The organism is Actinomycetes bacterium (genome assembly GCA_024222295.1).
GTDB lineage: Bacteria > Actinomycetota > Acidimicrobiia > Acidimicrobiales > Microtrichaceae > JAAEPF01.
The window spans coordinates 1-57,267 of the sequence record JAAEPF010000032.1; the positions used below are offsets into that span (position 1 = coordinate 1).

Below are 57,267 nucleotides of genomic sequence, written 5' to 3' on the forward strand. Positions count from 1 at the left end.
CGGGCGGCAATAGCACTGCTGACGAGGGACCAAGCGATGACAGGGCGGTGGATGACAGGGCGGTGGATGACAGGGCCGTGGATGACACGACCCAGTCCGACTTCGTCCGAAGCCTGTTGCGTGACGGCCTGTTTCCGGCCATGCGGGTCGACCCGGTGGTGCTGCGGGCGTTCCTTCGCATGTTCAACCTGCTGCAACCACCGGACTCGCTCCTGTCCGACGCGGACGTGATCGGTCGTGTCATGCAGGTCTACCAGGACCGCGACTCGCGTCCCGAGGAACCACCTCTTGGCCCCGACCGCGACGCGCTGCTGGATGCGGTGCCAGGAGCACCGAACTGAATCCGGTACCTGCGGGTACCGGTCAACCGCCGGCGACGGCCGGGATGATCGAGAGCGTTTCGCCGTCGGGAACAGCTGTCTCGACCCCGTCGAGATAACGCACGTCGTCATCGGCCACGAACACGTTGACAAAGCGGCGAAGCGAGCCGTCTTCATCGAACAGGCGGTCGTTGAACCCCGGGTGGGCGACCTCGAGGGCTGCGAGTGCCTCGGCGACGGTCGACCCCTCTACGTCCACCTGCGATGCTCCGCCGGTGAGTGTGCGGAGGGTGGTGGGGATGCGGATGCTGATGCTCATCGTGTTTCTCCTGGCGAAACTGACCGCTGGATCGTATGCGAGCCACTAAACACCCGCGACATCGACAAGATTCCCAACAGGGGAACATCGCGCGCCACAGTTCCGTTGGAAACCGTGCGGGTGCACCGCCTGTATGCGCACCGCGATGGTAAGGGGCGCCCCGGGCGGTACCGTGTTCACATGCGCCGTGCGATGCAGGGCGTCACACCACAACCCGGACTCGCCAACGCGGATCCGCCAAGGAGCACTTCATGGTTGCCGTTGACACGGACCACATGGAGCCAGGTGCGATCCGCACCCGACATCACCGCTACTACCCGATCCCGCGCCTGATCGAGGCGAAGGGAGCCACCACCGTTTCGGTATGCCTTCCTGCCCGCAACGAGGAGTCGACCGTCGGCGAGATAGTGGCGACGGTGCGACACGACCTTCTTGATGCGGGCGTGATCGACGAACTCCTCGTGGTCGATGACCACTCGACCGATTCCACCGCGAGCGTGGCCAGCCGGGCGGGCGCCCGGGTGGTTGCCGCCGCCGACATCCTCCCCGAGTACGGCGAGGGACATGGCAAGGGTGAAGTGCTCTGGAAGTCCCTGCTCGAGACCACAGGCGACGTGGTGCTCTGGTGCGACAGCGATCTGCGCGAGTTCCACCACCGATTCGTCACCGGGTTGCTGGGTCCGTTGCTCTGCGAGGACGACGTCGACTTCGTGAAGGGCTTCTACCGGCGCCCCGAGTCAGATGGCGAAGGTGGTGGCAGGGTCACCGAACTCGTTGCGCGACCCTTGCTCTCCCTGTTGTTCCCCGAGCTGACCGGCATCAAGCAGCCACTGTCGGGTGAATACGGCGGCAGACGGGAGGTGCTCGACAAACTCCCGTTCGTGGAGGGCTACGGCGTGGAGATGGGCTTGCTCGTGGACCTCGCCCGTCGGTTCGGCACCGACGGGATCGTGCAGGTCGACCTCGACGTGCGCCACCACCGCAACAGGCCACTCGAGGAGCTGTCACCGCAGGCGGCCGCAATCATGCAGACCGCTCTTCGCCGAGTGCACCGCGACCTCGTGCCCGTGGTCGCCGACCTGGTGCGCGGAGCCGAGTCGACCGAGATCGAAGCTGCGGAGCGCCCTCCGATGATCGAGGTCGCCGAGTACCTGGCGCGCATCCCGGCTGCCGTCGGAGCCTGAGCCTCAACCACCGCCGGACAGCATCTGCTCCACTTCGGTGGCGGCCTCGAACAGGCAACCCCCGGCATCGCCGAGAGCCTGTTCCTCGCCGTAGGTCTCAACGAGTGACACCGTCGGTATCCGTTCGGTGGCCGAGTCGAACGCTTGCCCGACAACAGCCACCACTGGCACCCGCGCATGCCGGGCGGTGTCCAGCACACCACCAACGACCTTGCCATCGAATGACTCCTCGTCGAGAAACCCCTCACCCGTGACCACGGCGTCGACACCTTCGAGTGCCTCGTCGAATCCCAGGCGATCCGCAACGAGGTCGAAGCCGGACTCGAGTTCGGCCCCCGCACACGCGAGCCCGCCGGCCAGACCTCCGGCGGCCCCGGCCCCCGGCAGCGACGTCACATCGACCCCGTAGTCATCCTCGTACACGCCGACCAGGGCCTCGAGGCGTCGCTGGAGCAGCTCCACCTGGGCCTCGGTGGCGCCCTTTTGGGGAGCGAACACACGCGCCGCGTCCACGAAGCCGATGGCCACATCACAGGCGACGGTGATCCGCACGCCACGAAGGCGGTGCAGTGGGAACAGCGCCCGGAGCGCGCCAAGGCCCCCGTCGGTGGTTGCCGAACCGCCGACTGCCACGATCACTTCCTTCGCGCCCGACTCGACTGCTGTGGAGATCAGCTCGCCCGTGCCATGTGTTGACGCGGACACCGGGTCGTTTCCCTCGGCGCCGCCCACCAGTTCCAGTCCGGAGGCACGTGCCATCTCGATCACGGCAGTCCCACCCGACAGCCGCCACGGCGCCTGTACCGGATCACCCAGCGGGTCGGACACGACGGTGGCCTTGTTGGCGCCGCCGAGTACTTCGAGGGTGCCCTCGCCTCCATCGGCCAGCGGCATCTCGGTCACCTCGTGGCCCGCCCGGCGCAGCCCTGCGCCGAGCGCAGCAGCCGCCTGCGCGGCTGTGAGGGTCCCGCGGAACTTGTCGGGAGCCACCAGGATTCGCACTCCGCAACCCTACGACTCGCCGGGATCAGCGTCGCCCAGGCCCGACGCATGGAGGGCACGGCGTGGCTCCTATGGTGGGACCATGGCCGATGCAAGCAGCCGACCGGTGGTTATCGCGTCCAATCGCGGCCCGCTCTCGTTCAGCCTCGTCGATGGCGAGCCGGTTGGCCGCCGTGGCTCCGGTGGGCTGGTGTCGGGGCTGGCTCCGCTGGTCGAGTCCGGCCAGGCGCGGTGGATCGCCGCGGCCATGTCCGACGCCGATCGCGCAGCGGCTGGCGACGACGGGATCGTCGAAGCCGATGGCCTGACGGTGCACATGTTGGACATCGACCCCGAGGTTCATCGTCGCTACTACGACGAGGTGTCGAATTCGACGCTGTGGTTCGTGCACCACGGGCTGTACGACCTGGTCCGCAGCCCCGCCTTCGATGTCGGTTGGTGGGAGGCGTGGGAGTCCTACCGCCAGGTCAACGCTGCATTCGCGGACGCAATCGTGGCCGACGCACCCCCCGGGGCGACCGTGCTCGTGCAGGACTACCATCTGTGCCTGGTGGCACGGAGAGCACGCGTGGAGCGCGACGACTTGCGCTTCGTGCACTTCCACCACACGCCTTTCGCCGGGCCGGACGGCCTGCGAGTACTACCGCCGGTGGTACGCAGCGAGTTGCTCGAGGGCCTGGCCAGCCACGACGCCTGCGGATTCCACACCAAGCAGTGGGAGTCCAACTACCGCCAGTGCCAGGAGGCCTTCGGTGGGATCGAGGGCAGTACATTCGCCGCCACGATCAACTCCGACATGGACGACCTGCGCAATGTGGCCAGGTCGAAGGCGTGCGAGACCGCACTCGCGGAACTGGCACCGGTGATGGCCGACCGCGCCGTCATCGCACGTGTCGATCGGATGGAGCTGTCGAAGAACATCGTGCGCGGGTTCGCCGCCTACAACCGCCTGCTGGAGCGCCGCCATGACTTGCACACCAAGGTGGTGTTCCTGGCCTGCTGTTATCCGTCGCGCCTGGGCGTGGAGGACTACCGCCGCTACCACGACGAGGTGATCGAGGCGGTCGAGGCCGTCAACGAGCGCTGGGGCACCGACGACTGGACCCCCGTCGTGCTGATGACCGAGGACGACTTCCCGCGGTCGGTGGCCGTGCTGCGCAGCTACGACGTGCTGTTGGTCAACCCGATCCGCGACGGCCTCAATCTGGTCGCCAAGGAGGGGCCGGTGCTCAACGAGCGCGACGGCCAGCTGGTGCTGTCCACCGAGGCCGGAGCGTGGACCGAGCTGGCCGACGCAGCGGACCCCGTCTTCCCATTCGATGTGGAGGCGACCACCGACACGCTCGAGGCAGCGCTGGAGCGCGAGCCGGAACAGCGAGCGTTCAGGGCAAGCGAACTGGCCGAGTCAGCGGCGCTACGCACCCCACAGGACTGGTTGGAGGACCAGCTACGGGCGGTGTGAGCACCGGGTGACCCCGATGGGTCAGCCCGGCACCGTGGTGGTCGTCTCGCCGGCGGCGGTGGTGGTCGTTTCGCCGGTGCCGGACACAACACCCTGCGCGTCGGGTCCAACCACCACGATCACACCGACCCCCGCAGGCTGCCCGTCAACGAGGGGCTGAGCCGGGATCGGCTGCACCTGCTCCGGCGGAAGGCCGAACAGCGAGGCGACGGCCGTGGCGTTGGGCTGGAATCCCTCCGCGTAATAGACCACCGTGAGCGATACATCAGCGATGGCGTCCGTGGGATCAGTCGGCTGGTTGGTGTAGCCCTGCGCAGCCAGGAATGCGGCCGTGTCACCGGCAAGCCCGGAGATGCCGGCACCGTTGGCCGCGAGCACCGGTACGTCGGCGGGCGCGACTGTGGTTGGCACCGTTGTGGTGGTGTCGTCGGCGGGGGCGGTGGTATCTGAACTCTCGCCGCCCTCGCCGATGTCGACGCTCTGGTCGTCCTGGTCGAATCCGACGGTGCCACCGGCCGCGAGAAGGATGGCGCCGAGCACCACGGCGACGATCACGAGGATGAATCCCCTCGATGCCGGGTCGGGACCGGAGGGGGCAGGCCTGCGCCTGCGCTGCGCGGAGGTCATGGCAGAACTGTAGCTTGCACCCGTACCGCAGGAGCTAGATGGAGCGATAGATGGAAAAGGTCATCCACTTGCTGCGCACCCGGCCGTCACAGGGGCGCAGCGAGCTCGCCGAGGCGGTGATGGGTGCCATGGCCGCGATCGAAGCGACGGGGGGCTCCGACACGACGGTGCACCTAGTCGACGACACGGTCACGATCGACGGGCCGATGCCCTGCCCCGATGGGGAGCTTCCCTTGCGCGCAGCCGTGTCCACCTGGGTGGCCGCGCACGACCTGAGCGACGTTGCCGCTGTGCTCGAGCCTCTGGCCGAACGCTGCGATGGCTACCTGGTGACCGAGGCGGTCTACTCCGAGTACGGGCAACGCCGCGGTGAGCTTCGAGACTGGCCCGCAGGTGAGCGCACACCGGGCATCTGCACCGTCGCGGTGGTCGCGCGCAACCCTGCGCTCGACCACCGGACATTCCGCGAGCTCTGGTACGGGCGGCAGTCTCCGATGTCAGAGGCGGCCCAGCCGAGGCTGCGCTACGTGCGCAACACGGTGGTCGACCCGATCACGCCGGGTGCAGCGCCACTAGACGGGATCGTCATGGAGAGCTGGCCCTCCCAGGATGTGGTGGACGACCTCATCGCCTTCCACAATGACGACGCGGAAAACCTCACCGTGATGATGGACACCGTGTCGCGGCTGTTCGACATGTCGAGCCTGCGCTCGGTCGCCATGGCCGAGTACCTGATGCACTGACAGCGTTGCGCCGACTCGTTCAGCGAGCCTCTCAGAAGGCTGCGTTGAACCAGACCCACTCCGCGTCCGGGTAGACCGTCTCGCAGGGGATGGTGTCGCCGTCGGCGTCCATGTGCGAGGGCAGTCCCCACATCAGGTAGTAGGACAGCGCGTCGTAAGTGTCGTAGCCGGCGTCGGCGAGGTCGCGGCAGAACAGTCCCGCGGGCTGCTCGAGCACGTCGCCGACGCCTCTCGGCCCCGGCGCGGCCGTCGCCGGGGGCGCCTGTGTAGTCAGAGCGGCCGTGGTCGGTGCGACAGTGGTACTGGACGAGGAGCTCGAGGTGGTGGCGTCGGCCGCGACGTCATCGCCGGGGTCCTTGTCGGGGTCTGAGCTGCGGCCCATCAGGAAGGCTCCAGTGATGAGTCCACCGATGAGGATGACTCCGAGAGCCGACAGGATCGCGATCAGCAGCCCCCTGCTGGCACCGTCCGGCGGTGGCGCCGGGGTCTGGAACTCCGGGGGCGGAGGACCTCCGGGCGTGGCTGGCTGGTTCATGTCGACACCTCCTGTGCCTCAGCAACTCAGTGGATCGATCTCCTCCGAGGGTGCCGTGTCGGTTCCGTCTCTCCACGCGTCGAGATGTGGTTGCGGCCATACCTCCCCGCGACGGCGTTCCCAGTCGCCGGGCCCGCACGGGGCGGACAGACCGAAGTGCAGGTGGCAGCCGGTGCCACGGGCGTTGCCCGAGTCACCCACGGCGCCTACGCGCTGACCGGCGCTGACCCGCGTGCCGGCGTCGATACCGGGCGCCACCTCTGCGAGGTGGCTGCCGTAGTAGCGCACGCCATCGTCGCCCACGAGCGACACCAGCCGTCCGCTGCGGGTGGCGCCGTTGTCGGTTCCAGAACTCCACTCGTCGGCGTGTGACACCTCGTCGATCACGCCGCTGGTGACGGCGACCACGTCCGATCCACACGGGGCGAAGATGTCCGCCGCAAGGTAGTCGTGGTGGCTCGGGTCATAGGAAGCAGCACCGGCGGGCTGCACCGGAAAGACGTGCGGGTACGGCACCTGGACTGTCGCTGTCGTCGTGACGGTCGTGGTCGACGATGGCGCTGTCGCAACGGTCATCGCAGCGGTTGTCGTGGGAGCGGTCGTGGTCGACCTGGTGGTGGCAGTAGTGGAAGACCCTGGCCCGGCTGCGGTCGTTGGAGCCGTCTGCTCGGAGCCGCCGCAACCTGCCGCCAACACCAGCGTGGCCAAGGGTGCTGCCAGGAGCGCACCGAGGACCGTTGCTCTCCGCTCCATACCCCAATTCTACCGGATCCTTGCATCAACAATCGATGAGAGACCCAGCTCGTCTCGTGCTGGCCGACCAGCCGTCGGCGCAGCCCGCACACCGCACGATCACTCCGCCAGCAGACCGGATACGAGCTGGTGCCGGACGCTCCGGCACGGTGTCCGGCCTGCTGCCGGGAGGGCCTCAGCCCAGGAGTTCCTCGTCTCCGTACACGACCAGCCCGTACAGGACGAGAGCGGCCAGGACGACGCCGATGAACGCCGGGATCGGGTATGCGTACAACCAGAGGAAGTTCGACACTAGGCCGACGGATGCGGCGGCAACTCCCGTCCAACGAGCCCACTGGGCCCGTTGGAACACCGCGAGACCGGCGAGGAACACCAGAATGCCGACCAGCAGGTAGATCCAGCCCCACAGACCGAGATCGGTGTTGTAGTAGAACGCGTCGACCACAGTGTCGGATCGGTCGAGAGCCCAAAGGCCGTCTAGGAACAGCTTGATCCCCAGCAGCAGCAGCATGATCCCCGAAAAGACGATCCAGCCGCGCCCGGCTTCCCTTGCACGTGGACTTGCAGTGGTCATTTGGTGGCCCCTTTTGTTGGCCCCAGCACCGCAACCTTATTTCGGAGCTCGGGCAGGCAGGTGGAAATGGCTCGTCAGGCCAGAACAGGTGTGTCGGAACTTCTCGCAGTGAACCGGATACTCAGGATCCGTTGAGAAGGGATCGGGGATAGATGGGTCACGACGTGTTGGCTACACGCACCGCGCACACAGCGCGCGCGGGAACCGAGATGCGTACAGGTCAGCTGGACGGTTAACGGCTCAGAACCTTGGCGTTGCTGGGGGTTGCCAACAGGATGTGGCAGATCGTGTTCTCTCGTACTTCACAAGGACTCGTAGAAGCCGAGATCTCTATTGCAGGACCGGCAGGGTATTCGTGGTTGAAGATCTGTGCCGAACCATCGTGGTGTTCAGCAGCCATCCTGCAGGATTATCTCCGGGATGGGAGGAGTGAACGATTCTGGTGATTCGCACGGGTTCGGGTCAGACACGGGGTCCAAGCCGCCCACGAGGCTAACCCAGTTGCCGTCCCTCATTGCCAGAATGAACTTGGTGTCGCCTTCTGTACCAGCCGCGTAGCCGTCGGCGCACGCGTAGTTGGTCAGGGTGGTGCTCGGGTCACCGCCTAGAGCATCAACAAGATCTACCGCCGTGCATCCCGGATCCCCGGAGTCCGGTGAGGAGGTGGTGGTGCTGGCAGCTGAGGTGACGGTGGTGGAGGCGGATGAGCCGCAAACAGTCTTGCCGTCGGCGACCGCCTTCTTCAGAGCTGCCTCCGTCTCAGGACCCAACTCCCCGTCGGCTGAGAGACCGGCATCCTTTTGGAACTGCAGGAGCGCCGCATCAGATTGCGACCCAAGAATTCCGTCAACCTGACCGTCGTAGCAACCGACGTCGGCGAGTTCCTGTTGTATCTCCTTGTCAAAGCGAGCCGTAGCGGCCGATTCTGAGGACCCGCCGGAGCCGCTTGACTCCTTGGAGGTAGTTGTTGTCGATGTATCGGTTGAGTCATCGGAAGAACAAGAGACAGCGCCCAACAGGAGCAAGCCGAAGAACAATGAAGAAATGACACGCCCGGACCTGGTCATATCGTAACCCTCTTCTTAGTAGCTAGACGAAACAGTCTTGCACAACTCGGTAAGCCGTGGGCCCATTTTCGCGAATTCGGGTGGTCGTGTAGACCCATTTCGGACCACATGCGGTCAGCCACCCCCGAAGATCAGGAAGTGGCTCTCACGTAGTACACACTGTCCCCCGGCGCATTAGGAATGTCCGGAACGATACAGCAGGACTCTCCCTGAATCTGTGCGAGATCTGGATATTCATTGCGGTCGTAGCTCTGCCCGTTGGCTTGGAGGTAACCCGGCGTAACTGGACCGGCGTAGAGCAGTGCGGTGACAGTTCCAACCGGAACGGCGTCCGGGGATGCAAAGGCTTTGACTGCAACCCATTTGTTGTTCTCACACTGATAGAACTGGCCTGCGTCGCCTACCAGCGGAACTGAACTTCCGTTGGAGATACATGGTTGACCATCTCTGGCTACGAGGAACGGGTTGATATCCAATGGGTTGACAATTGGCGGGTTCCCAGCCGCATCAGCAGACACTCCCCCAAGTGCGATGGCTGTCAGGAGAGCCGTTGCAATAGCGGTCATCGCAGTTTTGATCTCATGCTCCTTCCGAATGGCCAAACATATGCCGTCCACCTATTGACTGCGTCAAGCCACGCTCAAGAATGCGGCCAGATTTCTTGACATTTGGCGAGCGAAAGGAGGTCAGTCGACAGCACAGCGAGTCCGGTCCGCATGAGGTTGCCGAACCCCTCTGATCGGTTCCGAGCTCCAGCTCGCTGCACGGCTTCGTTCACAGCTGCAGGGTCCCAAGGCGTGTACCGGTGACGAGGTGGCTCGGGACCCCATGAATCCAGCTCTCTTCTAGGATTGGCGCCATGCCCAACACAGTTGTGTCAAGCAGTAGACGCCGGCGAAGCCTTGCAGGCTATGTGGTGTCGGCGGTTGTTGGAGTTGCGTTGGCCGCGGTTGGTTGGGCGGTGTTCAAACGACGCAGGGACCTGTTCTCCACCCGACGGGACGCCTATTCCAGGCGCCCGGCGCGACCGTTGCGCCCAGCCCTGATCGTCAACCGCTGGAGTGGCGACGGCAAGGCCGAGAAGACCGGACTCGCGGAAGCCGCCGAGGCGGCGGGTGTCAACGTCATAATGCTCGAGCCTGGAGATGACATCGTGCAGCTTGCCGAGACAGCCGTTGACGAGGGCGCCGATGCCATCGGTGCAGCGGGCGGCGATGGCTCACTGGGACTCGTCGCAGGGGTCGCGGTTCGGCGTGGAGTTCCGTTCTTCTGCATACCCGTGGGCACTCGCAACCACTTCGCGCTGGACCTCGGCCTGGACCGGGACGACCCGATCGCCGCCCTCGGCTCCATCACCGACGGCGAGGAGTTGCTGATTGATATCGGGATGGCCGACGAACGACCTTTCCTGAACAACGTCAGCTTCGGCATCTACGCCTCCGCTGTGCACCGGGACGAGTACCGCGCGAACAAGGAGGAGACTCTCTCCCAGGTCGCCGCAGAGTTCAGGCGAGGGGAAGACACAGGCAGCGATCTCCGCTTCTCGGGTCCCCGCGGCGGCCAGGCCGAGAAGGTGGCTGTTGCGCTGGTATCCAACGGCGCGTACATCTTCTCCGGACCACCGGACTTCGGTCGTCGTCCCAGCCTCGCGAGCGGGATGCTGGGCATCAACGCAGCTGGAAAGGGCACCCGGCCGGACGGCCGACCGGTCTCGTCAGTCCGGACCTGGCAGTCCGAAAGCCTGCGGATCGAGGCTGACGGCCAGATACTCGCAGGGCTCGACGGGGAGGCCGTCAACTTCGACTCGCCGCTGGAGCTGTCCGTGCGTCCGAAGTCGTTGCGTGTCCTCGTACCCAGGGGCACCAGCCCCGGGTACAGGTCGGTTGGTGAAGCCGTGAGGGCCAGCATCGACGGGCTCGCCGCCCTCGGCGGTGCCGTTGGATCCTGACGCCACCGCTCCGTGGCTGTGAGCCTCGAGCCCCGGTCGGTTCGGGGGCGTCATGCGGGGGACGCGGCCGGGGCGACTGGCATGTCGTGGGCCGAGAGCCGGGCCGCGCGGGGCGACACACCGATGACCCGTTTGAAAGCACGACTGAAGGCGGCTTCGGAGTCGTAGCCAACCTCTCCGGCAACTGTGGCGACGTTGGAATCGGTGCGCTGGAGCAAGTCGAGGGCGACGTGCATGCGCCAGCGGGTGACGTAGCGCATGGCCGACTCGCCGACGAGATCGGTGAATCGTGCAGCGAACGCCGATCGCGACATGGCCACCTCGTCGGCCAGCGTGGCCACTGTCCAGTCGTGTTGGGGGTTGCGGTGCACGCTTGCGATGGCGGCACCGATCTGCTGGTCGCGCAGCGCCCCCAGCCAGCCGGTCTGGGCCGCGGGGTCGCGCTCGATCCAGGTTCGGATGGCCTGGATCACCACGATGTCGCACAGACGACTCACCACCGCCTCGCCCCCCGGGCGGGCCTGTTGGGTCTCCTCGGCCATGAGCTCGAGGGTGGCCCGCATCCAGTCTGCCCGGGTGGAGCGGGAGGCCTCGATGTGGATGACCGGCGGCAGCGAGCCCACCAGTTGGCGTGCAGCCGGGTGCTCGAGGCGGATGCCGCCGCAGACCAGGTCGGTGCGCTGACCCCCACCACCGTGGCGCAGAACGGCGTACTGGTCGGTGACGTAGTCGTGAGGGAGGTCGAACACGCTCGGCGTGTCTGTCTCTTCGATGCCCCAGCCCCGGTGTCCTGTGCCGTGGGGGACCAGCACGAGGTCACCGGTGCGCAGCGTGAGGGTGTCGCCCTCGACCTCGAGGGTGAGCTCGCCACCGAGCACGGCGTGGAACCACACGCAGTCGGGCATGGGCGGCAACTCGAGACCCCACGGCTCGGTGAGCTCGGACGGGCAGTAGAAGATCCCCGACATCTGGATGTACCGGAGGGCCTCCCCGATGGCTGGAACAGCGGTATCGGTCATGGACCCAGTGTGATCGCTGCAGCTACGAGCCGTCCAGCATGCTGGACGTTTGAGCAAGAATTACGATCGTTCAGTCATTCATTAACCACCGTTGCTAGTTCATTCTGGTCTCCATGCACACAACTGACAGCACCCAATCACCCACCACAATCCACCGACCGGACCCGGAGCGGATCCACCGAGCCATCAGGAAGCGGTCGTTCGCCACGCTGGCAACTGCGTCGGCGGCTGGTCGGCCCCACGTGGCCGGCGTCCTGTTCGATGTCGCCGACGACACGCTGTACGTCAACACCCTGCGCACCAGCCGAAAGGCCCGCAACGTGCTGGCCAACCCCCGAGTGGCGGTCGTGATCCCTATCCGCCGGTTGCCGGTCGGCCCCCCGTCCACAGTGCAGTTCCAGTCCGAGGCCAGCGTGCTCGAGCTCGACGATCCCGGGATCCAGCGCCTGGTTGCCGACGGGCACCTGGGATCAATCACCGGTCACGGCGAGCTCGACATGCCCGACGGCTGCTTCTTGGAAATCCCGGTTCCGGATCGTCTGGTCACCTACGGGCTCGGCATGTCGCTGCGCCGATTCGTCACCGACCCCATGAACGCCGGTGGACTGGTCGATTCCGAGGCGGGACGATGATGGGAGGCTGGGAGCTGGCACTGGTCCTCGCCGGCCTGCTCGGAGCGGCGATGAGCGGTGGCGCGTTCTTCGCGTTCTCCAACTTCGTGATGCCGGCGCTGGCCAAGCTGCAGCCCGGCAATGGCGCCGCTGCCATGCAGGCCATCAATGCCGCAGCACCGACGCCGGCCTTCGTGGCTGCCATCGCCACCGCCGGTTTGGCCGGGGTGCCGGTCGTGGCGGCCAACCTCGACCGCCTCGACGAGGGCGCGGTGCGGTACGTCGCGGTCGGAGCCGCCATGTCGCTCGGCTCGTTCCTCATCACCGTCGCCGGCAACGTGCCCCGCAACAACGCCCTCGATGCGGTCGACGCCGACAGCCATGAGGGTCAGTCGTACTGGAGGCGCTACCTAGCCAGCTGGACCAGGCTGAACACGCTCCGCACCCTGACCTCGCTTACCAGCGTGGTGACCTACGCCCTCGCGCTCTCTGCGTGACATCTCCGGTTTGCGGGTTCCTTTCACCCACACGATGCTCGTCGCCGAGTCTGTCGACCGTCTAGAGGTCAGTTTCGATGGCGAGCTGTGAGAACTACGAGATGATGCCCAACCGCAACCTCGCATTGACCAGCCGCCGGTCGACAGTGAAACGGATACTCAGGACTCGTTGAAGAAAGGATCGGGGATCGATGGGTCGCGCAACTTTGCAGCGGCGCCGGCACCTGTCAACGGCAGACCTTCGGGATCTACGAGGCCCAGTTGCACCAGCAGGTTGGCCTGATCCCAGTGAATATGTTCATAGGCCACTTTTCCGTCTTCTAACCCTACGATCACCACGAAGGCCACCTCGGCAAACTTCCCGGTCGGCTTGACCCCGGGCAGGATATGGTCCATTACCGCAGTATGGGTGAACGAGATGATCATCTCATCTACGAGACAGTCAGTGCTCTGTGTCCGTGAAAGTGTCTCGAACACCGCATCCGGCGGGAAGAACTGGCCGATAAGCCTTCTGGAGTAGAAGGTCCTGACCCCATCAAATCCCTGTGCCCCAAGCATGGTGGGCACATTCACGAGGTGAGGTGTGGAAGTCATGGTGGCCATCGTTCGATCAAGGTCACCGGCCAGTTCTGCCTCCATGTGTTCGTCAAAGATCTCAACTGGCGACTTCATGATGACTCCTCAAGTGGTTGGGACAGCGGGTCGTTCAACGTAGCGCCAGATCGAGCCGGCCACGCCTGGCTATGACCAGTCCCCACACACCGGCTCGGCTGTTCGTCGAGACCCCGGGGATCCCCCGGCTCACCCCATCGCCGTCGGGGCCGCCCAACCGATGGTCCGCGCTACGGGGTGGGTCGCAGCGGGTCCGCGGAGGTCGACGCTGCCCCCCAGCTGTCAATCCGCAGGAGGGTCGAAGCGACGCCGGTCGAGAACCGCCAGGTGACACCCGATGGAGCGGAGCAGGACCAGGTCGTCCTCTCCGGCCGCGTGTCCCGCGATGAGATGCTGGACGACGGCGTCGGCGATGTCGGCCAGTCCTCTCAGGCAACCGACCTTCTGGAAATCGCCGGCCAACCCCGCGCTCAGATGGGGCGCCAGGCGGACGTAGTCGACTAGGTCGGAGCCGAACAGCACCAGGGAAAAGCGTCCCCAGCCGAGGTCGTCGATCCCGATCCCGAAACCCATCCGCGGCGAGGGTGCCGATGACGGGGCTGACCTCGGGGTGGGCGACGAGCACCTGGGGGGCGATGACCGTACCGAGTGGGCCCGGCCCTGTGCGCGGTGTGGCCTGCGCTCAGCTGACCGCGGTGGGCTCGAGCGAGGCGAGCAGTGTCTTGGCTGCGTTGATTGTTCTACGGTCCGACTTCGTTGTCTGGGCGAGTCCGAGGACGCGGAAGCGTTCCGCGTTGTCGATGAGCAACAGGAGGGCATGGGCGACGGTGGCGCGCTCTTTGGTGGACGACTCCGGGTATCGGGCGGCCAGACCTTCGAGGAGTCGGCGCTCGAGAGCGTCGTAGGCGCGTTTGACTTCGGCTTTGGCGTAATCGTCGTGATGGGCCAGGGTGAGGACTTCGTCGAAGAGGACCATCGCAGCGGAATCGGCTCGGTGTCGTCCGATCACGTCGGTGACAATGGCAAGTGGCACGTCGGCTGGCTCGTATTCGGCGCCGATACTTTCGAGCAGTTCGATGTAGTAGTCGCAGCTGCGCTCGACCGCTGCGCTGATGACGGCGTCCCGGTTGCCCAGGAAGTGGCTGATCGCGGACCGTTGCATGCCGGCCTCGGCGGCCACTTTGGCCATGGTCGTCTCGGCAAGGCCGAACTGGACGATGCACCGCTGCACGGCGTCGACGATCTCTTCTCGACGGACTTCAGCCATGCTCGGGCGTCCCACGGCCACCACCTTACAGAGTTTCTTGACAACACTGTCAATCATCACATAGGTTGATGGGCCAGCAAGACAAACAATGTTCCGGAAGCAGGGGCCGACGGCAGTGCCTTCGATCACCAACGCCCAAAGGAGTGGTGAAGATGCCACGACGAGTTCTGTTCATCACCGACGACATGCAGCGTTGGGACACCATCGGCGCGTGGAACGGGCCCCATTCGCAGTACGCGCTGACACCCGTGCTCGACGGGCTGGCCCGCGACGGGGTGCAGTATTGGCGGGCGTACAACCAGAACCCGTTGTGCATGCCGTCGCGGTCGACGATGTTGACCGGGCAGTACCCGCGTACGCACGGGTCGTGGAACAACGGCATCGCCCTGTCGCACGAGTCGAACACGGTGGCGCAGTACCTGAAGGAGAACACGAGTTTCCGGACCGCGCTGATCGGCAAGCCGCATTTCGAGCCGTACTCGTCCGCGCACTCCCTGGAAACTGCGCTGGGGGCGAGCAACACCTACGGCCCGGCTCGAGGCTTCGACACCATGATCACTGCGGGCCATGACCTGGTTCCGCTGCAGGGCCACTACGTCCAGTGGCTCAAGCGCCACTACCCCGAACATCTCAGCGACTACTACGACCTCTTGAACGTGCCGAAGAACCCGGGTGAGCACTCGACGATGAACGTCACCGGCGGAGGTGACACCGGTGCGCCGTTCGTGAAGGACAACCCGATCCCAACGGAGCTGTACCACACCGACTGGGTCGCCGATCACACCATCCGGTGGGTCGACTCGATGGACCCCGAGGACGACTGGTTCTGCTGGATGAGCTTCCCCGACCCGCACCATCCCTACGACCCGCCGGCATCGGAGAAGCACCGCGTCAACTGGCGCGACATCGAAGTCGACGAGCTCTACGGCGAGTCCAACGCGCAACGCGAGGCATGGCTCGATGCCAAGCCCAAGCACTGGAAGTGGTGGTGGACCGGCGAGAAGTTCGTGTCCTTCGAGGCGCTCGAGGGCTACAGCTACATCGACCTACTCGACAACCCCGACAAGATCCGCGAGATCAACGCCAACATCCACATCGAGAACGCGATCATGGACGACGCCATCGGACGGGTGCTCGACCACCTCGAGGCCAAAGGCTGGCTCGACGACACCGACATCATCTTCACACCCGACCATGGCGGCTTGGACGGCGACAACGGCCTGCTCCTCATCGGACCCGCCCTGGTCGACAGCATCACCCGCTGCACCGCACTCTGGAAGCCAGCGCCCTCGCGCAACGTCGCGCCCGCCGACGTCAACGCTCCAGTCGGGCTCATCGACATCCCCGCCACGATCTGTCAGATCGCCGGGGTCGACGTGCCCGAGTGGATGGAGGGGCGACCGCTCCCCGTCTCGGAGGACGACGCCGCAGCACAGGGGCGTGATCACGTGTTCACCCAGTACGAGAGCTACACACCGGATGCTCAGATCAAGATGAACGCGGTCTACGCCGACGGCTGGATCTGCAACGTCTACGAACGAACCGAAACCTACGACGGCAACGAAGGCGAGCTCTACAACGTCGAAGAGGACCCACGCCAACGCAACAACCTCTGGAACGATCCCGCCGAGAGGACGCGGATCGCCGAGATGAGCGACCTGATCTACAACGACCTCCTCAACCGCCCACTGCTGCACCCACTACCCGAACCCGGCGCCCTCATCTGACCAAATGAGACGACGCACCGCGTCGGGGTACCCATCCGCCTTCCGGTCGAGTCGGCTCGTCGTCACGGGACTCCCACGGGTAGCCGAGTGCCCCTGACGAGTTCGCCAACCTGTGAGACGACGACACGCCCATGCTCTTCGGGGCCGTGTACACCAGATCCGAGGTCGCGCAGATGGACTACGACGCCGCCAAGTCGAAGTACGACGACTGAGGGCTGATCGACAACTCCGACTCGGCGACCGCAAGAGTTCGGTGAGCACCTCGACTGCGGTCAGATCGGCCTCGTTGTCGTGGCCGCCGCCAACGTCAGCTCGAAGGTCGATGGGGTACTGGAGCGGGCCAACCAGGTCGCTACGAAGGGGCTGCAGGGAGTGACGCCGAAATCAACAAGGAAATCGCCGAGGCCGTACACGACACGGCCAGCTGATCGACGTCGCGTTGTCCCGCTGCGGTCGAGGGAGGGAGCCACGAGATGGTCTTGAAACAACCGGAGGAGAAGGGCGCTCTGCGGCGTTACCTGCCGATCGTCGATTGGTTGCCGAAGTACGACTGGGGCGGGTGGCTTCGTTACGACCTGCTCGCGGCGCTCACGGTGTGGGCGCTGCTCGTTCCCGAGGCGATGGCCTATGCCGGGATCGCCGGGGTGTCACCCGAGGTCGGGCTGGTCACCGCCCCGTTGGCGTTGCTCGGCTATGCGATCTTCGGGTCGTCCAAGCAGCTGTTCGTCGGGCCGAGCTCGACGGTAGCGATCATCTCAGCGTCGGTGGTCGCGCCGTTGGCCGGCGAGGACGGCGGCCTGTACCTCGCGCTCACGGTCTGGTTGGCGATCTTCACCGGTGTCTTCTTCGTCGCGCTCGGTCTGGCGCGGATGGGGTGGATCGCCAACTTCATGGCGTCGTCGGTGTTGGCCGGGTTCATGGTCGGCCTGGCGATCGTGATCGCCGTCGGCCAGCTCGACAAGATCCTCGGCATCGAGTCCGAGGGCGGCAACGTCCTGCAGGAACTGGAGTCGATGATCGACCAGTTCGGCGACTGGGACTGGCCGACGATCCTCGTCGGAGTGGGGGCGCTGGCGGCGTTGTTCCTGATCGAGAAGTTCCTTCCGAGGACCCCCGGTGCGTTGGTCGTGATGCTGTCGGCGATCGCATTGTCGGCGATCCTCGACTGGGAAGGGGGTGGGATCCACGTGGTCGGTGAGATCCCCGCCGAGCTACCGAGCCTGTCGCTGCCGGAGGTTCCCGAAGGTGATGTGCTCGGTGATCTGATCGGCGGCGCATTGGCGGTGGTCGTCGTGGCGTTCGCCGAATCGTACGCGGCGGCGAAGTCGTACGCGACCAGGTTCGGGTACCAGATCGACGCGAACCAGGAGATGGTCGGTCTCGGAGCGGCGAACCTCGGTGCCGGGTTGAGCGGTGGGTTCGTCGTCGACGGCAGCCTCTCCAAGACCGCCGCCGGCGTCGAGGCCGGCCAGAAGACGCAGATGACCAGTGTGATCGCGGCGGTCTTCGTGTTGATCACGATCGTCGCGTTGACCTGGTTGTTCGAGCCGCTGCCCGAGGCGGTGCTCGGAGCGATCGTCATCCACGCCGTGTGGAAGCTGATCGACTTCACCGAGTTCAAGAGCCTGTGGCGGATCCGCAAGATCGACCACTGGCTCGCCGTCGCCGCGTTCTTGGGTGTCGTGCTGATCGACATCCTGCCCGGCATCGTGATCGGGGTGATCTTGTCGCTGGTCGCGCTGATCTACCGGTCGAGCTTCCCGGAGGGCAGCGAGCTCGGCCGGGTGCCGGTCGATGACACCCACTACGACTACGTCTCCGTCGATGCCAACCCCGACGCCGAGACCTTGCCGAAGGTGGTCGTCTACCGCCAGACCGGCTCGCTGATCTTCTCCAACGCCGAGGCGTTCTCCCAGCAGGCCCGCGAGCTGCTGTGGCGCCGCACCGATCCGCCCGCCGAGCTGCTGATCGTCGACTGCGAGCAGATGGCCGACCTCGACACCACCGGCGCCGAGGGCGTCGTCGCCCTGTTCGACGAACTGCGCGACGCGGACGTCGACATGTGGCTCACCCGACTCCACGGTGACGCCCGCATCACCGCCGAGAAGGCCGGCGTCGTCGAGGCCATCGGCGACGAGCGCATCCTGCCCAATCTCCGCAGCGCCGCGTCGCAGGTGCTGGAGCGGTACCCCGATCTCGCCGGCCCGAGCACCGACGATTGATGCCGGCGGCGCACGTTGCCCAGCGCCCGGTGCCGCAGGGTGGGGTGGTGGAGTGAGTTACTGGCTGCTGGCCGTCACCACGGTGTTCGTGCTGTATGCGCTGTTCTCGCAGCGGTTGAGCAGGACGATGGTCACCGGACCGATGGTCTTCGTCACCGCCGGCATGATCGTCGGCTCCGACGGCCTCGGCGCGATCGACGTCGAGCCGAAGTCGGAAGCCGTCACCCTGCTGCTCGAGGTGACCTTGGCCATCGTGTTGTTCAGCGACGCCACCACCGTCAACAGCAGCTCGTGGCGCAACGAGGCCTACGTCCCCGGCCGCCTGTTGCTCATCGCCCTTCCGCTCACCATCGCCGTCGGGCTCGGCTCGGCGGTCCTGTTGTTCACCGAGCTCGGGATCTGGGAGGTCGCGCTCATCGGCGCGATTCTCGCCCCCACCGACGCGTCACTCGGTCAGGCCGTCATCTCGAATCCACGCGTGCCGCAACGGATCCGTCAAGGTCTCAACGTAGAGAGCGGGCTCAACGACGGCATCGCCCTCCCCCTCGTGCTCGTGTTCCTCGCCGCCGCCGAGGAATCGGCCACGGGAGGGTCGATCGGCCAGGTACTCGGGTTCATCGGCCAAGAAGTCCTCATCGCCGCTGTGGTCGGCATCGGCTTCGGCTGGCTCGGCGGCAAGGCGCTCATCGAGTCGGCCCGCCGGGGATGGATCTCGACGATGTGGACACAGGTCGCAGCGCTCGGCCTCGCCGGCGTCGCCTACGGGCTCGCCGTCCCCCTCGACGGCAGCGGCTTCATCGCCGCCTGGCTCACCGGACTCGTCCTCGGCGCCGTCACCAGAAAAGAGCTCGACGACGACGTGAGCGAGTTCTCCGAATCACTCGGATCCGTGCTAACGCTGGTCAGCTTCCTCGTCTTCGGCGCCGTACTCCTCGGCCCGGCACTCGGAAACCTCACCTGGCAGATCGCGGTCTACGCCGTCCTGTCCCTCGCCGTCGTCCGGATGGTCTCCGTCGCCGGGGCGATGTTCGGCTCTCGGCTGAGCCGGCCATCGGTGCTCTACCTCGGCTGGTTCGGACCCCGCGGGCTGGCCTCGATCATCTTCGCCGGCATCGTCATCGAAGACGCGGTCCTGCCCGGATCGGACACGATCATCGACGTCGTGATGATCACCGTCGCGCTGAGCGTGTACGCACACGGTGCCACCAGCTGGTACGGGTCGGAGCGGTACGCAGACTGGTACCTCCGGGAAGAGTCGGCAGACCCCGACATTCCCGAAGCCGCCGGTGCACCCACGACGCCCGCCCGGAACCTGCTCGACCCGCCCGACCGCTAGCCCATCACACAAAGAGCACTCACGGCCTCGATCACACGAATCGACGGGGTGACCGCAACGCCGGGCGGCTCGCGGCTTGCAGTAAGCACCCTCACCGCCCAGACACCCCTCGTCACCTCGCCTCTGACAACCTCACCCACTCGGTAACCGGCGAAGCCATGGTGACAGCGAGGGTGTGAAAGAGAGTGATTAGGTCGGTTGGCCGGCGGTGTCCAGAAATGGCCTCTGAAATGGGGAAACGTTGTGACTTCCACAACGCAGTGGACCGTCGGGGACTCCAACCCCGCATCTACGAACCAGTCGCCGGGCGGACGACCGCGCCGGTGAGATCGTGACCTATCCCGGGCTTCGATCTCGCTCCGGAGCCACAGTCTCACCCTGCTCGTTGGCAAGTCGACTACCGGCGTCGGGAAGTCTGCGTAACGCCATGCGCAGGCCGACACGTTGCTCGAGTGTGACAAGCCGAGAATCGACGCGGCCTCGGCGGCACCGACCAAGTCATCTACGTCGACACGCCGACCCACGTTCGAATGATACGACTGGGTTGCGACCTTGGACGTGAGGCGCCTCTACTCGAATACATTCAGTGGCCCCGGCGGTGCGCTGACACCCCGGGGCCTGGCCAAGACCTACTTGGGAGTTCCTGACATGGTTGGGATTACGCCCGCGCTTCCCTTTCTCAGTAGGTCACCGGCGCGAACTCGAAGGGCTCCGCGGCCTCCAATTTGTCGGTCAGATCCCCTGCCGAAGCGGTTGACTGACTCAAGCCGAGGCGGCGGGCGCCGGAACCCTCGGTCACGTCCACGCTTTGTAGGTCAACCCACACGACACTTGGCGAGTAGGCGGAATCGAAGTAGTAACGCCGGTCCTTGTGGTCAGCCATTGTCCGCCAGTGCGTCGATGACAGATACGGCGAGTCAATATTCGGTTCGCGAAACGGGACCGATACGTTTCTGATGATCGCAAGTGCCGCAGCAGCTGCTGTGGGTGCATCCGGCATGGGTACAGCTGAGTCCGTGTAGTACTTGGCCCTAACGAACCGATCAGATGCCCTGCCAGTTCCTGGCAACATTACGTCGCCTCCGAGCTGTTCCCAGTAGGTCGAGATCGATAGCTGTTCGGCGTACGGGGGTGAGTTCGTCATCACCGAGTAGGCCGCGGAGTGGTGTATCTGGAGTCGCCCGTCCAAGTACTCGAAAATCGCCGAATCGCCAGTCTCGTCGCTGATCGACATATGCAGCGTCGTTGATCGGTCCTGGCCCGGCACATCCGCCGTTCTCACGACAAACGGTTCAGCTTCGAGGGCCGCCACTGCCTCTGCGACCGTGGAGAACGAGTCGAGGACGTACTGGGCCCACGCTGCGAGGGACAGGGTGGGCGCAGACCCGTCCAAGACTGGATACTGGGATTCCGTCAGCCAGAGCATGTTCGCGACGAGTCCGGCCTCGTTCAAACCGTCGGTGGAAACAGAGTCGTAGGCCGAGGTCACCACGCTTCCGTACCGCGACTTCCACTCGCAGCTGGCCGGGCCCGCTGCACCGTGCCGCTCCATACCTCTTGGAAACAGCCAGATCTCCGTGCCCATTCGCTCGGCCCAATCCATTGATCTGGCCGTGATGACCCGCTGGTCATCACCTGTGTAGACGACTCTTGTGCACACGAAGGGTCCTTTCGACACCGACACGATAGGAGCAGCTTTGCGAGAAGCGCTCGCGAGCTGACGGGTCCCACTCAGGGGTGCACTTCGAGCGGCGGTGCCGGCCAGAGTGATGCCATCTGACGCTCGGTCACGCGGACGATCGCAGGATGCGCGAGGTCTACAGCCGCGCTCAGATGTCATCGAAGCGGGCGCTCGCCCAGGTGCTCGACGAAGCGTTCGAGAATGTCTGGCCCACCACTGGCCCACCGGATTCCGATATGCGTAAAGCCGAGGGGGACAGTTGACCGGGCCGGAACCGTTGGGGTTACTGGCCGGTCAGTTGAGCCCGAGACAGGAATCGAACCTGCGACCCGATGTTTACAAGACAGCATCCTCGCATATGCGTCCTATCTAGTCGGACGTAATCGACTGGTGCCGCTGGTGTCTCGTCGGACGGTATGCGATCGGATCGCATCGCATAGGTCACCGTTGTCCGGTCAGAGGCCGGTCAAACGTCCAACCCTCCTGAACACCGCACCGCCGACCGGGTGGAGCCTGACCCTACGGCGATGCGGTTGACCACGAGAACCAGCCGCTAATCGAACGCCGGACCACCCCCACCGGACTGCGGCCCCGCGTCATACACGTAGACGCCGTAGATGAGCGTGTAGAGGAGCTGCAGCTGGCCGCGAACCGCTGGAACAGCCACATGGTCGCTTTCACTGCGACGCTGGTGCGCACCCCGCGCCCCTGAGCGGCACAACTCACAAGATCTGAACGGAGTACCCCAGGCCATAGATCAGACCGACGGGGTCGAACCCGAGAGCCTCCAGTAGCTCGAGCTGCTCCGCCCGTGCTCGCATGGCAGAGAAGCAGGACCTCGTCGATCGACTAGACGAGCCGTACAGCATCGTGCAATCCAGGAACGGGCGACGCTGTTCGTCGGCCCCACCGAAGAGGTCTACGAGGGAATGGTCGTCGGTGAGAACGTTCGTGCCTAGGACATGGACGTGAACATCACCCGTGAGAAGCAGTTGACCAACATGCGCGCCGCAGGTTCGGGCAACACCCAGAAGCTCACGCCTCCAACCCGTTTCTCCCTGGAGAGGGCGCTGGAGTTCGTCGCCTCCGATGAATGCGTCGAGGTCACACCCGAGGCGATCCGCCTCCGCAAGGTGCAACTCGACGCGGGCAAGCGCGCCCGCTCCTTGAAGGCACACAAGGCGGCGCGTGCCTGATCCAGGCGTCCCTCGCCCAAGTCACTGATCCGCGCCGGTCGCGGGTGGATCGAGCAGGAGCGGCGGGCACACCGAGGGGCGAGCAGTAGCCTCTGGACCCATGTCGGCCGCGATCACAGCGCCCCGCTCGGTGGCTGTGATCGCGTTCGCCTGCCTGTTCGCAGGGTGCGTGGGGGACGGCGGAGTCAACGGGGACGACGCAGGCGGTACCCCCACGACCGTCGAGTCGGCTCCGACCTCGACCTCCACGAGCACAACGTCAACCACCTCCTCGGTTCCACCGGATCTGTCCCAGGTCGCCCCGGAACCCGACGGGACCCTCTCGCCGCCGGCAGGAGTCCGCCGGCCATGGAGTGCGACTGTGCCCGGACTGCTCACGTTCCGCGGCAACCCGACCCGCAGCTACTACGGCAAGGGCCCAGTGCCTGCCGCGCCGGAGATCCGTTGGACGTATCCCGCCTCGGGCGCCATGTGCGCCGATTCGACTGTTGGTGACGAGACGAAACAGTGGTGCGGCACGGGGTGGACGGGCCAGCCCGCGGTGTTCAACCGTGACGGTCGGCAGTGGGTGGTCTTCGGGGCATACGACCGCGCGGTGCACTTCGTCGACAGCACTGACGGCAGCGACATCCTCACTCCCTTCGCTACCGGCGACTTGATCAAAGGTTCGGTCACGGTCGACCCCGACGGCTTCCCACTCGTCTACACCGGCAGCCGTGACAACCACTTCAGGGTCCTCGCGATCGACCGTGGGGGCGAGGCCGTGGAGTTGTGGCGGCTCTCGGCCACCGATGTCGGCCCGACCCTCTGGAACAACGACTGGGACGGCTCCGCGCTCGTGCTGGATGACTGGCTGATCGTGGGTGGTGAGAACAGCCAGTTGCATGTCGTGCAGCTGAACCGTGGATATGACGCCGAAGGTCGGGTCACGGTCGCCCCGCAGCTCATCTTCAACACACCGGGATGGGACGACCAGGTGATTGCGGACCTCGCAGGGAACCGGGCGAACGAGATGTCGATCGAGAACTCTGTGGCCGTCTGGGGCGACACCGTGTACTTCGCCAACTCGGGTGGCCTCGTGCAGGGTTGGGACCTGGCGCCGTTGCGAATGGGCGGCACGCCGACACGCACCTTCCGCTTCTGGACCGGCGACGACACCGACGCCTCGGTCGTGATCGACGAGGACGGCTTCCTCTACGTGGCGGTCGAGTTCGAACGCGCGAACGCGCAGGGTCGTTTCCTGGGCCAGCTGATGAAGCTGGACCCGCGCAGGCCCGATGATCCATACGTCTGGTCCTACAAGGACCAGGGCGACATTCCTGCAGGCTTCTGGGCGACACCGGCATTGCTCGACACCGTCGTTATCGCCCCGACCGATGGCGGTGAGGTGCTCGCACTGGACCGCATGACCGGAGAGAAGCTGTGGAGCTTCGAGTTGACCGGACCCACATGGCAATCGCCGGTGGTGGTCGACGAGAAACTCGTGCAGGGAGACTGCAACGGCACCTTGCACGGTTACGACGTGAGCAATGAAAGGATCCAGCCTCCCGAACTGTGGTCGGTGGACGTCGGTGGATGCATCGAGTCGACACCTGCTCTGTGGGAGGGCCGCCTGTTCGTGGGTACCCGCGGCGGCCGCTTCTTCTCCCTCGGAGACATCACACCACCCTGATGCGCAGTTGCCTGACCGCGGCTCAGCCGGCCGGATTCTCCCCGGGGCGGATGTGGCGCCACTCCCTGCGGATCTCGCCCACATCGCACTGATTGCACAGAAAGTGATCGACGTATCCGACGATCGATAGTTGGCTACCGCGCGACTTGTCGATCACAGGTCGCTTCTCCAGTGCCGCCTCCCCCCTATGCGTGGCCGTGGGCCATCGGGGATGATGGATTTCGGGCGGAACCGCATCCGCAAGACGCGCCGCGGTCGAACCACACAACGATGGGGCCTCCCGTCACGAAGTAGCGACCCGAATGGAGCTGGGGAGATGAAACGACTTATCGCCACCGCACTTACCGTGGCTGCAGTTCTGACGATTGCGCTGATCAGTGGCCCGGCCGGAGCCCAGACCACGACGGATGTGTACGTAGTGCACGGACTGAATCTGGACGGTCAGACAGCGCAGACGGACGGTGGCACGAATGTCACCGTATGTGCCAACGGCGCCGAGCTGATCGGTGACTTCGAGTTCGGCCAGATCGTCGGCCCGACGGCGCTGACCAGCGGCACAGCCGTCGACATCGTCGTCTACGGCGGAGCCAACGTCGACTGCGCCGACCCGGGCCAGGCCAATGCGCTGATCACCCAGAGCGTCACACCCACCGGCGGCGCCGTTGCCCTGGTCGCCACATCGGCTGCCAACACGCTCGCCCTGACGCCATACCCGCTGAACTCGGACTGCGTCGACGAGGGTTCCGGTCGCCTAACCGCTGCCCACGCCTCGGGTGATACCCCTGAGGTGACAGTGCTCGTCGCTGGCGACCCGGTCGGCAACCTGACCTTCGGCAACTCACTCGACGCCGACCTGCCCGCCGCCTCCTACGACGTGCAGGTGAACCTGGGCGACACAGCGGTGGTCGGCCCGGCCTCAATCCCGGTTGCGGCTCAGGCCAATACGCTCGTGTTCGTGGTCGGGAATATCGCTGGCGATGACGGCTCCACTCCTGTCGTGCCCCTTGTTGGCGAGGACCAGCTCGAGCAGTGCGAGACGACAACCACGACGACAACCGCAGGTGACACGACAACCACGGTCGCCCCTGCGCCCAGTGCTGTCGCCCCGGCCACCGCTACCCAGTCTGGCGCAGCTCCCCTCGCCATCACGGGCTGACGCGAATCCCTGCTCGCCCCCACTCTGTTCTCTAGGTGGTGAGAAACCGCGATGCACGCGAAACGGCTGAACCGCTCAGCCCCTTCTGCTGCGCTGGGTTCCAAGCCGCGCACCGGGGGGAGGATCCCTCGTTTGGTTGAGGGCCCCAAGTAGCCGTCGGCCACCGTCCGTCGAAGAGTCCGGGACTACGTGGCTACATCCAGGGCTACATCGTGGTCCAGGCCAGCGGTCGACGGGCGAGCACGCCGGTGCTGAATCGCACCATTACTGGGTTCTCGCTAGAGCCCGAGACAGGAATCGAACCTGCGACCTGCTGTTTACAAGACAGCTGCTCTGCCAACTGAGCTACTCGGGCGGGGCTTCCGCGTTATGCACCGCGGGATGCTCCGCGGATTGTAAACGAGGTCCTTCCGGCTCCCCGATCTCGTGGGTGAGGGCGATCGTGCTTACCGAAGCATGGCGCAGTCGCAGAACGCACGGGGTCGGCGGGCCTTCGCGATTCCGACTGGCCTCTGGCGCGCGGAGGACTTTCGGATCTACCCGGGCGGCCCCGCAATCGGCCTCTGTTAGGTCCTAGCTGCACGAGGTCAACATCTGCCGAACTGGCCAGGGAACAGCGCCGTATCACAGGCGGGCTACGTTACGGCGGGTGTCCGAGAGCCGAAGCATTAATGACCAACTCGCGGCGGCGTTGGACGAGGCTCTGAAGCCGCACCAGGACTGGGCGGGAACCTGGACCTTGTCCAAGGCCGGAAACGCTCTTGATTGGCTGCAGAGCGCCGATGCGGTATTCCGAGAGCTGTCCGACGGCGAGGTGGGTCTGCTCGACGTAGTAGTCCTCGACGCTGCCGAGGTCCGCCAGCGTCGGGCGGAAGGCGTTCTGACCGCCGCAGACGCTCAGCTGGAAACCGCAGAGGAGCTCTTTGGAGAACTGAACCGCGACGGCAATAGCGACTCCGAGACAGGAGCACGTCTCTGGTTCCAGACGCAGCTGCTCGTGATCGGGGCAGCTGTATGCGGTGAGGTACTCGGCTGGAGCCCGTGTGGCCACTACGGCCAATTGGAGTCGGAGGTTGTGGCGGTCAGCTCCTTCAGAGGCCCCCGGATAGATGACTTGGTTCCCTCTGATGCACCGGAAGACAACCACCCGCGAGATCGGGGTACTGATCAGCGTCGATGAGAACCTCGAGTGGCCGTGGCAACGCGCAAGCTCAGCAAGGATGCGCCCGCAGCTGCACTGGAGGTGGGAACGAGGCACGTGGAGCTGAGCAGCTCGACCCCCTCTTGATCGCATCAGCCTCCCAAGCAGAAGGTCTGTAGTACCGCAGTCGGGCACCTCACGGACCAGCGTTCCACGTTGACCCATCCCGCGTTCCCAAACCTGGCTGGCAATGCCTGCCACCTTGCTTGTTAGCCCCACGGAGGAAGCAAACCGCGGACCTCCCACTCGGGCGGGACTTCCGCGGTTTACACCGCGGAAAGCTCCGCGGATTGTAAACGAGGTTCGAACGTTGTCCTCAGCCGGCCATCGCCTCAATTGGCATGCCGGCCCACCCGGATCCAGTACCAGGGCAGCGCGAGCAGGTTCGGAGCTGAAACGGCCACCAGTAGGGCAATCGTGGTTGTCCCGGGGTCGGCCATCAGGACGATCGGCAAGATCATGGAAGCAAGCAGCAGGCCGAGCAGCGGCAGGCGAATCGCGTAGTTGCGATACCGACCGGACAACGTCAGGAGGCCGCCGCTCGTGGGCAAGAGCGCTCCGGCCCTCGTGGTCCCCGCACGATGGCATCCGCGTTGGGAACCAGCATCACCGATGCGGCGATCAGCCAGGACATGGCGAGCTTCATGCCACGAAGCCAGACGGAACCGGTGACAGCGCCGCGTTCACCCCCTCGATCATTCATCTGTCCGGGCTCCCTGGAGTTGCACAGCCAGCAGCAACCACGGCTGGTCCGCGCCCTGCTTGTCGGCTGGATCGTTCATCGGCAAGCCGGGTCCACTACCTGAGGGGGCAGACCGCGAAGGGAACTGGTGCCGGGGCTCAGAGGCCCAGATGCTGGATCAGGAACGCCGACCAGAGAGGGTCGACCTCCGATCGGTACTTGTTGTAGAGCCCCAGCGCGTGTGTGCCCTCGCCGTAGTAGTAGGCCGAACCCGCGTCCACGCCCGCAGCGAGAGCGAGGGCCTCGGTCTGCATGGTGCACTCGAAGGGCACGGCGGCATCGAACTCAGAGGCGAGGTGGTGGACCGGAGCATCCGACGAGTCAATGTCCTCTGGGAGGTACTGGCAACCCGATGCCGCCAGTGCGGCTGCGACCGACGAGTCAAAGGCGAGGTCGGTGCCCACCGTGCCGGGGTCATCGGAGCGCTGGGCGACATTCACCGCCGTGACCGCACCGGCGGACGTTCCACCGACCGCCACGCGGGTCGGGTCGGCCCGGAGCAACAGGGCGTTGGCGCGCACCCAGCGGATAGCGGCCTGCGCATCGTGCTGCGCAGCGATGATCGCCGCCGTGCAACGCGCCGTCTCCTGCTCGAGCTCCGTGGGGTCGGTGATCTCGCCGTCCTGCAACTCCTGACACCGGTTGCCCGGGTCCACCCGGTAGTTGATCGACAGAGTGACGTACCCGCGCTTGGCCCACGCCGCCGCAAGGGGCGAGAGGCTGGACTTGTCCCCGCCCTTGAATCCGCCCCCGTGGATCCACACGATCACGGGTCGCTCGGCCAGAGTGTCCAACACCGGCTCGGTCCAGTCGAGAACGAGGTCGACAGGCTGGCCCGACACCAGGTCAGGAGCGCTCGCGTACACGACGTCGTACGTGGTCCGGGTGCTCGCGAACACCTCCTCGGCATACCGCTCGGTGCCGAGCGGTGCCGGCGCCCGGTTCGTGCACGCTGTCGCCAGCAACGCCGTCACCACGAGAAGCAGTGGAGTCAATCTGCGCATCAGCCAATCTCCTGTCGCCTCAGGCCCGCGGGGCCCGCCATGCCGGTCCCTTCGCCCCGGACCGTTGGTGGAAGGGTAACTGCTGGTCCGCCGACGGTCACGGCCGACCCGTCAGGCGAGCACGCCCTGGCCGGCGAGATATTCGTGCACGAGGGGCACGACCGAGGCACCCTCGCCGGCAGCGGCAGCCACCCGCTTCATCGAGCCCGAACGCACGTCGCCAACCGCGAACACGCCGGGAACGGTGGTGGCGAGGTTCGGGGGCGGCGTGCTGTCGACCCACAGCTCCTGGGGCACATTGCTGCCCGTCAGAACGAAGCCACGGTCATCGACCGCCACCGCGGGCGGCAGCCACTCGGCGTGCGGAGTGGCGCCCAGCAGGAGGAACAGCCCGGCAGCGGGCCGCTCCCGGCGCTCGCCCGTGCCGACGTCCTCGGTCGTGATCGACTCGAGCCACACATCGCCGCCACCGCCCACAACCCTTGTCGAGCCCTCGACGGTGATCCGCGGCGTGTTCTCTGTCTCGGTGATCAGGTACTGAGACATCGTGTCGGACAGGTCCGCTCGGCGGATCAGGATCGTGACCGAGTGGGCGAAGCGCGCGATGTGGATTGCAGCCTGTCCGGCGGAGTTGCCACCTCCCACCACGAATGCGTCCTTGCCCTCGAGCTCGCGTGCGGCGGTGAGGGCAGCGCCGTAGTAGACGCCGCGGCCGAGCCGGTCCTCGACCGACTCCACACCGAGCTTGCGTTACTCGACGCCGGACGACACGACCACAGCCCTGGCACGCACGTCACCACAGGCGGTGCGCAGCAGATGGGGTTCCCCGTTGCCGGGCACCAGGTCCTCGACCTCCCAGCCGATGTAGAAACGCGTGCCGAACCGCTGGGCCTGGAACCGCGCCCGAAGGCCCAGGCGCTTGCCCGAGATCCCCTGGGGGAAACCCAGGTAGTTGCGGATCATCGAGCTCGTCGACGCCTGACCGCCGATCGCCCCCGACTCGAGCACCACGGTGCTGAGCCCCTCCGAGCTGCCGTAGACGGCGGCGGCCAGTCCTGCCGGGCCTGCTCCCACAACGGCGAGGTCGACAACACCGTCGAAGGACTTCTCGGACATCGAGGAGTAGATCGACGATGCCAGGTCGCGAACGGAACTCACGGCCATCGGCTCCCGCTGCATCAGCCACACGACCGGCAGGTCGGCGCCGGGCAGCACCGACAGCGCCTCCCGACCCACCTCGGAGTCGGGTGGGTACACCTCGCTCGAGGCACCCATCCGATCCATGAAGTCCTGGAGGTCCTGCACCAGGGCATCCACCCCCGGTGCGATGATCCTCGCCACGACCACCTCCGGGTCCACCGCCGTGGAGTTCCACTCGGACAGCAGGTCGGTGATCGAGTTGTGGAACTCCTCGTCGCGCACGCCCTGGGGCATGATCAGGTAGCTGTCGAAGGTGCCCCGCGACATCTCCGGACGCCACACGGGGCCCTGCTCGAGGTAGCGCTCCACGGGCGGCGCCACCACGCGGCGAGCAGTCGGCGAGGCCGCCCTCCACTGAGCCATCGCATCGCGTAGGTCCGTGTCGGGCAGCAGGCTGTCGGACACGAACATTGCGACCGGCACCCCTGCACCGATGGCCGAGTTTGCCTCGTCGAGGGCCTCGGCACAGGACCGGGCGGTGCGCAGGTCGTACTCGCGCCCGTAACGCCAGAACGCGTCACGGAGATCTTCGCAGTGCTCCTCGGAGACGAGCACGATGACCGGGGAGCCCCTTTCGGGGCCAGACTCATTGCTCACGGGCGGCATCGTAAGCCAACAGCGCCACGGTCAGCGGCCGTGCCGCCGGTCGGCAAAGATGGCCACCATGGCCTACCGGGACTTCGTCAACTGGCTCTCCTCCACCAAGGTAGGGGGATGGCTCACACGCCAGACCGCGGCGCGCATCGATCCGTGGATCTACCGAAAAACCAACGGGCGCTGGGTGATGGCGGGTCGACCCACGATTCCCCAGGTGATCCTCACCACGACCGGCCGCAAGTCGGGCCAGAAGCGCGACGTGCAGCTGGCGGCCCTGCACGACGGCGACGACTTCGTGGTGGTGGCATCCAACTTCGGCCAGGAGCACCATCCGGGCTGGATGTACAACCTCGAAGCCGACCCCAAGGCCTGGGTCAACTCCGACGGGGTCGACTTCGAGGTCAATGCCCACTCGATGAGCGCGGAGGAGAAAGAGGAGATCTGGCCGCGACTGCACGAGATCGTGCCCCAGTTCCGCACATATCTCACCCGCACCGACCGCGACATCCGGATCTTCAGGCTGAGTCCCACCTGACGCTGCCCGCCCCGGCGGCCGGTCGCACGGACCGCACCGCGACCCCTGCAAGACTGGCCGGGTGGGAGCCCCGGTAACCCCAGACCGCACGACGATCCGCAAGGTCGTCACCTGGTCGGTGGCGGCCGCCGCTGTGCTGGCGTTCGTCGGGATCATCGCGTTCTGGCCGACGGGTGAAGCGCCGTCGCTCGGGTTCCCCCAGGACGACTACTTCGACGCGACGGTCACGAAGATCTCGGTGGACGAATGCCAGAGCCTCGAGATCGTGTCTGCCGTCGACTGCTCCATCGCCACCTTCGAACTCACCTCCGGCCCCGATGCGGGAGCCACCGGGCAGTTCGTCGTGGCGGCTGACGACCTCGACCTGCCGAGCGTGGCAGAGGGCGACGCCGTGATCGTGCTCGATGTGCCGACCTCGCCCGAGCCGTACCGCTACGTATTCGTGGACTTCCAGCGCACCAGCTCGCTGTGGGTACTCGCAATCCTCTTCGTTGTAGTCGTGGTGGCATTCGGGCGCTGGCACGGCGTGCGGGCGTTGCTCGGGCTGGCAGCAGGCGGACTAATCCTGATCGCCTTCGTGGTTCCGTCGCTGCTGCGGGACAACCCTGCCGTATGGGTCGCGCTCGCCGGCACGGTCGCGATCGCCGTACTCGCGCTGTACCTGGCGCACGGATTCGACTTCTCCACCACGGTCGCGCTCGCCGGCACCCTCGTGGCCCTGCTCGTTACCACCCTGTTGGCCCTGGTGGCCTCGTCGTTCGCGAACCTGACTGGCCTCGGCGACGAAGACGCCCAGGTGCTGCGAATCACCGCCGACGCCCTCGACCTGCGAGGTCTGCTGGTCGCTGGAATCGTCGTGGGCGCGCTCGGCGTCATCGACGACGTGACGGTCACCCAGGTGTCGACAGTGGCAGCGCTGCGGCGGGCGGACCCCACGATGGGCCCATGGGCGCTCTACAGCGAGGCCGTGAGGGTGGGACGCGACCACATCGCGTCGACGGTCAACACCCTCGTGCTCGCCTACGCGGGCGCGGCTCTGCCTCTCGTACTGCTCTTCGCACAGGGCAGCGCTCCGGTTGCACGGATCCTCACCGGTGAGGTCGTGGCAGTGGAGATCATCCGGATGCTCGTGGGTTCCATCGGCCTGGTCTTGTCGGTGCCGATCACAACCGCACTTGCTGCGGCAACGCTCGAACCCTCCGATGTCGGGCACCACGACCACGGCGGTCACGTCCACGGCGCACCGGCAAGCCACGTCACTGTTCCCGCCGACTCGAGCAAGCCGGAGTCGGGCGAAACCACGCCGCCAGGTGGCAACGGGCCGAAGGCGGCAACGCCCCCGGATGCCGACGACGCCGCCTGGGAGGAGTTCTCGGGCGACGACCGGGACTTCTGGGACGGCTAACCCTGGCGCCAGGCCTCGGCGATGGGCCCCTCGGCCCAAAGTGTTGGGTCGGAAGGCCCGTCAGCCCCAGCATTCTCCTCATTGGAGGAGGCTGAGGCACTCCTCACCATGGAGGCATGACCCGCAACACCCCCCGCATACTCCTCGCAGCATTCGCCACCGCCGCCATGGTGCTGGCCATCGGTGCCGCAGGTTCCAGCACCGCCGCCGCCGATGGCACCACCACGACGGCACCGGCACCCGAGCGTGTACCCACCACGGCTGCACCCACCACAGCGGTACCCACCACGGCAGCGCCGACCACCGCAATTCCCACCACAGCGGTACCCACACCGACTGTGGCACCGACAACAGCGCCACCCACCACGGCTGCACCCACCACGGCTGCACCAGCGGCTGGGCCTGCGAAGGGCCAGGAGCAGCCGGCGGCCACCACCACGACCGCCGCTCCTGCACCCCTGATCCAGGCGGCCGTCCAGGAGCAGGCTCCGAAGCCGAACGGCACCCTGAAGTCGCTCTGCGAGGCCAACGGCGAGAACTACTGGAAGGTCATCGTGAAGGTGCCCGGCCAGTTCCGGCTCAAGATCGGCAGGACCAAGGTCAACCTCGGCCACCTCGAGCTCGGCACCTACGGCGTGCCCGCCAACAGCGCCGGTCAGCACATCACCACCCCGGCTACCAACGGCAAGGACAGGACCACCCTGCAGGTTCACCACAAGGACAAGTGGAAGAAGACGAACCGCCGCAGCGCCAACCACAAGCCCTGCGCGGCGCCCACGACGACTACGTCCACCACCACTTCCACGACTACAACCTCCTCCACGACCACCACCTCGACGACCACAACGACCTCCACGACGGTGCCCGAGACAACGAGCACCACCTCCACGACGGTGCCCGAGTCGACAACCACGACTCCGCCGCCAACCGTGCTTCCCGCCGCGGCAGTCGCAGCCGAGGCCAGTACTGCGCCAGAGGCGAGCGCAGAGGCAGTGGGGCTACCGCAGGCAGCCGTCGCCGGAGCGAGCCAGGAGCGTGGTTCCAACCAGGAAACGCTGGCCTTCACGGGCTCGGACAACTCACTCGCCCTTGCAGGCCTCGCCCTTCTCGCCATCGGCGTGGGAGTCGTCGCCACAACGCGGCGTCACCAAGGAACCTGAACAGTCGTACAAGCGCAACACATTGGGGGGTCCGAGGGCCTGCTGGACGAGACCGACCTCCTCCAGCAGGCCTTCTTGCGTATCGTGGGAGACGATGGACAAGCCAGGTTTCGAACGCCTCTACGGCCTCCTCGGTGAGGCTGGCCCCACGCTGCCCGACACCGAGCCCCCCGACTCGCTGTGGGGCCGTATCGAAGCCGAGGCCGACGTCGAGATCGTCGGTGCCGGCAGCATCGTGGAGTACTCGGTCGGTGCCGACGACACGCTCTTGGCCACCGGTTCCGACTGGGAACGGTTCGCCCTCGACAACGACGCACCGGAGATGGTCGACCCGGATCCATCACGCACCCTGTGGAGCTACATCGCTGACGACAGAGCCCGCGACCTGTGGCAGCTGGTCGTGTCGCGCGTCCGCAGCACGGGATCGGCGGCGACGGTGCCGTTCCGCTGCGATGCGCCCGACACGCGGCGCTGGTTCGAGATGACGGTCACACCTGCGGCCGACGGTCGGGTCGACTTCCGCTCGGTGCTGCTGTTCGAGGAGCGTCGCCCCGACGTCGCCCTGATGGACCGCTCGACTGAGCGTGACGGATCCGCACCGATGGTCAGGGTCTGCTGCTGGTGCGGCCGGGGCGATGACGGCAGCGGATGGGTATCAGTCGATGAGCTCGTGTACCGCAACCGCATGCTCGAGCAGCCACCGGCTCCCGAAGTCGAACACGTCATCTGCGACAACTGTGTCCGACAGATGACCGCGGAAGCCGACCGGCTCAGCACCGGGCCGTAGGGATCGGCGGGTCGCGTCCATAGCGCGGCAGCATGAGAATCGTTCGGTCACAGCCGATGCACACCCGCTTGTTGGCCGGATGCGCGGCCGCTGTCGCTCTGCTCGCTACCCGGCGGCACCGACCCCGCCCCCGCCAACGCAGACGAGTCCTATGTCGGCACCTACTCCAACTCGTACGTCGGCGAAGTCGAGGTCGTGTCCACCGACGACGGCCTCGTGTTGCTCATGGGACCCGCACCACTCGAGTTCCCACTCGAGCATGCCGACGCGGATACGTTCGTCTACCTCGACGCTCCGGAGCTGCCCGACTACCCGCCCTCGCGGAGTTCGTGGTGCCGGCCGACTCCGACCTGGCGACCACGGTCACGCTGTCGTCACTCAACGGCGGCGGGTTGGGCACGCTCGAGCGGAGCACCTGACCGTCGGACCTACGGGGCAACGGGCTCAAGGACCTGGCGCCGGCGGTGCTCGAACACCAAGGACGTGCGCTCGTCCACGACACCGGGCGCTCGGGCTATCCGGTCAAGCACCGATGAACGCAGCACGTCCACACTCGGCACGGACAGGTGGACCAACGCGTCCTCGATGCCGGTGACCAGGGTGACGGACAGCGTCTCCGGAAGCTCCCACATGGCTTCAACGAAGCCATCCACCACCTCACTCGTCTTGGGCCTCAGCCTGACAGCGACCATGGCCTGAACGGGGCGGCCGAGTGCTGCTGGGTCGACCTCTGCGGAGTAGCCGCTGATGACCCCGCTGCGCTCCAGCTCCCTGACCCGGTCCAGGCAGGTGGACGGCGCCACACCGACCGCCTCGGCGAGGGCCTTGTTGGTCTGCCGTGCATCTGACTGGAGTTGAGCCAGGATCCGAGCGTCTGTGCGGTCAATATTCGTCATCACGGGGATTTTAGCGAATCTATGAATGATTTGGTCGCCAGTTCTCGCACTATTCGACACAATTGTATCCACTCACCGAATCATCGGCATCGAAGGATGGGACAATGGCGCTCACGGAGTACGAACTCACCGACCGCACCACCCTCGATCGCGGCACCGTGTTCTGCACCGGCGTGCAGGCCCTGGCGCGGCTTCCCGTCGAGCAACTGCGGGTCGACAGGGCAAACGGACTCAACACGGCCGCGTTTGCGTCCGGCTACCCGGGCAGTCCCCTGGCCGGGTACGACATCGAACTACGCCGCAGCATCGATACAGCACCCGACCTTCCGATCGTGCACCGGCCTGCGGTCAACGAGGAACTGGGCGTCACCGCTGTCATGGGCAGCCAATTGGCTGCCAGTCGAGCCGACGCCACCTACGACGGAGTCGTGGGCCTCTGGTACGGCAAGGCGCCCGGCCTCGACCGCTCCTCCGATGCGCTACGCCACGCGGTGTTCGCCGGCACCTCGCCGGCCGGCGGCGCGGTCGCGATCGTGGGCGACGACCCGGCTGCGAAGTCCTCCACGCTGCCGTCATCGTCGGATGCCACCTTTGTGGACCTGCACCTCCCGATCCTCTACCCCGCTGATGTCGGCCAGGCGCTCGACCTCGGCCGTCACGCCATCGCGCTCTCACGTGCGTCGGGCCTCTGGGTGGGGCTCAAGATCGTCAGCTCAGTTGCTGACGGCACCGCCAACGTGGCACTAGACCCGCACCGGGTTTCGCCTGTGATGCCGACCATCGACGGTGCGCCATACCTGTGCCGCCCCGACGGGCTGCTACTGGGCGCGCACTCCCTCGAGATCGAGCAGGAACTCCGCGGGGTCCGCAGCGACCTCGCCGTCAGCTACGGGGCCCTCAACGAACTCAACCGACTCACCGTGCCCTGCGACGACGCGTGGCTCGGGATCATCGCCTCCGGGGTCACACACCGCGAGCTGATGGAAGCCCTGCGACGGCTCGGCCTGGACGAGGCCCGACTCGCTGCGAACGGCATACGGATCATGGAGATGCAGATGCCCATTCCGTTCCACGCCAGCGAGGTGCGCGAGTTCGCCCGCGGCCTCGAAGAGGTGATGGTTGTCGAGGAGATGAACCCCACCCTGGCCAGGCTGGTTCGCGACTGCCTCTACAACTCGGGCCACCAGCCTCATGTGACCGGCAAGTACGACCGCGCGGGGCGGCCCCAGTTCCCGAGTCACGGTCCGCTCACCGCGGACCGCATGCTGGAGCCGTTGCGCACGGCGCTCGAGTCACGCCTGGGAGGCGTGCTCAATCCACCGGAGCGCCGACGGGCGCAGATTCCTGTCTCGATCAACGATGCCCGCACACCCTTCTTCTGCTCGGGCTGCCCACACAACCAATCCACCCGCACACCCGAGGGCACGATCGTGGGGGCCGGAATCGGTTGCCACACCATGGCGATGCTGAGCGATGACCCGCGGCTGGGCGAGATCGTCACGATCAGCGCCATGGGCGGAGAGGGCGCCCCGTGGATCGGGATGTCGCCGTTCGTCGAGTCCGGCCACCTCACCCAGAACCTCGGCGACGGTACCTACTTCCACAGCGGCCAGCTGGCGGTTCAGGCCGCAGTCGACGCGGGCGTCAACATCACCTACAAGGTTCTTCTCAACGGACACGTGGCCATGACCGGCGGACAGCGCCCTCCGGGCCAGCTCGATGCCGCAGCGCTCAGCGGCGTGCTGCTCGCTCAGGGTGTGGCCCGCGTGATCGTGACCGCTGATGACACCGCTCGCCTGGCACCGCTCACCTTCCCGGGCGGAGTCGACCTCTGGGACCGCAGCCGGATCATCGAGGCCCAGGAAGTGCTGGCGTCGACTCCCGGGGTCACTGTGCTCGTGCACGACCAGCCGTGTGCGGCCGAGTTGCGCCGCGCCCGACGGCGCGGCGCAGAGCCCACCCCCGACCGGCGACTCATGATCCACGAGGGAGTGTGCGAGGGCTGTGGCGACTGTTCGGAGAAGAGCTCCTGCCTCTCGGTTCAGCCCGTCGACACACCCCTTGGCCCCAAGACCCGCATCGACCAGACAGGGTGCAATCTCGACTACGCCTGCCTCGACGGTGACTGCCCCTCGTTTCTCACAGTGCGCGCTGCTCCCCGTCGCTGGTGGCACCGCTTCCGCGCACCGGAGCCTGCGCCCACCGGGCCACCGGTTCCACAGGCTCCCCCCACCGACATCGGCGCGCCCCCGAGGGCTGAAACCGTCTCGGCGCGGATCCGTTTCGCAGGCATCGGTGGAACCGGCGTGGTGACGGTGTCACAGGTGATCGGCACCGCCGCGATGCTCGACGGGCTCGACGTACACGGGCTCGACCAGACCGGGCTCTCCCAGAAAGCAGGTCCGGTGGTCTCCGACCTGCTCATCAGCTCACGCGGAGCCGAGACGGCCACAAATCACCTCGGTGACGGCCAGGCCGACGCCCTCATTGCACTCGACTCGATCGTGGCGGCGTCCAACGACGCCCTCGCCGCGGCTTCGCCCGACCGCACGGCGCTCGTGGGGTCGACCAGCGAAACACCCACCGCCTCCATGATCACGCATCCCGATGCATCACGCGACGAGTCTTCCGTCGTGCGCGAGCGGATCGAGGCAGCATGCATAGCCGGCGCCTCCTGGGCAGATGCCGCACGATGCGCCGAGACGCTCGTGGGTGAGCCGGCTACTGCCAACATGTTCGTTGTCGGCATGGCGTGGCAGGCCGGCCTGCTGCCTGTCTCGCTCAGCTCGGTTCTGTCTGCCATCGACGTCAACAGCGTCGCGGTCCAGGCCAACCGGCACGCGTTCGCGTGGGGTCGCCTGGCGGTTTCAGACCCGCCGGCCCTGCAGCGCGCGATCAACGCCGCGACAACGGCCAGTAACGCCCCACCTCGACCGTCTCCAGCGCTCGAGATGAAGCTCGCCGACCTGACACAGCTCGGAGCCCCACGGCGCACACTCGATGCGGTGGCCCTGCGGTGCGCTGCTCTCGTGGACTACCAGTCTGAGCGCCTCGCCACTCGATACATCGACCTGGTGCTGAGGGCTGCGGAGCGTGAACAGGAAGTGGCGCCAGGTCGATGGGAACTGACCGACACCGTCACCGAACAACTCCACCGGGTGCTGGCCTACAAGGACGAGTACGAGGTGGCCCGACTGCTGACGGACGCGCAGGTGCTTCGCGACGCCGCCCGGTTGGTCGACGGGCCGGCACGTGTGTCGTGGAACCTGCACCCGCCCACGCTGCGCGACCGCGGGCTGGGCCACAAGATTGAGCTCGGCCCGTGGGCGATGCCTGCCCTGAAGCTGCTGGCCCGGTCGCGACGGCTGCGCGGCACATGGCTCGATCCGTTCGGTCGTGCCGAGGTTCGGCGCGCAGAGCGGGGTCTCGCCGAGGAGTACGCCGCTGCGCTCGAGAAGGCCCTGGCTGGGCTCGGACCCCACACGTTCGAGTCGACGCTGGAGCTGGCACAACTACCGCGGCAGGTGCGCGGCTACGAGGACCGCAAGCTCACCGCCCTAAAGGCCGTTCGCAAGCAGCTTGGTGGCTGAGCAGCATCCGCACCGGTGCTGTGACACCCATCACGCGCGGATCGTGAGACACCGGATCGGGGCCCTGAGACACCGGATCGGGGCCCTGAGATTTACCCGTCCATGGCCGTTTCATCGCTCAAGATGCGCGGTGAGGATCCGAGAGATTCGGCCATGGAAAACACTCAAACCCCCACACAGGTACGACGGAACCGCGTCAAGAGGTCGCACCGATCGAACCGCTCATGGCGAGCGGTTGGCATCGGTGCTGCTGTATTGATGGCCTTCGTACTCACCGCATCAGCTGCCACCCTCGGTGGTCTCGGAAGCTCCGGACTCGGCGCTGACGACACCGTGGTCGCCAGCTGCGACAACGATGGCGTGACCATCGACTACACGGTGGTCTACGACGCCACCGACGGTCGCTTCGAGGTCGACTCCGCTGACATCAGCGGCATCGCTGCGGCCTGCGTCGGCCAGACACTCGACGTCGCCCTGCGCGATGGCAGCGGCACCCTCCTCGACAGCGGCAGCGGCACTGTTTCCGGCGCCAGCGAGTCGATCTCGATGACGAACGTGTCGGCCGAGGCAGTCGAAGCCGCCAGCGTCGCCATCTACAGCTGAGCCTGACGGACCAGTTGTAGAGAGTCTCAGGTGCGCACACGCAAGATCAGCAGGGCCGATCGGAGCAGCATGCTCCGATCGGCCCTCGCCGTGCTCGCAGTGCTGTCCGCAGCGCTTGGGCTCCATCTCGCATCGGCCGCTCAACTGCCGCTCGCAACGTCACAGGTGTTCGCCCAGGACGTGCCCGGAACCATCCCGGTGTCACAGCCCCTGGCCCTGGACGACATGGGCGGCTTTCAGAACCTCAGCGGCCGCGTCGCCGAGATCGGGGGGCCGTGGCTGGTGCACCGCGGCTGGTTCCAAGTCTGGAACGGTGGCGCCCGGCGAATCGGCTGGGAAGACGCCGGCATTGCCTCGCTCGACGTGTCGGCGCAGCGGGTGCGCGTAACCTCCAACGTCGCCACCAGCGGTCGCTTCGACATGGCCGTCGCCGCACGAGTCAACAACAACGGACGACGGGGCATCCACGCGGTCTGGAGGGGCGACCAGGCCGGCCAACTGCAGATCGTGTTCGTGCGAGGCGGTACCCGCACGGTGCTCGCAGCACAGACCGGCTTGCCGACCGGACCCGGTCTGCTGACCCTCGAGGTCGACGGCACGCAGGTCACCGCCTCGATCCACGGCTCCACCATCTCGGCCACCCTCACCCCCGCCCAGGACAACGCCCTGGGCGGTACGCGTGCCGGCATCTGGGCATACGGCTCCAACTCATGGAATGACCCCTTCACGGACTTCGTCGTGGAGTCATTGCCATGAGTCCTCACGACCCACCCACGAGCGACTGCACGAAGACGGCCGACGAGCCGCCGGCCGGCAGCATCGCAGCCCCGTGGATGCCCGAGCACTCAGCCGGCGCGCACCCCAACCGTCGCAAGACCGACCCCGCCAACGCCACGGCCAGCACCGAGGTGCGGTGCAACCGCCCCGAACCGCACCAGCGCGAGTCGCGCCGCGTGTTCTCCCGCGTGGCCGCCCTGCTCTGTGCCGTCGTCATCGCTGCTCTGGCCGTTGCACACGCCAGTGGCTACCTCACGACCGTCATCGTGGCGGGCAACTCGATGGAGCCCGCCATGCACGGTGGCGACCTGGCGATCGCGAGTGCCCCCGGCGAGTACAACGTGGGCGACGCTGTGGTGCTGGTCGTACCAGAGGGCGAACCCGGCGCCGGCCAGAGGGTGGTTCACCGCATCATCTCGACCGACGACGGAGTGATCCGCACCCAGGGCGACAACCGCGACACCGCTGACATGTGGGCGATCACGACCGCTGACATCAAGGGCCGGGTCGCCGTCGTGCTCGACTCGGCAGGCCTGCTCCATTTCCTGCAGAACCCGTTGGTGATCGGCGGTCTGGCCGCCGTCGTCACGCTTGCGTTCCTGGCACCCTCGCTGGCACCATCCGGCGGCGACCAGCCGCGCAGGCGACGCGGATAGCGGTGCCAGACGGATACGACCCCTCGCGGGACCGGGTCACCTGAGGCTCCGCTACGGAACCTGGATGATTCCCGCGGCCCCTCCGAGGGTGCCGGACACGATCGAGCCGAACGGTCCGACCTCAGTTGCGGCGTAGGCGGAGTTGTCGCTGCTGGACTGCGTGAGGGGGATGCGGAACACGCTGGCCCCGGTGTGCCAGTCCATGCCCTCGAGGGTCCAGAATCCGTTGCGCGCACCCCAGCAGTAGGCGTAGCCGGTGGCTGTGCTCATCGACGGGATTCCGTTGGGGCAGCTGACGGTCTGGTTGACCCACACCGAATCGAGTGTGCGCGTGGCCGGGTCCCAACGGAACTTCTCCGCCCCGTGGGGGGCGATACTCGGGTTGCCGGAGTTGAACACTGCGAGCTTGTCGCCCGCCACGTCGAACGGGGGACCGTATGCGTTGCTCACGGTCATCACGTCGTGGGCACGGCCGGTGAGCGACTGCTCGGTGATCGAGCGGGTGGCATCGGGGTCGCCGAAGGTGATCGGGGCGTCGCCCGCCAGGCGACGGTCCTCACCGGGCAGCCCGGACCAGTCCGCCGGGATCTCATCTCGCCAGAACACGTTGAGGTGCATCAACACCTGGCCATCTGCGATTGCCACGAGCTTGTCGTCGGAGCCCGATCCGAGCAGGGTCGGGGTGGTGCCGGAGCCCGGACCCAGCCGGCCGGGTGCAGGCACCGCCGGACCGCTGTCGTAGGCCACACTCCAGGCACCATCGGCCTCGTCGAGGGTGAGCGAGGTGCCGGTCCACTGCACCCGGAACATGTGGGACTCCGTCACCACGTAGATGCCCCCGTCCTCGTCGATGGCGATCGAGTTGGACACCGTGTGGCCTCCGGGCAGCACGAGCGTCTGAAAGCCGGTGAAGTCTCGCTCGACGGACATCACCACGCCCGTCTTGGAGATCACGATGATGGTGCCGTCGTAGGTGAGGCTCATGCCGACGATCACATCGTCGACCGTTAGGACGCCATCGGGGATCTCGAACGTATCGTCGAGTACGACGCCAGAAGTCGGGTCTCCCGCAACGGCATCGCGGAACCGACGCACCTGCGCCTGGCCGGCGGCGAAGAAGTGGCCGTTCACGTCCACGAAGGAGTAGGCGGTCGAGATCGCGTTCTCGATGCCGCCGGAAAGGTCGGGCAGCAGCGGGAGTTCGGACACCTTCTGCAGGCCGGCCTCACTGTGCACCGACTTGTGCACGCCGAACCACGCCGAGCCCCAAACCGGGTAGGACCCGTCCGCGTAGGACGGGCCGTACGCCATCGTGATGGCGCCCGGTGAGCCGGAAATCCTGTCGACGAACGTGGTGTCGTTGCGAGTCGGCCCGGGCAGCTCGGAAGACGCCTGCTGGTACGAGCTCTGGTGGCTGATCGGCCATGGAGAATCCGCGAGGAAGGGATTGGCCGGCGGTTGGGTGTCATGCGGACCCGGAACCGGGTCCGGAGCCCATGGGTCCTCCGGGATGTCGGGTGGCGGATTGGTGCAGGCACCGGCGACCAGTGCCACCAGTGCCACCAGTGCCGCGATGACCAGCAATGCCTTGGTACGCCCGCCAGGCATAGGTCCATTCCCAGTGGATGTGTTGCTCATCAGCCGCCCCCGCTGCCGTCGTCTGTGTCAGTCGCCGAACCGAAACTACCTCACTGGCAAGCTAGTCGCGCGGTCCACCACCCGGCAAGGAAACCATCGCCGGCATGAGCGCCCGCTCGGACCGACGGCCGCGGCTGCTGTCGCCATCGGCGTCGGTGGGCTCCTGTGGCGCTAGTGCTCGGTCGTCTCGGGCTGCTCGAAGAGGTGCGCGTTGTGCAGGAAGCCGTGAACGCTGAACGGCCGGGTCGCCTCGTCGTGGTGCGGGGGAAACACCAGCCAGGCTGCACCTGCACCGACAAGGCACATGAGACCCGAGATGGTGAACGCAAGCGGGAAGTCCCCGGCGTCTCCGAACCAACCGCCGAGGATCGGGAACAGGATCCCTCCCGCGCCATAGGACAGGAACACCCACGGGTAGTTGTCGCCCACCACCTCGTTTCCGAACTCGTCGGCGGTCAGGGCCGGGAACAGAGCGAAGTTCCCACCGAAGTTGAACCCGATCAGCGCTGCAGCCGCGTAGAGCGTGTACTCGTTGCCGGCCATGGTCGTGAACGCGAGGAGAAACAGCCCTTGGGTCGCGGCCATCACGACCACCGAGCGTCGGCGACCGATGCGGTCACTCAACGTGCCCCACACGAGCCGACCGACACCGTTGGCGATGCTGAAGAACACCGCCATGGCCGTGCCTGCGATCGCACTGGCCTCCGATTCGGATACGCCACCGTCCACCAGCGCCTCGATCGGGTAGAGCTTCATCAGGCCGATCGCCATCAGGCCCGCCCCGGCGCTCACCATGAACGTGAGTGAGATCAGGTGGAACTGCGGGGTGCGCAACATCTCGCGCGGAGTGAAGGGCTCGCCCCCGACCCCGGCCGCCTCTGCAGGCGCGAACCCCGCGGGTTGCCACCCCTTGGGCGGCATCCTCATCGTCAGGCTGCCCACAGCCACGATGACGGCGAAGGCCACCCCATAGAGGCGGAACGTGCCGTCCAGCCCGACCCGGCCGATCAGGTCACCCCACGAACCGGCGAGCTTGATCCAGGCCAGCGCTCCGAAGCCGAATCCTGCCACGGCGACGCCGGTGATCATGCCCTTGTGGTCCGGGAACCACCGCATCCCGACCGCGATCGGCACAACGTAGCCCAGGCCGATTCCGGCGCCGGCGATCAGTCCGATGCCGATGAGCACTGCTGCGAACTGAGTGCCGCCACCGATGCTGGCCACCAGGTACCCGATACCCAGGGTGACACCCCCACCGAGGGCCAGCCGCCGCGGGCCCCACGAATTGAGCTTGCGGCCGGCGAAGACCATCACCAGGGCGAAGGTGGCCAGGCTCACCGAGAACACGACCTGGGTCTGTACCTTCGACCATCCCGCGTCACGCAGGTCAGGGGTGAACACCGACCACGAATAGATGGCACCAAGGCACAGCTGGATGAGAACCGCTCCGACTGCGACCAGCCACCTGCTGGACCCGACTCCGGCGCCCGTGTCTTCTACACCCGCGCTGCTGCTCATCAAGTCCCCGTTCCGTCCAGACGTTCTGCACGCAACGATATGCCGGGTCGCGGCCGTTGAGCGCGGTCAGCCGCGCCGACGCGCCACCTCATAGGTCGCGATGGCGCCGGCGGATGCCACGTTGAGCGACGCCAGGCGACCGTGCAGCGGGATGGACGCGATCAGGTCACAGCGTTCGCGGACCAGACGCGACAGCCCACTGCCCTCGGCGCCCAGCACGAGGCACACCCCGTCCGCGCCGACCTCGAGATCGTGTATCGACGTGTCTCCTCCGGCATCGAGGCCGACCACCCAGACCCCGGCGGCCTTCATCTCCTCGATTGCAGAGGGCAACCCGCCGACCAGCGCCATGGGCAGGTACTCGACCGCACCGGCCGCCGCCTTGGTGACCGTGGGAGTCACCCGTGCCGCACGGTGCCTCGGGATGACCACACCGGACACACCGGCGCACTCCGCGATGCGCAGCAGCGCGCCGAGGTTGCCGGGATCGGTCACCCCATCGAGCGCCAGCAGGAATGGCCGGTCCGATCCCGCATCACACAAGTGCGCCAGTTCCTCACCCGGTATCTGCTCCGCCATGGCCACGACGCCCTGCGGGGCGTCGGTGCGCGACATCTGGTCCAGCTTCGAGCGGCTCACGGTCTTCACCGGCACGCGCAGCTCGCCGGCCAGCCCCACGATGTCCTGCACCACATCGGCGCGTTCGACCTCGCTGCCCAGGTAGACCTCGCGCGCCCGCCTGCGGCCGGCCAGCAACAACTCCCGTACGGCCTGGCGGCCCTCCACCTGCGTGCCGTCCAGACCCTTGGGGCGCTGGCCACCGCTGCCCTTGCCAGCACCACTGCCCTTCCCAGTACCACTGCCCTTCCCAGCATTGCTGCGCTTGCCACCATCGCGGCTGTCAGGCCTCGACCCACGCTTCGGCCCCTTGCCGGGCGAGCCAGCCCTACGCTTCGGCGGCCGCTTGGGGCCGCGACCCGGGCGGGCACCCTTGGCGCCAGCGCGCTTGTCGCGCCCGCTCACCGTGATTCCCCGTCTGTCAGCAGCGCCGACGCGAAACAGGCGATGCCCTCGCCGCGACCGAGGCCCCCTATGCCTTCTGCCCGGCGTCCCTTCACGGTCACCGGCGCGCCAACCACGCCCGAGAGGCGCTGCTGCATCTCGTCTCGACGCGTCGCGAGCTTCGGACGCTCGGCCACCACCGAGCAGTCGACATTTGCGATGGCCCAGCCCGCAGCGCGCACCTGCACCACCACTTCGGTGAGCAACTCGATGCTGTCGGCGCCGGCAAAGCGTTCGTCGGTGTCCGGGAAGTGCGACCCGAGGTCGCCCAGCCCCGCGGCACCGAGCAACGCCTCGGCCACGCAGTGGGCCACGACGTCGGCATCGGAGTGGCCGACCAGTCCGGGACCATCCGGGAACGCCACCCCACCCAGCACCAGAGCGCGCGTCTCGTCGTCGGAGAACGCATGGATGTCGAATCCGTTGCCGATGCGCACCTTCACCTCAGTTGCCTCCTCGCTCGGCTTGCAGCCCGGCCCGTTGCATCAGGGCTTGCGCGATCACCAGGTCCTCCGGCGTGGTCACCTTGCGGTTCGCCGACTCGCCGTCAACGAACTCGACCGTACCGCCCGCCTCCGCGACCAGGGCGGCGTCGTCGGTTGCCTCGCCGCCGCCTCGCACGGCGTCCCGCAGCGTCGCTGCCACGAAACCCTGGGGTGTCTGGATTGCCACGAGGTTGTCACGGTCCACCAGAGTGCCTTCGCGGTCGCGGATCGTGTCCGCCAGCGGCACCACGGGCACAGCCCCATCGGCACCACCGTCGACCGCCGCTGTCACCCTCGTGAACAGTCCGGGGGTCGCGAGTGGTCGCGCCCCATCGTGCACCAGGATCACCTCGGCTTCGTCGGGGACGGCCTCGACGCCTGCGCGACTCGACTCCGAGCGTGTGGAGCCCCCCGACACGACCACATCCGCTCCGGGGACCATCGCTCTGCAAGCCTCGACCTCGTCGGCCGGCACGACCACGACGACGCCATCACAGGCCTGCGCGGCCGTTGTCACCGAGTGGCCCAGCACCGTTGAGCCACCGAGCTCCGCGAACTGCTTGGGAGCGCCGAAACGACGACCTGATCCTGCGGCGACCACCACGCACCACACACGGGCAGGTGCCCCGGATGACGCTGCGTTGTCCATCGCGCGAACGGTAGCCGTCCTGCGTTCGAACTCAGGTGTTGGCACCCACGAACTGCCTGCAAGCACCGCTGCCTCCTAGAGTGGGCTGCCATGGATTCAGGGGACGCTTCACATCTGCTGGGCGACGTCGAGCTCTTCGACCGTTTCGACGCCGACGACCAGCAGCGCCTGGCGGATGCAGCCGAGTTGCTTCAGCTCGTGCGCAACGACGTGGTGTTCGAAGAGGGCGCCGAGGCGGACGCTTGCTTCGTCATGGTTGAGGGCCGCGTCGCCATCGCCAACAAGAGCGTCGACGGACGCGAGTCGATGGTCGCCATCATGCAGCGAGGGGACCTGTTCGGAGAGATGGGGCTGTTCGACGAGCTCGGGCGGTCCGCCGAAGCCCGAGCCCTGGAAGACAGCGAAGTGCTACGCGTCTCCTACGAGGTGCTGCGCAACATCTGGGAAGACCACCCTGAGCTGCTCTGGTCGGTGGTCCGCCTGCTGTCGAAGCGAATCCGCTCGACCGACGAAGCGCTCGCCGACTCGTTCTTCCTCGACGTCACCGGCCGCACCGCCAAGCACCTGCTTGAGATGGCCGGCGACAACGAGTCCTTCGAGATCCCCATCACCCAGGAAGAACTGGCCGGACTCGTCGGGGCGTCTCGCGAACGCGTCAACAAGGCAATCGCCAGCTTCCTGAAGCTCGGGTGGGTCGAGACCGACGGCTCGGGCTACCGCATCCTCAAGCGCCGCGAGCTCGAGATCCGCTCCCACTGACATCGGGCCCGGCCAGGGCGACCGGCCTCGGTCAGAGGCCGTCGAGGAACGCCAGGGCCTTGTCCCAGGCGTCGGCAGCGTCATCCGCGCGGTGGGTCGGGCGCGATGGGTCGTGCACGAACCCGTGCTCGGCTCCTTCATACGCCACCACATTCACTCCGCTGGAAGCGAGCGCCTCGACCTTGTCGGCCGGGGTCCACTCGTCCGCGGTGCCCACCACCGCCATCACCTCACAGCTCCCGCGCGATGCGAGGGCGTCAAGAGGCTGGCCCTGCCCTCCACCGGCCCAGTCGGCGGGTACCTCGATCATTCCGTAGAAGCTGACGATCCGGTCGAAGCGGCCGGTGGAGGACGCCTTGAGCGCGTACATCCCACCCATGCAGAACCCGATGAGGCCCACCTGTGCGCACCCGGTGGCGTCAGCCACCGCCACGGCATCCGCGAGCAGGGCGTCGTCACGCAGTTCCTTGAGCGCCGCCGAACGCGCCGGGAAGCCCTCGGGATCCTCGGCCCCCGGCAGCTCGGCACCACCGAAAGGATCGAAGGTGCCCACCGACCAACCGGTGCGCGCAGCCAGGTCGTGGCACATGTCCGTGAATAGGGGCCTCAGCCCCCAGATGTCGGGCACGATCACGAGCCCGCGGTCGGCACCGTCGGTACGCACCACATGTGCGGGGGTCGAAGAGGGAAGCACTGCGTCCATGGGCGTGATCCTAAGTGCTCACCGCACCGCCGCCTGCCTGCGGACGGGCTTGCCGGGGCGGTGCCGGTCAGGAGTAGCGGTCGAGGATCGACGACTCCGCGATGCGCGCCAGCGCTTCTTTCACGGTGCGCGCCATGTGCTCACTGACGCCCTGGATGTCGCTCAGCTCCTCGACCGTGCTGCGCGACAGCTTCTCCAGCGTGCCGCAGTGCTCTACCAGCTTCGTGGCCGTCGCCTCGGGCAGCCGTGGAATCCGCGCGAGCATCCGGTGGCCGGCGGGCTGGATGGACGAGTCAAGGTCATCGGTCTGGCCGGCAAGGTGCAGCGCGGCCGCGACCGCCTCCTGGTCAAGCAGGTCGTCGATGTCCATTTCCGACAGCGTCTCGATCGCTTGCTCCAGATCCCACGAGGCGTCGGGCTGGAGGTAGTCGAGCACCACGAGGCGGCGCTCGTCCTCGACACCGGCCATCAGCTCGCGCAGCTGCAGGCGGACCAGTCGACCGTCGGTGCCGAGCTCCACGAGGTACTGCTCGATCTCCTCGGAGATGCGAGCCACGAGCTCCGCTCGCTGGAGCAGGCTGACGACGTCGCGCAGCATCACCTGGTCCTCGACTTCGAGTGCAGTGAGGCTGGTCGACTCCTCGTTGAGGCGGGCCTTGTATCGCTCGAGGGTCTGCAGGGCCTGGTTGCAGCGGCTGAGGATCGAGGGGATCGGCTCGAGCTGGTAGCGCTCGGTCTTGGTGTAGATCGTGACCACTGCCATGTCCTCGGAAACCGAGATCACCGGCACCCCGATGCTCCGGGCGACGCGCTCCGCTGTGCGGTGCCGGGTTCCGGTCTCCTCGGTCGGCACGTTGGGGTTGGGCACGAGGTGCACGTTCGCCCGGGCTATGTAACTGGAGTCGGGTGTGAGCACAATCGCACCGTCGGTTTTTGCCAACTCCGACAGTTTCTGGGGTGAGAACGCTGTGTTGACGAGGATTCCGCCCGAGGAGATGTTGAGCACCTCCGGGCCGTCTCCGAGCACGATCAGGGCACCCATCCCGGCCTTGAGGATGCGGTCCAGACCCTCGCGCAACGGCCGACCGGGCGCGACCTCACCAAGGGCTGTCATCAACTCCTTGTTCCGGCGCTCGGCCACGGCCTCATTCTAGGGGCCAGATGGGCAAACCCGTCCGGCGAACCCGCAGGACCCGTCAGTAGAGGTCGAGAACCGCCATCGCGGCGTCGAGCGTGGGCACCCGCATCACTTCGATGCCCGGGTGTGAAGCGGGAGCAGACTTCGGTACCACGGCGGTGGTGAACCCGTGGCGGGCTGCCTCGGCCAGCCGCTGCTCGATACGGTTGACCCGCCGTAGTTCGCCGCCGAGCCCGACCTCTCCGCAAAGCACGAACTGCTCGGGGCATCCGCGCTTGTAGTGCGAAGACACGACAGCGGCGCAGATCCCGAGGTCGGCGCCCGGCTCGGTCACCTTCACCCCGCCCGCGACCATCGCGTAGACATCCATGTCCATCACCTTCAGCTCCTCGTGTCGTTGGAGCACGGCCATGAGCAACTCCAACCGGCCGCCATCGAGACCTTGGACCGATCGCTTCGGATAAGCCATCTGGCGCTGGTTGACCAGCGCCTGCACCTCGACCAGCAGCGGACGCTGGCCCTCCATGGCGGGGACGACCACCGAACCCGGCAGGCCGGCGCGCCGGTCGGACAGGAACAGCGCGGAAGGGTCCGACACGGACTCCAGGCCCCCGGAGGCCATCGAGAACAGCCCGATTTCCTGGGTGGACCCGAAGCGGTGCTTCACGGCGCGCAGCACGCGGAGCTCACCGTGGCGGTCGCCTTCGAGCTGCAACACGGTGTCGACCACGTGCTCGAGCACGCGGGGCCCTGCGAGCGCGCCCTCCTTGGTGACATGGCCCACGATCACCACTGTGACCCCCAGCGCCTTCGCCGCACCGACGATCCGATGGGCACAGTCACGAACCTGGGTGACCGAGCCAGGAGCCGACTCGGTCGACGGATCCGTCAGCGTCTGGATCGAGTCGATCACACAGAGCGCGGGAGGGTCAGCCTCGAGCGTGCCGAGAACGCGCGGGAGCGAGTTTTCCGACACCAGCATGATCCGCTCGTCGAGCGCGTCGAGCCGCGCGGCACGGGCCGCTACCTGGCTGGCCGACTCCTCGCCGGTGACGTAGAGGCACTGCGAACCCTGTGAGGCCTGCGCCGCCAGCATCTGCAGCACGAGGGTGGACTTGCCCACGCCGGGCTCACCGCCCAGCAGTGTCACGCTGCCCGGGGCCAGGCCACCACCGAGCACCCGGTCGAGCTCGCCCAGCCCGGTCGACTCGAGCGAGGCGCTGTCGCTGGCGACCTCGGTGATCGGCACCGCCGTGCCTCCGCCGAGCTCGAGTGGAGCTACCGGCGCGAGAGACGGACGGGCCGTGCTGGCCTGCTCGTCGAGGGTGTTCCAATCGCCGCACGCGTCGCAACGGCCGGACCACTTCGGATGCTCGGCGCCACACTCGCTGCACCGGTACACGGATCTCGCCTTTGCCACATGGACGAACCTATTCGAGCGGTGTGACAGCCGGGATCAGACCCGAGTCCAGGTCTGTGTCACCGTGCCCACGTCCGGATCCGTGAACGTGATCGTGAGCGTGTTGCCCTCGATTCCGTAGTCGAAGGATCCGTCGGAGACCACGTCAATGGCCGGGATGTCGATGCCGGGGATGTCGAATGAGCCATCGGAGACGGCCCCGGATACCTCCACCACGCCATCGCCTGTCACCGCCCAGGTGCCGGTGGTGTTGAGTGTGGCCGAAACCGACATAGCGCCTGCGGCACAAGTGGCGGTACCGCCCGAGGTGAACGTGCCATCGCCGTTGAACGTGAGGGTGATCGGTCCACTGCAGGTGATCCCTGCCGGCATGCCCAGGTTGGACAGGTTCGCCGCGAGCGTCTCACTGGCATCCGCTGTCCACTGGCCGACCAGCCCCTCGTCAATGCCCGTTTCCGGTTCCGTGGTCGTGGTCGTGGTCGAGGTCGTGCTCGACGACTCATCGCCACCGGACCCTGCGTCGCTGCTCGTGTCGGTGCCCGAGCCACCCTCATCGTCCGAACCACATCCGCACAGCAACAGCACGAAGGCAGCACCTATGGCGGCAATGTTCCTCTTCATCGCAGACTCCGGTTCCTGTGCGATCCTGATCGCATGACAGACAACGGTAGCGACACCCCAGCCGGATACGACGCTGACGCCGCCGCGATGTTCGCCTTCAGGGTGTGGACGTACAAGCAGGGCGAGTTGGTGGCATTGATGATCCACCTCGGGGACCGCTTGGGGCTCTACAAGTCACTGGACGGTGCGGGGCCGTGCACCGCAGCAGAACTCGGCGAGCGCACCGGGCTCAACGAGCGGTGGCTCCTCGAGTGGCTGCGGGGCCAGGCCGCTGCTGGCCTGCTCGACAGCCCTGACGGTGACTCCTTCGAGTTGGCCGCGGAAGGCGCCGCGGTGCTGGCCGATGAAGACCACAGCCTGCTGTTCGCCGCCGGGGCGTTCCAGGGAGGAGCTGCCACGCCCGACGTGGTCGACAAACTGGCCACGGCCTTCAGTACCGGCATCGGGCTCACCTACGACGAACTCGGGGAGTCGGCGGCCCATGTGGTGGAGCGGATGCTCGCACCGTGGTCGAAGCTCGCCCTCGTGCCCGAACTGATCCCGCGCATTGCCGGACTGCAGGAGAAGCTGCAGTCCGGTGCCTACGCAGCCGACGTGGGGTGCGGAGCGGGCACCGCGATCATGACCTTGGCCGAGGCCTTTCCCGGGTCGAGATTCGAGGGCTGGGATCCGAGCCAGCAGGCGATCCACCGAGCACGCACGCTTGCAGCCGAGGCCGGACTCGACAACGTCGAGTTCCATGTGGCCGAAGCGGCCGAACTGCACGAGGACCCCACATTCGACCTGGTGCTCACCTTCGACTGCCTGCACGACATGACGCGGCCGGCGGAGGCCGCCGCGGCCGTGCGCAGGGCCCTGCGACCCGACGGCCTTTGGCTGATCAAGGAAGTGAAGGCCGGCGACAGCTGGGAGGCAAACCAGAAGAACCCGGTGCTGGCGATGATGTACGCCACCTCGGTACTGGCCTGCATGTCATCGGCGCTCTCGGAACCGGGCGGCGCAGGCCTCGGTACGCTCGGCCTGCCTCCCGCCAGGCTCGAGGAGATGTGCCGTGAAGCGGGATTCACCGGCGAGTTCGAGAGCCACGACATCGGAGACCCCGCCAACCTGTACTACGAGGTCCACCCCTAGGTCAGCCAGACGGGCGCGGCGTCACCGCCGTCGACGGAACGCCAGGACCGCCAGCACAAGGGCCACGAGAACCAGCAAGACAGCACCTGCGGACAGCGCCAGCACCACCGGCCTCGTCTCGCCGGCCTCGGCTGCGACCGTGCCCGACGACGGCTCGCCACCGGCGAGATCGAATGTGGAGCTGTCGGAGGTGCCATCGGCCAGCTCCACGCTCACCTCGAGGGTGCCGGCCCCCGCAGCGGTCGCCCCCTCTGCCGCGAGCTCCTCGGGAGTGCGCCCGAGTGGCAGGCCACCCAACACCGCAGCAAGTGCGTCATCGGAGAACTGGGCCGGATCGCCACTCACCGCCACATCCAGCGACACCGACCGGGAGGTCGACCCGAAGGACTCGTGCACCGATGTGTCGGCGTTGCTGAACACGCCCTCGCCCGCTACCTGGTCGAGCACCGCCGACAGCTCTGCCGAGTCCGCGAAATCCTGCTCCGCGGACACCGTGACCGTTCCGTCGTCGCCGGTGTCAGGGCCCTGGACGTCCCATCCCGTGGAGTCGAGGTCCGCGACCTGCAGCCCCGACGCGCCACCCACCGCCTCGGCGGCAGCGGGATCGAGCACTGCTGTGACGGTGACCGTACCCGAACCGTTGTCGGTCACGGCGACCGACACATCGACCGTGGTCTGGCACGCCGAAGCCACAAGCACGGCGACCAGAACTGTTGGCAGAGCGCGAAGCAGCGCCACGGTCCTTCTGCGCTGCGTCAGTCGCCGCTGCCGGCGGCTTCGAGCTCCTCTACCGGAGGCGGCACGAAACCCTCCTCGGCAGTGAACACGATCTGGTTCTCGCCCTCGTTCTCGGGGTCCGGCTCCAGGTCGACCTTGATTATCTGCCCGGCACGGAACTCCTTCCACAGGAGCCGTTCGGACAGAGGGTCCTCGACCAGGCGCTGGATCGCACGCCGCAGAGGTCGCGCACCAAGTGTGGGGTCGTACCCCTTCTCGCCCAGGAACACCTTGGCGTCGGGCGAGATCTCGAGGCCCATTCCCTGGCCCGCCAGCTGCTCGGTCACCCTGGTGATCATCAGGTCCACGATCGAGATGACCTCGGCCTGCGTGAGCTCGTGGAACACGATCACGTCGTCGATGCGGTTGAGGAACTCAGGTCGGAAGTGCGACTTGAGGGCCTCGTTGACCTTCTCCTTCATCTTCTCGTAGGAGACGGCCTCGTCGTTGCGCGAGAACCCGACGGTCGCCTTGCGCAGATCCGCGGTGCCGAGGTTGGAGGTCATGATCAGCACGGTGTTGCGGAAGTCGACGGAGCGGCCCTGGGAGTCGGTGAGGCGACCCTCTTCGAGGATCTGCAGCAACGTGTTGAACACGTCGGGATGGGCCTTTTCGATCTCGTCGAACAGCACCACCGAGAACGGCTTGCGTCGAACAGCCTCCGTGAGCTGGCCGCCCTCTTCGTAGCCGACATAACCCGGGGGTGAGCCGACCAGACGGCTGACGGTGTGCTTCTCCATGTACTCGGACATGTCGAGGCTGATCATGGCCTGCTCGTCGCCGAACAGGAACTCCGCGAGCGTCTTGGCGAGCTCGGTCTTGCCGACACCGGACGGGCCCAGGAAGATGAAAGAGCCGGAGGGCCTCTTCGGGTCCTTCAGGCCGGCACGTGTGCGCCGGATGGCCTGGGAAACGGCCTTGATGGCCTCTTCCTGGCCGATGACCCGGCGGTGCAGCTCGTCTTCCATACGCAGGAGCTTGGTGGTCTCCTCTTCGGTGAGCTTGTAGACGGGGATGCCGGTCCACAGCGACAGGACCTCGGCGATGCCCTCCTCGTCGACCTCGTCGAAGAGGTCGACGCCGGACTCGCGCATCTCGACGTCCTTTTCTTCCTTCTGGGCGAGCAGCTCTTTTTCGCGGTCACGCAGCTGGCCGGCGGCCTCGAAGTCCTGTGACTCGACGGCGTCCTTCTTCTGCGACACGACCTCCGCAAGCTCGTTCTCGATCTCGCGGTAGTCGGGCGGGGTCTGCATGCGGCGGATCCGCAGGCGCGAACCGGCCTCGTCGATCAGGTCGATCGCCTTGTCGGGCAGGAAGCGGTCAGAGATGTAGCGGTCGGCCAGGTTGGCCGCGGCCACGAGAGCCTGGTCGGTGATGGTGACCCGGTGGTGCTGCTCGTAGCGCTCGCGCAGGCCCTTGAGGATCTCGATGGTGTGGGCGACCGAAGGCTCGTCGACCACTACCTTCTGGAAGCGGCGCTCGAGCGCAGCGTCCTTTTCGAGGTGCTTGCGGTACTCGTCGAGTGTGGTGGCGCCGATGGTCTGCAGCTCGCCGCGGGCGAGCATCGGCTTGAGGATGCTGGCTGCGTCGATGGCGCCTTCAGCGGCGCCCGCGCCGACGAGTGTGTGGATCTCGTCGATGAACAAGATGATGTCGCCGCGGGTCTTGATCTCCTTGAGGACCTTCTTGAGGCGCTCCTCGAAGTCGCCGCGGTAGCGAGACCCGGCCACCAGCGCACCGAGATCGAGTGTGTAGAGCTGCTTGCCCTGGAGAGTCTCGGGGACCTCCTCGTTGGCAATCGACTGGGCGAGGCCTTCTACGATCGCGGTCTTGCCGACACCCGGCTCGCCCACCAGCACGGGGTTGTTCTTGGTGCGGCGGCTGAGCACCTGCATCATGCGCTCGGTCTCGCGTTCGCGGCCGATGACGGGATCGAGCTTCTTGTCGCGCGCGAGCTGGGTGAAGTTGCGGCCGAACTGGTCGAGCACCAACGAGCCGGATGCGGAGTCGCCCGAGGAGCTGCCGCCCGTGGTGGCCTTCTCGCCACCCTGGGGCTGGTTGCCCCCTTCGCCGGACTGCGAACCCGGGTAGCCGCTGAGCAGCTGGATGACCTGCTGGCGCACCCGGGACAGATCTGCACCGAGTTTCACCAACACCTGGGCGGCCACGCCCTCACCCTCGCGAATGAGCCCGAGCAAGATGTGCTCGGTACCTATGTAGTTGTGGCCGAGCTGGAGGGCCTCGCGCAGTGACAGCTCGAGCACTTTTTTGGCGCGCGGCGTGAAGGGGATGTGCCCTGAAGGCGAGGAGCCGCCCTGGCCGATGATCTCCTCGACCTGCTGGCGCACAGCCTCGAGCGAGATGCCCAGGGACTCGAGCGCCTTGGCGGCCACGCCCTCACCCTCATGGATGAGCCCGAGCAGGATGTGCTCGGTGCCGATGTAGTTGTGGTTGAGGAGTCTTGCTTCCTCTTGTGCCAACACGACGACCCGTCGGGCTCGGTCGGTGAAGCGTTCGAACACTGCACTGCCTCCAAGAAAGTGTCTTTCCACTCTAACGCCCGCACGTGACAACTCGTTCCCGCGCAATGGCCCGATCTGTGGGATTTCGTAGCGGCGGGCCCTCACTGGGCCCCGATCGGTGTCCGGTGGCCGATCGCGGCCCGTTCCGCCACTCGGCCAGATGTCACAGGTAGCGTCGGGGCACCCGGATCCAGCACCGGAAGGCGACCCGTCCCGGCATTCCGGCCAGGAGGCCACAGTGACCGACAGCAGTGAGGCAAATTCCCAGGCCGTGACGCCGGCGGCAGCCGAAGGTCGCGCCGCTCCGAGCGACGAGCAGGAGCACTGGTGGACCAAGTGGCTCGTGCTGATCTTCGTGGTGACGCTGCTCGCGGGCATCCTCTTCGGCTACGACCAAGGCGTCATCGCCGGTGCCCTGAATGGCATGACAAAGGAGTTCGACCTCAGCTCGACCATGAAGGAGGTAATCACCTCCTGGGTCACGCTCGGGGCCCTGTTCGGTGCTCTCGTGGCCGGCATGCTGGCCGACCGCCTCGGCCGCCGCACCGCGATACTGCTGGCCGCCGCACTGTTCACCGCCGGCGCGCTGCTTGAATCGCTCGCTCCCGACACTGCCGTGCTCGTCGTGGGTCGACTGGTGGTCGGCTTCGGCGTCGGTGTGGCCTCCGTTGCGGCACCCCTCTACGCAGCGGAGACCGCGCCCACCCACCTGCGCGGCCGCTTCGTGTCGTCCTACCAACTCGCGATCACCATCGGCATCTTCGTGGCCTACGTGGTCGACTGGGCGCTGACCAACTCCGACAGCTGGCGGGTGATGCTCGGCGTGTCGGCAGTTCCGGCAGTCCTGCTGCTCATCGCCGCATGGCCTCTGCGTGACACTCCCCGCTGGTACATGAAGGCTGGGCGTCGTGACGATGCCCGCGAGGCACTGCTTAGGATCCGCGACGCCGATCAGGTCGAAAATGACCTCGACGGCATCCAGTCCGCCCTCGACAAGGGAGAGGAGGCGAGCTGGAAGGAGGTCTTCGGCAAGGACCTGCGCAAGCCCCTCTCGATCGCCATCGGCCTCGCCGTGTTCCAGCAGTTCACCGGGATCAACGCGATCATCTACTACGCCAACGAGATCTTCGCCGATGCCGGGTTCAACACCCCACAGGAACAGGCGGCTGCCACGACGTGGTCGATCGGCGCCGTCAACGTGGTCGCCACCTTCATCGCAATCGCCTACATCGACCGTTTCGGCCGCAAGCCCCTGTTGCAGGCGGGCCTCGTCGGCATGGGGCTCAGCCTGACCGTGGTCGGCATTTCGTTCCTGTTCCTCGATGACAGCTCCACTCACGCCTCCGACGCCGGAATCGTCACCCTCGTGGCGCTGGTGGTGTTCATCGCAAGCTTCGCCTTCTCGCTGGGTCCGGTCACGTGGACGGTTATCAACGAGGTGTTCCCCAATCGGGTGCGCGGCCGGGCGGTATCGGTGGCGACCGCCGTCAACTGGCTCAGCGCCTGGGTGGTCAGCCAGTTCTTCCTCACACTTGTCGACTTGATAGGTCCATCGGCCACGTTCTGGCTGTTCGCCACGTTCAGCGCCATTGCATTCGTGTGGATATGGCTGCGGGTGCCGGAGACGAAGGGCAAGTCGCTCGAGGAGATCGAGGCGATGCTGCTGCCTAGTGAACAGCAGCCCGAAGGCAGCTGAACGCTCCGACCGCTCGGCCGGCGGCGCAGTACCCGAAACTGGTCACCGGTGCCCTGCGGGGTAACCTTCGCCAGTGGCTGGCCCCAATCCCCTGTCGGTACTGCCGTCAATGGCTCAGGACCTGGCCCGCGTCGAGTCGGACCTTCTCGACTCGGTCCGCTCCGACGAGGAGTTCCTCACCGAGATCGCCTCACACCTGATCACTGCGGGTGGAAAACGTGTGCGGCCCGGATTCTGCATCGCCTCGGCAGCCACCACCCGTGAGGCCGACGCACCGGCCTCCGCTGAGTCGGTAACTGGTGGGGTTGCAGTCGAGCTGGTCCACCTCGGATCGCTGTACCACGACGACGTGATGGACGAAGCAGAGGTTCGCCGCACGGTCGACAGCGTCAACGCACGCTGGGGCAACCTGCGCGCGATCCTCGCCGGTGACTTCCTGCTGGCCAGGGCTTCGGAGCTCGCAGC

General features: G+C 66.5%; 54 protein-coding genes, 1 tRNA gene and 2 pseudogenes (1 of these 57 only partly in view). 28 read left to right on the plus strand and 29 right to left on the minus strand.

Going from position 1 to position 57,267, the window contains the following annotated elements; genetic code table 11:
- Positions 1-47: 47 nt before the first annotated feature.
- Positions 48-341: a hypothetical protein gene (locus GY812_10770; protein MCP4435958.1), complete on the plus strand. Its 294-nt coding sequence runs from the start codon at positions 48-50 to the stop codon at positions 339-341.
- A 22-nt stretch (positions 342-363) separates the two neighbouring features.
- On the opposite strand, the gene GY812_10775 is transcribed toward GY812_10770, so the two are convergent.
- On the minus strand, positions 364-639 hold the full coding sequence (locus GY812_10775) for a MoaD/ThiS family protein (protein MCP4435959.1): 276 nt from the start codon (positions 637-639) through the stop codon (positions 364-366).
- A 275-nt stretch (positions 640-914) separates the two neighbouring features.
- Here GY812_10775 and GY812_10780 point away from each other — a divergent pair, with 275 nt between their 5' ends.
- A complete protein-coding gene (locus tag GY812_10780; GenBank protein MCP4435960.1) occupies positions 915-1,823 on the plus strand; it encodes a glucosyl-3-phosphoglycerate synthase in 909 nt (302 codons plus the stop codon).
- Positions 1,824-1,826: 3 nt separating this feature from the next.
- On the opposite strand, the gene GY812_10785 is transcribed toward GY812_10780, so the two are convergent.
- The gene (locus tag GY812_10785; protein MCP4435961.1) at positions 1,827-2,825 is read right to left on the minus strand and encodes a glycerate kinase; all 999 of its coding nucleotides are present in this window, start codon (positions 2,823-2,825) and stop codon (positions 1,827-1,829) included.
- A gap of 82 nt (positions 2,826-2,907) precedes the next feature.
- On the opposite strand from GY812_10785, the gene GY812_10790 reads away from it, so the two are divergent.
- Positions 2,908-4,287, plus strand: a complete 1,380-nt coding sequence (locus GY812_10790; protein MCP4435962.1) for a trehalose-6-phosphate synthase — start codon at positions 2,908-2,910, stop codon at positions 4,285-4,287.
- A gap of 21 nt (positions 4,288-4,308) precedes the next feature.
- Here the strand turns inward: GY812_10790 and GY812_10795 are convergent, their stop codons facing one another.
- Complete coding sequence (locus tag GY812_10795) at positions 4,309-4,914, minus strand: LytR C-terminal domain-containing protein (GenBank protein MCP4435963.1); 606 nt, start codon at positions 4,912-4,914, stop codon at positions 4,309-4,311.
- 50 nt (positions 4,915-4,964) lie between these two features.
- Here GY812_10795 and GY812_10800 point away from each other — a divergent pair, with 50 nt between their 5' ends.
- Positions 4,965-5,657 carry a hypothetical protein gene (locus tag GY812_10800; GenBank protein ID MCP4435964.1) on the plus strand — a complete coding sequence of 231 codons (693 nt, stop codon included), beginning with the start codon at positions 4,965-4,967 and terminating at the stop codon, positions 5,655-5,657.
- A gap of 31 nt (positions 5,658-5,688) precedes the next feature.
- Here GY812_10800 and GY812_10805 read toward each other — a convergent pair whose 3' ends face one another.
- From GY812_10805 to GY812_10825, 5 genes are all read right to left on the minus strand, one after another.
- Entirely contained in the window at positions 5,689-6,192 is a 504-nt protein-coding gene (locus GY812_10805) for a hypothetical protein (protein MCP4435965.1), read from the minus strand.
- Positions 6,193-6,210: 18 nt separating this feature from the next.
- A complete protein-coding gene (locus GY812_10810; GenBank protein MCP4435966.1) occupies positions 6,211-6,945 on the minus strand; it encodes a M23 family metallopeptidase in 735 nt (244 codons plus the stop codon).
- A 175-nt stretch (positions 6,946-7,120) separates the two neighbouring features.
- Entirely contained in the window at positions 7,121-7,519 is a 399-nt protein-coding gene (locus GY812_10815) for a hypothetical protein (GenBank protein ID MCP4435967.1), read from the minus strand.
- Positions 7,520-7,908: 389 nt separating this feature from the next.
- Positions 7,909-8,586 carry a peptidoglycan-binding protein gene (locus tag GY812_10820; GenBank protein MCP4435968.1) on the minus strand — a complete coding sequence of 226 codons (678 nt, stop codon included), beginning with the start codon at positions 8,584-8,586 and terminating at the stop codon, positions 7,909-7,911.
- A gap of 131 nt (positions 8,587-8,717) precedes the next feature.
- Complete coding sequence (locus GY812_10825) at positions 8,718-9,152, minus strand: tail fiber protein (protein ID MCP4435969.1); 435 nt, start codon at positions 9,150-9,152, stop codon at positions 8,718-8,720.
- A gap of 395 nt (positions 9,153-9,547) precedes the next feature.
- Between GY812_10825 and GY812_10830 the strand changes: the two genes are divergently transcribed.
- On the plus strand, positions 9,548-10,534 hold the full coding sequence (locus GY812_10830) for a diacylglycerol kinase (GenBank protein ID MCP4435970.1): 987 nt from the start codon (positions 9,548-9,550) through the stop codon (positions 10,532-10,534).
- 50 nt (positions 10,535-10,584) lie between these two features.
- Here the strand turns inward: GY812_10830 and GY812_10835 are convergent, their stop codons facing one another.
- Positions 10,585-11,553 (minus strand): AraC family transcriptional regulator, encoded by a 969-nt coding sequence (locus GY812_10835; GenBank protein ID MCP4435971.1) that lies wholly within the window; start codon positions 11,551-11,553, stop codon positions 10,585-10,587.
- 113 nt (positions 11,554-11,666) lie between these two features.
- Between GY812_10835 and GY812_10840 the strand changes: the two genes are divergently transcribed.
- Both GY812_10840 and GY812_10845 read left to right on the plus strand, forming a co-directional pair.
- Positions 11,667-12,185: a hypothetical protein gene (locus GY812_10840; GenBank protein MCP4435972.1), complete on the plus strand. Its 519-nt coding sequence runs from the start codon at positions 11,667-11,669 to the stop codon at positions 12,183-12,185.
- Positions 12,185-12,661 (plus strand): DUF1772 domain-containing protein, encoded by a 477-nt coding sequence (locus GY812_10845; GenBank protein MCP4435973.1) that lies wholly within the window; start codon positions 12,185-12,187, stop codon positions 12,659-12,661. Before GY812_10840 ends, GY812_10845 begins: the two co-directional genes overlap by 1 nt.
- Positions 12,662-12,820: 159 nt before the next feature.
- Here the strand turns inward: GY812_10845 and GY812_10850 are convergent, their stop codons facing one another.
- The 3 genes from GY812_10850 to GY812_10860 form a co-directional block, all read right to left on the minus strand.
- Positions 12,821-13,333 carry an ester cyclase gene (locus GY812_10850; GenBank protein MCP4435974.1) on the minus strand — a complete coding sequence of 171 codons (513 nt, stop codon included), beginning with the start codon at positions 13,331-13,333 and terminating at the stop codon, positions 12,821-12,823.
- A 222-nt stretch (positions 13,334-13,555) separates the two neighbouring features.
- Positions 13,556-13,846, minus strand: a complete 291-nt coding sequence (locus GY812_10855) for an EAL domain-containing protein (protein ID MCP4435975.1) — start codon at positions 13,844-13,846, stop codon at positions 13,556-13,558.
- A 109-nt stretch (positions 13,847-13,955) separates the two neighbouring features.
- Positions 13,956-14,669 (minus strand): TetR family transcriptional regulator, encoded by a 714-nt coding sequence (locus GY812_10860; GenBank protein ID MCP4435976.1) that lies wholly within the window; start codon positions 14,667-14,669, stop codon positions 13,956-13,958.
- A gap of 23 nt (positions 14,670-14,692) precedes the next feature.
- On the opposite strand from GY812_10860, the gene GY812_10865 reads away from it, so the two are divergent.
- The 3 genes from GY812_10865 (at position 14,693) to GY812_10875 (ending at position 19,825) form a co-directional block, all read left to right on the plus strand.
- Positions 14,693-16,267: a sulfatase-like hydrolase/transferase gene (locus GY812_10865; GenBank protein ID MCP4435977.1), complete on the plus strand. Its 1,575-nt coding sequence runs from the start codon at positions 14,693-14,695 to the stop codon at positions 16,265-16,267.
- Between the two features lie 479 nt (positions 16,268-16,746).
- On the plus strand, positions 16,747-18,489 hold the full coding sequence (locus GY812_10870) for a SulP family inorganic anion transporter (protein MCP4435978.1): 1,743 nt from the start codon (positions 16,747-16,749) through the stop codon (positions 18,487-18,489).
- A gap of 52 nt (positions 18,490-18,541) precedes the next feature.
- Complete coding sequence (locus GY812_10875) at positions 18,542-19,825, plus strand: sodium:proton antiporter (GenBank protein MCP4435979.1); 1,284 nt, start codon at positions 18,542-18,544, stop codon at positions 19,823-19,825.
- Between the two features lie 679 nt (positions 19,826-20,504).
- Here the strand turns inward: GY812_10875 and GY812_10880 are convergent.
- Complete coding sequence (locus GY812_10880) at positions 20,505-21,485, minus strand: linear amide C-N hydrolase (GenBank protein MCP4435980.1); 981 nt, start codon at positions 21,483-21,485, stop codon at positions 20,505-20,507.
- 146 nt (positions 21,486-21,631) lie between these two features.
- Between GY812_10880 and GY812_10885 the strand changes: the two genes are divergently transcribed.
- From GY812_10885 to GY812_10900, 4 genes are all read left to right on the plus strand, one after another.
- Positions 21,632-21,769 (plus strand): hypothetical protein, encoded by a 138-nt coding sequence (locus GY812_10885; GenBank protein MCP4435981.1) that lies wholly within the window; start codon positions 21,632-21,634, stop codon positions 21,767-21,769.
- Positions 21,770-22,474: 705 nt separating this feature from the next.
- On the plus strand, positions 22,475-22,702 hold the full coding sequence (locus GY812_10890) for a hypothetical protein (GenBank protein ID MCP4435982.1): 228 nt from the start codon (positions 22,475-22,477) through the stop codon (positions 22,700-22,702).
- A 100-nt stretch (positions 22,703-22,802) separates the two neighbouring features.
- The gene (locus GY812_10895) at positions 22,803-24,374 is read left to right on the plus strand and encodes a PQQ-binding-like beta-propeller repeat protein (GenBank protein MCP4435983.1); all 1,572 of its coding nucleotides are present in this window, start codon (positions 22,803-22,805) and stop codon (positions 24,372-24,374) included.
- Between the two features lie 316 nt (positions 24,375-24,690).
- On the plus strand, positions 24,691-25,530 hold the full coding sequence (locus tag GY812_10900; protein MCP4435984.1) for a DUF4397 domain-containing protein: 840 nt from the start codon (positions 24,691-24,693) through the stop codon (positions 25,528-25,530).
- Positions 25,531-25,812: 282 nt separating this feature from the next.
- Here the strand turns inward: GY812_10900 and GY812_10905 are convergent.
- A tRNA-Thr gene (locus GY812_10905) sits at positions 25,813-25,885 on the minus strand.
- 294 nt (positions 25,886-26,179) lie between these two features.
- On the opposite strand from GY812_10905, the gene GY812_10910 reads away from it, so the two are divergent.
- Positions 26,180-26,710 carry a hypothetical protein gene (locus GY812_10910; protein ID MCP4435985.1) on the plus strand — a complete coding sequence of 177 codons (531 nt, stop codon included), beginning with the start codon at positions 26,180-26,182 and terminating at the stop codon, positions 26,708-26,710.
- Positions 26,711-27,063: 353 nt separating this feature from the next.
- On the opposite strand, the gene GY812_10915 is transcribed toward GY812_10910, so the two are convergent.
- From GY812_10915 to GY812_10925, 3 genes and pseudogenes are all read right to left on the minus strand, one after another.
- Entirely contained in the window at positions 27,064-27,282 is a 219-nt protein-coding gene (locus tag GY812_10915; protein ID MCP4435986.1) for a hypothetical protein, read from the minus strand.
- A 289-nt stretch (positions 27,283-27,571) separates the two neighbouring features.
- Entirely contained in the window at positions 27,572-28,477 is a 906-nt protein-coding gene (locus tag GY812_10920) for an alpha/beta hydrolase (protein ID MCP4435987.1), read from the minus strand.
- A 111-nt stretch (positions 28,478-28,588) separates the two neighbouring features.
- Positions 28,589-30,283: pseudogene (locus GY812_10925) on the minus strand (FAD-dependent oxidoreductase).
- A 58-nt stretch (positions 30,284-30,341) separates the two neighbouring features.
- Here GY812_10925 and GY812_10930 point away from each other — a divergent pair.
- The 5 genes and pseudogenes from GY812_10930 to GY812_10950 all read left to right on the plus strand — a co-directional run bounded on the left by GY812_10930 (position 30,342) and on the right by GY812_10950 (position 34,443).
- Positions 30,342-30,809 carry a nitroreductase family deazaflavin-dependent oxidoreductase gene (locus GY812_10930; GenBank protein ID MCP4435988.1) on the plus strand — a complete coding sequence of 156 codons (468 nt, stop codon included), beginning with the start codon at positions 30,342-30,344 and terminating at the stop codon, positions 30,807-30,809.
- A 61-nt stretch (positions 30,810-30,870) separates the two neighbouring features.
- Positions 30,871-32,214 carry a YibE/F family protein gene (locus GY812_10935; GenBank protein ID MCP4435989.1) on the plus strand — a complete coding sequence of 448 codons (1,344 nt, stop codon included), beginning with the start codon at positions 30,871-30,873 and terminating at the stop codon, positions 32,212-32,214.
- Between the two features lie 116 nt (positions 32,215-32,330).
- On the plus strand, positions 32,331-33,374 hold the full coding sequence (locus GY812_10940; protein ID MCP4435990.1) for a hypothetical protein: 1,044 nt from the start codon (positions 32,331-32,333) through the stop codon (positions 33,372-33,374).
- 94 nt (positions 33,375-33,468) lie between these two features.
- On the plus strand, positions 33,469-34,161 hold the full coding sequence (locus GY812_10945) for a hypothetical protein (protein MCP4435991.1): 693 nt from the start codon (positions 33,469-33,471) through the stop codon (positions 34,159-34,161).
- Between the two features lie 90 nt (positions 34,162-34,251).
- A pseudogene (locus tag GY812_10950) lies at positions 34,252-34,443 on the plus strand (DUF3471 domain-containing protein).
- Positions 34,444-34,589: 146 nt separating this feature from the next.
- Here GY812_10950 and GY812_10955 read toward each other — a convergent pair.
- Positions 34,590-35,057, minus strand: coding sequence for an Lrp/AsnC family transcriptional regulator (locus GY812_10955; GenBank protein MCP4435992.1), 468 nt, complete (start codon positions 35,055-35,057; stop codon positions 34,590-34,592).
- Between the two features lie 104 nt (positions 35,058-35,161).
- On the opposite strand from GY812_10955, the gene GY812_10960 reads away from it, so the two are divergent.
- From GY812_10960 to GY812_10975, 4 genes are all read left to right on the plus strand, one after another.
- Complete coding sequence (locus GY812_10960; protein ID MCP4435993.1) at positions 35,162-38,647, plus strand: indolepyruvate ferredoxin oxidoreductase family protein; 3,486 nt, start codon at positions 35,162-35,164, stop codon at positions 38,645-38,647.
- A gap of 258 nt (positions 38,648-38,905) precedes the next feature.
- On the plus strand, positions 38,906-39,250 hold the full coding sequence (locus GY812_10965; protein MCP4435994.1) for a hypothetical protein: 345 nt from the start codon (positions 38,906-38,908) through the stop codon (positions 39,248-39,250).
- Positions 39,251-39,319: 69 nt separating this feature from the next.
- The gene (locus tag GY812_10970; protein MCP4435995.1) at positions 39,320-40,006 is read left to right on the plus strand and encodes a hypothetical protein; all 687 of its coding nucleotides are present in this window, start codon (positions 39,320-39,322) and stop codon (positions 40,004-40,006) included.
- Complete coding sequence (locus GY812_10975) at positions 40,003-40,683, plus strand: signal peptidase I (protein ID MCP4435996.1); 681 nt, start codon at positions 40,003-40,005, stop codon at positions 40,681-40,683. Before GY812_10970 ends, GY812_10975 begins: the two co-directional genes overlap by 4 nt.
- A gap of 51 nt (positions 40,684-40,734) precedes the next feature.
- On the opposite strand, the gene GY812_10980 is transcribed toward GY812_10975, so the two are convergent.
- The 5 genes from GY812_10980 to ispD all read right to left on the minus strand — a co-directional run bounded on the left by GY812_10980 (position 40,735) and on the right by ispD (position 46,035).
- Complete coding sequence (locus GY812_10980; protein ID MCP4435997.1) at positions 40,735-42,291, minus strand: hypothetical protein; 1,557 nt, start codon at positions 42,289-42,291, stop codon at positions 40,735-40,737.
- Between the two features lie 201 nt (positions 42,292-42,492).
- A complete protein-coding gene (locus GY812_10985; protein MCP4435998.1) occupies positions 42,493-43,839 on the minus strand; it encodes an OFA family MFS transporter in 1,347 nt (448 codons plus the stop codon).
- 66 nt (positions 43,840-43,905) lie between these two features.
- The gene (gene rlmB, locus GY812_10990) at positions 43,906-44,862 is read right to left on the minus strand and encodes a 23S rRNA (guanosine(2251)-2'-O)-methyltransferase RlmB (protein MCP4435999.1); all 957 of its coding nucleotides are present in this window, start codon (positions 44,860-44,862) and stop codon (positions 43,906-43,908) included.
- Entirely contained in the window at positions 44,859-45,344 is a 486-nt protein-coding gene (gene ispF, locus GY812_10995; protein MCP4436000.1) for a 2-C-methyl-D-erythritol 2,4-cyclodiphosphate synthase, read from the minus strand. The genes rlmB and ispF overlap by 4 nt, the downstream gene beginning before the upstream one ends.
- A gap of 1 nt (position 45,345) precedes the next feature.
- Positions 45,346-46,035, minus strand: coding sequence for a 2-C-methyl-D-erythritol 4-phosphate cytidylyltransferase (gene ispD, locus GY812_11000; GenBank protein ID MCP4436001.1), 690 nt, complete (start codon positions 46,033-46,035; stop codon positions 45,346-45,348).
- A 90-nt stretch (positions 46,036-46,125) separates the two neighbouring features.
- On the opposite strand from ispD, the gene GY812_11005 reads away from it, so the two are divergent.
- On the plus strand, positions 46,126-46,794 hold the full coding sequence (locus GY812_11005; GenBank protein ID MCP4436002.1) for a Crp/Fnr family transcriptional regulator: 669 nt from the start codon (positions 46,126-46,128) through the stop codon (positions 46,792-46,794).
- A 31-nt stretch (positions 46,795-46,825) separates the two neighbouring features.
- On the opposite strand, the gene GY812_11010 is transcribed toward GY812_11005, so the two are convergent.
- From GY812_11010 to GY812_11025, 4 genes are all read right to left on the minus strand, one after another.
- Positions 46,826-47,497 (minus strand): hypothetical protein, encoded by a 672-nt coding sequence (locus GY812_11010; protein ID MCP4436003.1) that lies wholly within the window; start codon positions 47,495-47,497, stop codon positions 46,826-46,828.
- Positions 47,498-47,564: 67 nt separating this feature from the next.
- On the minus strand, positions 47,565-48,611 hold the full coding sequence (disA, locus tag GY812_11015) for a DNA integrity scanning protein DisA (GenBank protein MCP4436004.1): 1,047 nt from the start codon (positions 48,609-48,611) through the stop codon (positions 47,565-47,567).
- Positions 48,612-48,693: 82 nt separating this feature from the next.
- Positions 48,694-50,055 carry a DNA repair protein RadA gene (gene radA / locus GY812_11020; protein MCP4436005.1) on the minus strand — a complete coding sequence of 454 codons (1,362 nt, stop codon included), beginning with the start codon at positions 50,053-50,055 and terminating at the stop codon, positions 48,694-48,696.
- A 36-nt stretch (positions 50,056-50,091) separates the two neighbouring features.
- Positions 50,092-50,676, minus strand: coding sequence for a hypothetical protein (locus tag GY812_11025; GenBank protein ID MCP4436006.1), 585 nt, complete (start codon positions 50,674-50,676; stop codon positions 50,092-50,094).
- 33 nt (positions 50,677-50,709) lie between these two features.
- Between GY812_11025 and GY812_11030 the strand changes: the two genes are divergently transcribed.
- Complete coding sequence (locus tag GY812_11030; GenBank protein MCP4436007.1) at positions 50,710-51,807, plus strand: methyltransferase domain-containing protein; 1,098 nt, start codon at positions 50,710-50,712, stop codon at positions 51,805-51,807.
- A gap of 21 nt (positions 51,808-51,828) precedes the next feature.
- Here the strand turns inward: GY812_11030 and GY812_11035 are convergent, their stop codons facing one another.
- Together GY812_11035 and GY812_11040 are read right to left on the minus strand one after the other, a co-directional pair.
- Complete coding sequence (locus GY812_11035) at positions 51,829-52,545, minus strand: hypothetical protein (GenBank protein ID MCP4436008.1); 717 nt, start codon at positions 52,543-52,545, stop codon at positions 51,829-51,831.
- A gap of 17 nt (positions 52,546-52,562) precedes the next feature.
- Positions 52,563-55,106: an ATP-dependent Clp protease ATP-binding subunit gene (locus GY812_11040; protein ID MCP4436009.1), complete on the minus strand. Its 2,544-nt coding sequence runs from the start codon at positions 55,104-55,106 to the stop codon at positions 52,563-52,565.
- Between the two features lie 238 nt (positions 55,107-55,344).
- Between GY812_11040 and GY812_11045 the strand changes: the two genes are divergently transcribed.
- Both GY812_11045 and GY812_11050 read left to right on the plus strand, forming a co-directional pair.
- The gene (locus tag GY812_11045) at positions 55,345-56,802 is read left to right on the plus strand and encodes a sugar porter family MFS transporter (GenBank protein MCP4436010.1); all 1,458 of its coding nucleotides are present in this window, start codon (positions 55,345-55,347) and stop codon (positions 56,800-56,802) included.
- Positions 56,803-56,875: 73 nt separating this feature from the next.
- Positions 56,876-57,267 carry the beginning of a polyprenyl synthetase family protein gene (locus GY812_11050; protein ID MCP4436011.1) on the plus strand. Its footprint extends 601 nt past the window's final position, so the window shows 392 of its 993 coding nt (coding positions 1-392); it begins with the start codon at positions 56,876-56,878; the stop codon falls past the right edge of the window.

What these genes read in the sequence shown, in the direction of transcription:
- GY812_10775 (MCP4435959.1), bottom strand. Translation starts at nt 639, where the DNA reads ATGAGCATCAGCATCCGCATCCCCACCACCCTCCGCACACTCACCGGC.
- GY812_10780 (MCP4435960.1), top strand. Translation starts at nt 915, where the DNA reads ATGGAGCCAGGTGCGATCCGCACCCGACATCACCGCTACTACCCGATC.
- GY812_10790 (MCP4435962.1), top strand. Translation starts at nt 2,908, where the DNA reads ATGGCCGATGCAAGCAGCCGACCGGTGGTTATCGCGTCCAATCGCGGC.
- GY812_10795 (MCP4435963.1), bottom strand. Translation starts at nt 4,914, where the DNA reads ATGACCTCCGCGCAGCGCAGGCGCAGGCCTGCCCCCTCCGGTCCCGAC.
- GY812_10800 (MCP4435964.1), top strand. Translation starts at nt 4,965, where the DNA reads ATGGAAAAGGTCATCCACTTGCTGCGCACCCGGCCGTCACAGGGGCGC.
- GY812_10805 (MCP4435965.1), bottom strand. Translation starts at nt 6,192, where the DNA reads ATGAACCAGCCAGCCACGCCCGGAGGTCCTCCGCCCCCGGAGTTCCAG.
- GY812_10810 (MCP4435966.1), bottom strand. Translation starts at nt 6,945, where the DNA reads ATGGAGCGGAGAGCAACGGTCCTCGGTGCGCTCCTGGCAGCACCCTTG.
- GY812_10815 (MCP4435967.1), bottom strand. Translation starts at nt 7,519, where the DNA reads ATGACCACTGCAAGTCCACGTGCAAGGGAAGCCGGGCGCGGCTGGATC.
- GY812_10820 (MCP4435968.1), bottom strand. Translation starts at nt 8,586, where the DNA reads ATGACCAGGTCCGGGCGTGTCATTTCTTCATTGTTCTTCGGCTTGCTC.
- GY812_10825 (MCP4435969.1), bottom strand. Translation starts at nt 9,152, where the DNA reads ATGACCGCTATTGCAACGGCTCTCCTGACAGCCATCGCACTTGGGGGA.
- GY812_10835 (MCP4435971.1), bottom strand. Translation starts at nt 11,553, where the DNA reads ATGACCGATACCGCTGTTCCAGCCATCGGGGAGGCCCTCCGGTACATC.
- GY812_10840 (MCP4435972.1), top strand. Translation starts at nt 11,667, where the DNA reads ATGCACACAACTGACAGCACCCAATCACCCACCACAATCCACCGACCG.
- GY812_10845 (MCP4435973.1), top strand. Translation starts at nt 12,185, where the DNA reads ATGGGAGGCTGGGAGCTGGCACTGGTCCTCGCCGGCCTGCTCGGAGCG.
- GY812_10850 (MCP4435974.1), bottom strand. Translation starts at nt 13,333, where the DNA reads ATGAAGTCGCCAGTTGAGATCTTTGACGAACACATGGAGGCAGAACTG.
- GY812_10855 (MCP4435975.1), bottom strand. Translation starts at nt 13,846, where the DNA reads ATGGGTTTCGGGATCGGGATCGACGACCTCGGCTGGGGACGCTTTTCC.
- GY812_10865 (MCP4435977.1), top strand. Translation starts at nt 14,693, where the DNA reads ATGCCACGACGAGTTCTGTTCATCACCGACGACATGCAGCGTTGGGAC.
- GY812_10885 (MCP4435981.1), top strand. Translation starts at nt 21,632, where the DNA reads ATGCGCGAGGTCTACAGCCGCGCTCAGATGTCATCGAAGCGGGCGCTC.
- GY812_10895 (MCP4435983.1), top strand. Translation starts at nt 22,803, where the DNA reads ATGTCGGCCGCGATCACAGCGCCCCGCTCGGTGGCTGTGATCGCGTTC.
- GY812_10900 (MCP4435984.1), top strand. Translation starts at nt 24,691, where the DNA reads ATGAAACGACTTATCGCCACCGCACTTACCGTGGCTGCAGTTCTGACG.
- GY812_10920 (MCP4435987.1), bottom strand. Translation starts at nt 28,477, where the DNA reads ATGCGCAGATTGACTCCACTGCTTCTCGTGGTGACGGCGTTGCTGGCG.
- GY812_10930 (MCP4435988.1), top strand. Translation starts at nt 30,342, where the DNA reads ATGGCCTACCGGGACTTCGTCAACTGGCTCTCCTCCACCAAGGTAGGG.
- GY812_10940 (MCP4435990.1), top strand. Translation starts at nt 32,331, where the DNA reads ATGACCCGCAACACCCCCCGCATACTCCTCGCAGCATTCGCCACCGCC.
- GY812_10945 (MCP4435991.1), top strand. Translation starts at nt 33,469, where the DNA reads ATGGACAAGCCAGGTTTCGAACGCCTCTACGGCCTCCTCGGTGAGGCT.
- GY812_10955 (MCP4435992.1), bottom strand. Translation starts at nt 35,057, where the DNA reads ATGACGAATATTGACCGCACAGACGCTCGGATCCTGGCTCAACTCCAG.
- GY812_10960 (MCP4435993.1), top strand. Translation starts at nt 35,162, where the DNA reads ATGGCGCTCACGGAGTACGAACTCACCGACCGCACCACCCTCGATCGC.
- GY812_10965 (MCP4435994.1), top strand. Translation starts at nt 38,906, where the DNA reads ATGGCCTTCGTACTCACCGCATCAGCTGCCACCCTCGGTGGTCTCGGA.
- GY812_10970 (MCP4435995.1), top strand. Translation starts at nt 39,320, where the DNA reads ATGCTCCGATCGGCCCTCGCCGTGCTCGCAGTGCTGTCCGCAGCGCTT.
- GY812_10975 (MCP4435996.1), top strand. Translation starts at nt 40,003, where the DNA reads ATGAGTCCTCACGACCCACCCACGAGCGACTGCACGAAGACGGCCGAC.
- GY812_10980 (MCP4435997.1), bottom strand. Translation starts at nt 42,291, where the DNA reads ATGCCTGGCGGGCGTACCAAGGCATTGCTGGTCATCGCGGCACTGGTG.
- GY812_10985 (MCP4435998.1), bottom strand. Translation starts at nt 43,839, where the DNA reads ATGAGCAGCAGCGCGGGTGTAGAAGACACGGGCGCCGGAGTCGGGTCC.
- ispD (MCP4436001.1), bottom strand. Translation starts at nt 46,035, where the DNA reads ATGGACAACGCAGCGTCATCCGGGGCACCTGCCCGTGTGTGGTGCGTG.
- GY812_11005 (MCP4436002.1), top strand. Translation starts at nt 46,126, where the DNA reads ATGGATTCAGGGGACGCTTCACATCTGCTGGGCGACGTCGAGCTCTTC.
- GY812_11010 (MCP4436003.1), bottom strand. Translation starts at nt 47,497, where the DNA reads ATGGACGCAGTGCTTCCCTCTTCGACCCCCGCACATGTGGTGCGTACC.
- disA (MCP4436004.1), bottom strand. Translation starts at nt 48,611, where the DNA reads ATGACAGCCCTTGGTGAGGTCGCGCCCGGTCGGCCGTTGCGCGAGGGT.
- GY812_11025 (MCP4436006.1), bottom strand. Translation starts at nt 50,676, where the DNA reads ATGAAGAGGAACATTGCCGCCATAGGTGCTGCCTTCGTGCTGTTGCTG.
- GY812_11030 (MCP4436007.1), top strand. Translation starts at nt 50,710, where the DNA reads ATGACAGACAACGGTAGCGACACCCCAGCCGGATACGACGCTGACGCC.